This is a genomic window from Blautia sp. BCRC 81119 (genome assembly GCF_003184505.1).
In the GTDB taxonomy this organism is placed as follows: domain Bacteria; phylum Bacillota; class Clostridia; order Lachnospirales; family Lachnospiraceae; genus Blautia_A; species Blautia_A fusiformis.
This window is the reverse complement of sequence record NZ_QJHD01000029.1, coordinates 1-57671: the sequence shown is the minus strand read 5'-3', so window position 1 is coordinate 57671 and position 57671 is coordinate 1. Positions and strand designations below refer to the sequence as shown.

Annotated in this window: 53 protein-coding genes and 2 pseudogenes (1 of these 55 running past the window's edge); 42 read left to right on the top strand and 13 right to left on the bottom strand. The window is 38.9% G+C overall.

Annotated elements, in window-relative coordinates; translation table 11 throughout:
- Nucleotides 1-1552, top strand: partial view of a glycoside hydrolase family 31 protein gene (locus DMI82_RS15970; RefSeq protein WP_110103908.1) — the 3' portion only. It extends 440 nt beyond the left edge of the window; the window shows 1552 of its 1992 coding nt (coding positions 441-1992); its start codon lies beyond the left edge, outside the window; it ends in the stop codon at nt 1550-1552.
- Between the two features lie 216 nt (nt 1553-1768).
- Here the strand turns inward: DMI82_RS15970 and DMI82_RS15965 are convergent, their stop codons facing one another.
- Complete coding sequence (locus tag DMI82_RS15965; RefSeq protein WP_110103906.1) at nt 1769-2998, bottom strand: dicarboxylate/amino acid:cation symporter; 1230 nt, start codon at nt 2996-2998, stop codon at nt 1769-1771.
- Between the two features lie 248 nt (nt 2999-3246).
- On the opposite strand from DMI82_RS15965, the gene leuS reads away from it, so the two are divergent.
- A complete protein-coding gene (leuS, locus tag DMI82_RS15960) occupies nt 3247-5664 on the top strand; it encodes a leucine--tRNA ligase (RefSeq protein WP_022426495.1) in 2418 nt (805 codons plus the stop codon).
- A 658-nt stretch (nt 5665-6322) separates the two neighbouring features.
- Here the strand turns inward: leuS and DMI82_RS19685 are convergent.
- The 3 genes from DMI82_RS19685 to DMI82_RS15945 form a co-directional block, all read right to left on the bottom strand.
- Complete coding sequence (locus tag DMI82_RS19685) at nt 6323-6949, bottom strand: hypothetical protein (protein ID WP_146207177.1); 627 nt, start codon at nt 6947-6949, stop codon at nt 6323-6325.
- Entirely contained in the window at nt 6834-7301 is a 468-nt protein-coding gene (locus DMI82_RS20810) for a Bro-N domain-containing protein (RefSeq protein WP_330409291.1), read from the bottom strand. Before DMI82_RS20810 ends, DMI82_RS19685 begins: the two co-directional genes overlap by 116 nt.
- Nucleotides 7302-7564: 263 nt before the next feature.
- Nucleotides 7565-7828, bottom strand: coding sequence for a DUF6809 family protein (locus DMI82_RS15945; protein WP_110103902.1), 264 nt, complete (start codon nt 7826-7828; stop codon nt 7565-7567).
- A 109-nt stretch (nt 7829-7937) separates the two neighbouring features.
- Here DMI82_RS15945 and DMI82_RS15940 point away from each other — a divergent pair, with 109 nt between their 5' ends.
- The 3 genes from DMI82_RS15940 to DMI82_RS15930 all read left to right on the top strand — a co-directional run bounded on the left by DMI82_RS15940 (nt 7938) and on the right by DMI82_RS15930 (nt 10733).
- Nucleotides 7938-8168: a helix-turn-helix domain-containing protein gene (locus DMI82_RS15940; RefSeq protein ID WP_021650856.1), complete on the top strand. Its 231-nt coding sequence runs from the start codon at nt 7938-7940 to the stop codon at nt 8166-8168.
- 926 nt (nt 8169-9094) lie between these two features.
- Nucleotides 9095-9919: a hypothetical protein gene (locus DMI82_RS15935; protein ID WP_021650855.1), complete on the top strand. Its 825-nt coding sequence runs from the start codon at nt 9095-9097 to the stop codon at nt 9917-9919.
- Between the two features lie 28 nt (nt 9920-9947).
- On the top strand, nt 9948-10733 hold the full coding sequence (locus tag DMI82_RS15930; RefSeq protein WP_110103901.1) for a hypothetical protein: 786 nt from the start codon (nt 9948-9950) through the stop codon (nt 10731-10733).
- Nucleotides 10734-11591: 858 nt separating this feature from the next.
- On the opposite strand, the gene DMI82_RS15925 is transcribed toward DMI82_RS15930, so the two are convergent.
- From DMI82_RS15925 to DMI82_RS15895, 8 genes are all read right to left on the bottom strand, one after another.
- A complete protein-coding gene (locus DMI82_RS15925) occupies nt 11592-12134 on the bottom strand; it encodes a Uma2 family endonuclease (RefSeq protein ID WP_015525854.1) in 543 nt (180 codons plus the stop codon).
- Nucleotides 12135-12199: 65 nt separating this feature from the next.
- Nucleotides 12200-12907: a recombinase family protein gene (locus DMI82_RS15920; protein WP_110103900.1), complete on the bottom strand. Its 708-nt coding sequence runs from the start codon at nt 12905-12907 to the stop codon at nt 12200-12202.
- A 119-nt stretch (nt 12908-13026) separates the two neighbouring features.
- Complete coding sequence (locus DMI82_RS15915) at nt 13027-13242, bottom strand: hypothetical protein (RefSeq protein ID WP_110103899.1); 216 nt, start codon at nt 13240-13242, stop codon at nt 13027-13029.
- Between the two features lie 81 nt (nt 13243-13323).
- Nucleotides 13324-13692: a hypothetical protein gene (locus tag DMI82_RS15910; protein WP_110103898.1), complete on the bottom strand. Its 369-nt coding sequence runs from the start codon at nt 13690-13692 to the stop codon at nt 13324-13326.
- Between the two features lie 17 nt (nt 13693-13709).
- Complete coding sequence (locus DMI82_RS15905) at nt 13710-14075, bottom strand: hypothetical protein (protein ID WP_110103897.1); 366 nt, start codon at nt 14073-14075, stop codon at nt 13710-13712.
- 3 nt (nt 14076-14078) lie between these two features.
- Nucleotides 14079-14252, bottom strand: coding sequence for a hypothetical protein (locus DMI82_RS19915; RefSeq protein ID WP_158526496.1), 174 nt, complete (start codon nt 14250-14252; stop codon nt 14079-14081).
- 201 nt (nt 14253-14453) lie between these two features.
- Entirely contained in the window at nt 14454-14600 is a 147-nt protein-coding gene (locus DMI82_RS19910) for a hypothetical protein (RefSeq protein ID WP_158526495.1), read from the bottom strand.
- A gap of 24 nt (nt 14601-14624) precedes the next feature.
- Nucleotides 14625-14807, bottom strand: a complete 183-nt coding sequence (locus tag DMI82_RS15895) for a hypothetical protein (protein WP_110103895.1) — start codon at nt 14805-14807, stop codon at nt 14625-14627.
- Between the two features lie 228 nt (nt 14808-15035).
- Here DMI82_RS15895 and DMI82_RS20115 point away from each other — a divergent pair.
- From DMI82_RS20115 to DMI82_RS15720, 36 genes and pseudogenes are all read left to right on the top strand, one after another.
- A pseudogene (locus DMI82_RS20115) lies at nt 15036-16660 on the top strand (helicase-related protein).
- A gap of 81 nt (nt 16661-16741) precedes the next feature.
- Nucleotides 16742-19496: pseudogene (locus DMI82_RS15885) on the top strand (YodL domain-containing protein).
- A 334-nt stretch (nt 19497-19830) separates the two neighbouring features.
- Nucleotides 19831-20070, top strand: coding sequence for a hypothetical protein (locus DMI82_RS15880; RefSeq protein WP_110103894.1), 240 nt, complete (start codon nt 19831-19833; stop codon nt 20068-20070).
- Between the two features lie 11 nt (nt 20071-20081).
- The gene (locus DMI82_RS19905) at nt 20082-20228 is read left to right on the top strand and encodes a hypothetical protein (RefSeq protein WP_158526494.1); all 147 of its coding nucleotides are present in this window, start codon (nt 20082-20084) and stop codon (nt 20226-20228) included.
- A 520-nt stretch (nt 20229-20748) separates the two neighbouring features.
- Nucleotides 20749-21225, top strand: coding sequence for a SpoVG family protein (locus DMI82_RS15875; protein WP_110103892.1), 477 nt, complete (start codon nt 20749-20751; stop codon nt 21223-21225).
- A gap of 8 nt (nt 21226-21233) precedes the next feature.
- Nucleotides 21234-29591, top strand: a complete 8358-nt coding sequence (locus DMI82_RS15870) for a hypothetical protein (protein WP_146207176.1) — start codon at nt 21234-21236, stop codon at nt 29589-29591.
- Between the two features lie 135 nt (nt 29592-29726).
- Complete coding sequence (locus DMI82_RS15865; protein WP_110103890.1) at nt 29727-32720, top strand: WYL domain-containing protein; 2994 nt, start codon at nt 29727-29729, stop codon at nt 32718-32720.
- A complete protein-coding gene (locus DMI82_RS15860; protein WP_110103888.1) occupies nt 32717-33385 on the top strand; it encodes an HD domain-containing protein in 669 nt (222 codons plus the stop codon). Before DMI82_RS15865 ends, DMI82_RS15860 begins: the two co-directional genes overlap by 4 nt.
- A gap of 11 nt (nt 33386-33396) precedes the next feature.
- The gene (locus DMI82_RS15855; protein ID WP_110103887.1) at nt 33397-34392 is read left to right on the top strand and encodes a hypothetical protein; all 996 of its coding nucleotides are present in this window, start codon (nt 33397-33399) and stop codon (nt 34390-34392) included.
- A gap of 658 nt (nt 34393-35050) precedes the next feature.
- Complete coding sequence (locus DMI82_RS15850; protein ID WP_110103885.1) at nt 35051-35236, top strand: hypothetical protein; 186 nt, start codon at nt 35051-35053, stop codon at nt 35234-35236.
- Complete coding sequence (locus DMI82_RS15845) at nt 35236-35823, top strand: ClpP family protease (protein ID WP_110103884.1); 588 nt, start codon at nt 35236-35238, stop codon at nt 35821-35823. Before DMI82_RS15850 ends, DMI82_RS15845 begins: the two co-directional genes overlap by 1 nt.
- Nucleotides 35823-37103 (top strand): type IV secretory system conjugative DNA transfer family protein, encoded by a 1281-nt coding sequence (locus tag DMI82_RS15840; protein WP_158526493.1) that lies wholly within the window; start codon nt 35823-35825, stop codon nt 37101-37103. The genes DMI82_RS15845 and DMI82_RS15840 overlap by 1 nt, the downstream gene beginning before the upstream one ends.
- Before the next feature lie 98 nt (nt 37104-37201).
- Nucleotides 37202-37654, top strand: a complete 453-nt coding sequence (locus DMI82_RS15835) for a TerY-C metal binding domain-containing protein (protein ID WP_110103881.1) — start codon at nt 37202-37204, stop codon at nt 37652-37654.
- Between the two features lie 144 nt (nt 37655-37798).
- Nucleotides 37799-38143 (top strand): hypothetical protein, encoded by a 345-nt coding sequence (locus tag DMI82_RS15830; protein ID WP_110103879.1) that lies wholly within the window; start codon nt 37799-37801, stop codon nt 38141-38143.
- A gap of 129 nt (nt 38144-38272) precedes the next feature.
- A complete protein-coding gene (locus DMI82_RS15825) occupies nt 38273-38611 on the top strand; it encodes a hypothetical protein (RefSeq protein WP_110103878.1) in 339 nt (112 codons plus the stop codon).
- A 16-nt stretch (nt 38612-38627) separates the two neighbouring features.
- Nucleotides 38628-39221, top strand: a complete 594-nt coding sequence (locus DMI82_RS15820) for a hypothetical protein (protein WP_110103876.1) — start codon at nt 38628-38630, stop codon at nt 39219-39221.
- A gap of 13 nt (nt 39222-39234) precedes the next feature.
- The gene (locus DMI82_RS15815; protein WP_110103875.1) at nt 39235-40914 is read left to right on the top strand and encodes a ThiF family adenylyltransferase; all 1680 of its coding nucleotides are present in this window, start codon (nt 39235-39237) and stop codon (nt 40912-40914) included.
- A gap of 153 nt (nt 40915-41067) precedes the next feature.
- Complete coding sequence (locus tag DMI82_RS15810) at nt 41068-41769, top strand: hypothetical protein (RefSeq protein WP_110103873.1); 702 nt, start codon at nt 41068-41070, stop codon at nt 41767-41769.
- A 72-nt stretch (nt 41770-41841) separates the two neighbouring features.
- Nucleotides 41842-42006, top strand: coding sequence for a hypothetical protein (locus DMI82_RS19900; RefSeq protein ID WP_158526492.1), 165 nt, complete (start codon nt 41842-41844; stop codon nt 42004-42006).
- A 17-nt stretch (nt 42007-42023) separates the two neighbouring features.
- Nucleotides 42024-42767: a hypothetical protein gene (locus tag DMI82_RS15805; RefSeq protein ID WP_110103872.1), complete on the top strand. Its 744-nt coding sequence runs from the start codon at nt 42024-42026 to the stop codon at nt 42765-42767.
- 122 nt (nt 42768-42889) lie between these two features.
- On the top strand, nt 42890-43471 hold the full coding sequence (locus DMI82_RS15800; RefSeq protein ID WP_110103871.1) for a hypothetical protein: 582 nt from the start codon (nt 42890-42892) through the stop codon (nt 43469-43471).
- Entirely contained in the window at nt 43468-43983 is a 516-nt protein-coding gene (locus DMI82_RS15795) for a hypothetical protein (RefSeq protein ID WP_110103870.1), read from the top strand. The genes DMI82_RS15800 and DMI82_RS15795 overlap by 4 nt, the downstream gene beginning before the upstream one ends.
- On the top strand, nt 43976-44188 hold the full coding sequence (locus tag DMI82_RS15790) for a hypothetical protein (RefSeq protein ID WP_110103869.1): 213 nt from the start codon (nt 43976-43978) through the stop codon (nt 44186-44188). Before DMI82_RS15795 ends, DMI82_RS15790 begins: the two co-directional genes overlap by 8 nt.
- An 11-nt stretch (nt 44189-44199) precedes the next feature.
- Nucleotides 44200-45180, top strand: a complete 981-nt coding sequence (locus DMI82_RS19680; RefSeq protein ID WP_146207175.1) for a transglutaminase-like domain-containing protein — start codon at nt 44200-44202, stop codon at nt 45178-45180.
- A gap of 104 nt (nt 45181-45284) precedes the next feature.
- A complete protein-coding gene (locus DMI82_RS15780) occupies nt 45285-46457 on the top strand; it encodes a hypothetical protein (RefSeq protein WP_110103868.1) in 1173 nt (390 codons plus the stop codon).
- Between the two features lie 12 nt (nt 46458-46469).
- The gene (locus tag DMI82_RS15775) at nt 46470-47225 is read left to right on the top strand and encodes a DNA/RNA non-specific endonuclease (protein WP_110103867.1); all 756 of its coding nucleotides are present in this window, start codon (nt 46470-46472) and stop codon (nt 47223-47225) included.
- Entirely contained in the window at nt 47161-48999 is a 1839-nt protein-coding gene (locus DMI82_RS15770; protein ID WP_146207174.1) for a type IV secretion system DNA-binding domain-containing protein, read from the top strand. Before DMI82_RS15775 ends, DMI82_RS15770 begins: the two co-directional genes overlap by 65 nt.
- Nucleotides 49000-49022: 23 nt before the next feature.
- A complete protein-coding gene (locus tag DMI82_RS15765) occupies nt 49023-49877 on the top strand; it encodes a M48 family metalloprotease (RefSeq protein ID WP_110103865.1) in 855 nt (284 codons plus the stop codon).
- Nucleotides 49878-50013: 136 nt separating this feature from the next.
- Complete coding sequence (locus DMI82_RS15760; protein WP_110103864.1) at nt 50014-50205, top strand: hypothetical protein; 192 nt, start codon at nt 50014-50016, stop codon at nt 50203-50205.
- A 2-nt stretch (nt 50206-50207) separates the two neighbouring features.
- Entirely contained in the window at nt 50208-51002 is a 795-nt protein-coding gene (locus tag DMI82_RS15755; RefSeq protein WP_110103863.1) for a hypothetical protein, read from the top strand.
- 15 nt (nt 51003-51017) lie between these two features.
- Nucleotides 51018-52040: a hypothetical protein gene (locus DMI82_RS15750; RefSeq protein ID WP_110103862.1), complete on the top strand. Its 1023-nt coding sequence runs from the start codon at nt 51018-51020 to the stop codon at nt 52038-52040.
- A gap of 13 nt (nt 52041-52053) precedes the next feature.
- Nucleotides 52054-52494 carry a DUF488 family protein, N3 subclade gene (locus DMI82_RS15745; protein ID WP_158526491.1) on the top strand — a complete coding sequence of 147 codons (441 nt, stop codon included), beginning with the start codon at nt 52054-52056 and terminating at the stop codon, nt 52492-52494.
- A gap of 410 nt (nt 52495-52904) precedes the next feature.
- Nucleotides 52905-54434, top strand: coding sequence for a hypothetical protein (locus DMI82_RS15735; protein WP_110103859.1), 1530 nt, complete (start codon nt 52905-52907; stop codon nt 54432-54434).
- Nucleotides 54431-55399: a WG repeat-containing protein gene (locus tag DMI82_RS15730; protein WP_110103858.1), complete on the top strand. Its 969-nt coding sequence runs from the start codon at nt 54431-54433 to the stop codon at nt 55397-55399. The genes DMI82_RS15735 and DMI82_RS15730 overlap by 4 nt, the downstream gene beginning before the upstream one ends.
- A 112-nt stretch (nt 55400-55511) precedes the next feature.
- On the top strand, nt 55512-55700 hold the full coding sequence (locus DMI82_RS15725; RefSeq protein WP_110103857.1) for a hypothetical protein: 189 nt from the start codon (nt 55512-55514) through the stop codon (nt 55698-55700).
- Between the two features lie 298 nt (nt 55701-55998).
- On the top strand, nt 55999-56331 hold the full coding sequence (locus tag DMI82_RS15720) for a hypothetical protein (protein WP_110103856.1): 333 nt from the start codon (nt 55999-56001) through the stop codon (nt 56329-56331).
- 47 nt (nt 56332-56378) lie between these two features.
- On the opposite strand, the gene DMI82_RS20495 is transcribed toward DMI82_RS15720, so the two are convergent.
- Nucleotides 56379-56669 (bottom strand): hypothetical protein, encoded by a 291-nt coding sequence (locus DMI82_RS20495; RefSeq protein WP_110103855.1) that lies wholly within the window; start codon nt 56667-56669, stop codon nt 56379-56381.
- Between the two features lie 319 nt (nt 56670-56988).
- On the opposite strand from DMI82_RS20495, the gene DMI82_RS15710 reads away from it, so the two are divergent.
- On the top strand, nt 56989-57585 hold the full coding sequence (locus tag DMI82_RS15710) for a recombinase family protein (protein WP_242981855.1): 597 nt from the start codon (nt 56989-56991) through the stop codon (nt 57583-57585).
- Nucleotides 57586-57671: the final 86 nt, after the last annotated feature.

The following is a 57671-nucleotide window of genomic DNA, read 5'->3' as shown; positions in this document are numbered from 1 at the left end:
CCGTCATGTGATCGGAAGAAGCTATATCCCGCCGAAATTTGCCTTTGGATTTGGCCAGAGCAGATGGGGCTATACTACAAAAGAGGATTTCCGGAAGGTTGCAGCTGGATATCGTGAAAATCATATTCCTATTGATATGATCTATATGGATATTGATTATATGCAGTCTTATAAGGACTTTACATTAAGTGAAGAGAATTTTCAGGATTTTCCGGAATTCGTAAAGGAACTGAAGGATCAGGATATCCGTCTGATCCCGATCATCGATGCTGGCGTCAAGGTAGAGCCGGGATACGATGTTTATGAGGAGGGTGTCAAAAACCGCTACTTCTGCCAGAGAGAGGACGGCAGTGATTTTGTAGCTGCTGTATGGCCGGGGGATACTCATTTTCCGGATGTGTTGAACAAAGATGCCAGAAAATGGTTCGGTGACAAATACCGTTTTCTGATCGAGAAGGGAATCGACGGTTTCTGGAACGATATGAACGAGCCGGCGATCTTCTATTCCACAGAGGGAATAAACGAGGTCAAAGAGCTTGCAGGAGAATTTGCAAAAGATACGGAAGGAAAGATCCATATCTGGAAGATGCAGAGCGCACTTCGCAATGCAGCAAACAATCCTGAAGATTATCGGAGATTTTACCATAATGTGGATGGCAGAAAAATCCGCCATGACAAAGTCCATAACCTGTTTGGCTACAATATGACCAGAGCAGCAGGGGAGGCTTTTGAACGGATCGATCCGGAAAAACGTTTTCTGATGTTTTCCAGATCATCCTATATTGGTATGCATCGCTACGGAGGAATCTGGACCGGCGATAATAAATCCTGGTGGGCTCATATCCTTTTGAACCTGAAGATGATGCCATCTCTGAATATGTGTGGTTTCCTGTATGCGGGAGCAGATCTGGGCGGATTTGGCGCTGATACAACAAGAGAACTGCTGCTTCGTTTCCTGGCACTTGGAGTATTCACACCGCTGATGCGTGATCATACAGCGATTGGTACCAGAGAGCAGGAATGCTACCAGTTCGAAAATGTGGAGGATTTCCGCCATGTGATCGGTGTAAGATATCGTCTTATTCCATATCTTTACAGTGAATATATGAAGGCTGCTCTGAACGATGATATGTATTTCCGGCCGTTAGGCTTTGTTTACCCGGAGGATAAGATTGCCGTACATGTGGAGGATCAGCTGCTTCTTGGAAATGAGATCATGATCGCTCCGGTTTATGAACAGAACGCAAGAGGCCGTTATGTATATCTTCCGGAGGAGATGAAATTTGTGAAATTCCTTCCGGACGGAACCATTGCAGAGGAGATTCTGGGAAAAGGTGTACATTATGTGGAAGTGGCACTGAATGAGATCCCGCTGTTTATCCGGAAGGGGAAATGCATTCCGGTTGCAGAAGCAGCGGAATGTGTGGCAGCTCTGGATACAAAAAATATGCAGCTTCTCGGATATGAAGGTGCGGAGTATACCTTATATGAAGACGATGGAATCCATAAGGATTACGACAGAGAAGAAAATTACCGTGTTCTGAAAAAATAAAGTCAGCAAAATGAAATATAAATTTCTGTGTTACATCATTTACGTTAGACATTATAAAGAATACAGGATGTGAACAGTTGATAAACAGAAAAGCCGTAAGTATATGTGAAAGTTTCTTAAACATATATCTTACGGCTTTTCTGCTGTTACTTTACATAAAATATCTTATGTAAAGTAATTTGTGTTCTGTTTAAATAACACTTCAGAAAAATCTGTTTATGCTTCTTCCTCAATCTTGATAACATTTTTCAGTACAGAGCAGCATGCCATGTCACCGATAACATTGACGCAGGTGGCGCCCATATCACAGAGGGTATTGATGCTGATATAAACACCAAGAACTCCGGCAGGAAGTCCGGCCATAGTTGCCAGTGCTGCGAAAGATGCGATAGCGCCACCGGGAACACCTGGAGTACCAACGGAAAGCAGTACGTTTGCAAGAAGGATAATGATCATAAGAGGAATACTTACATGGATTCCGCAGGCGTTTGCAAAGAACATGATCATAAAGGACATCAGGATAGATACAGCATCCATGTTAACGGTAGCACCAAGAGGAATGGCGATGCTGGTGATCTGGTTGGATACGCCCATTTCTTCTTCCATACACTGCTTGCTTAATGGAATGGTTGCGGAGCTTGAGCAGGTTCCGAAGGCGTTCAGTGCTGCCGGCAGGATCGCTTTCAGGAATCTCAGCGGACTCTGTTTGCCGATCAGCTTTACAGAGAGACCGTACACTACAATAGCGAAGCCAAAGAATGCCACATACAGAATAACAAGCTGTGTTGCAAGGGAAATGATCGTTTCAGTTCCGTTGGCTTCCACAACCGGTACGATGGTACAGAAAACACCGATGGGTGTAAAGTACATGATGGTTGTGATGATCTTCAGGCATACTTCATTGACGGAATCAATCAGATTCAGGAATGGAGTTCCTTTTTCACCGACTGCGATCAGTGTGAAACCGATGATCAGGGCAAACACCAGAACCTGGAGCATGTTTCCGTCAGCAAATGCGGCGATTGGGTTGGAAGGGATCAGGTTTTTCAGGGTATCAAGGATACTGCTCATTTCTGTAGCCTGGATGTCTGCCGTTGCCATCTCAAATTTGACTCCCTCTCCGAGATGGATCAGTCTCGGGATGATCAGTCCGCACAGGCTGGCAAGTGCCGTTGTGCAGAGAAAATAGATCATGGATGCTGCAGTGATCTTGCCGGTAGTACGTGCGTTTCCGATGGAACAGATCCCAATGACAATGGAACAGAAGACCATGGGAAAGATCATCATGTTCAGGGCGTTCATGTAGATACTTCCGATCAGACTGGTCACAGTGAGGACAGGTTCAAACCGTCCGGCCAGGAAAAGCCCTGTGAGAATACCCAGGATCAGTCCTGTAAAGATCGCACCGGTAATATGCTTCCGGTACCAGGAATAAAAAGATTTCATTTATGCGTTCCCTCCTAAGATAAATATGTATGTATAATATAGGAAAATACATGCAGGAAATTATATCATGTGAAAAAAGAAGCGTCAACTAAACCAGGCCAGGATTGCAGGTTCATGTATATTTTGATGGAAAAGGGCTGTTTTTGGATTTCTGTTTGACAAATACATCATAAGTAGTTAAAATTAATAGCAGTGTGTGAAAGCATTAAAGTATTAATACTGAGTAATTTGTCAGGAGGAATAAAAAAATGGCTGCACCTTATAACCATAGAGCCATCGAAGCGAAATGGCGCACAAACTGGGAGAAAAAGCCGGTAAATGTCAATGATGGCAAGAAACCGAAATACTACTGTCTGGATATGTTCCCGTATCCGTCCGGAAACGGTCTTCATGTAGGACACTGGAGAGGCTATGTGATCTCTGATGTATGGAGCCGCTATAAAATGCTCCAGGGTTATTACCTGATCCATCCGATGGGATGGGATGCTTTTGGTCTCCCGGCTGAGAACTATGCCATCAAGATGGGTGTTCATCCGGCAGTATCTACAGCAGCAAACATCAAAAATATCAAACGTCAGATCAACGATATCGCAGCGATCTATGACTGGGATATGGAGGTTAACACAACAGATCCGGAATTCTATAAATGGACACAGTGGATCTTTGTAAAAATGTTCAAAGAGGGGCTTGCATATGAGAAGGAGTTCCCGATCAACTGGTGCCCTTCCTGTAAGACAGGTCTTGCAAATGAAGAGGTTGTAAACGGATGCTGCGAGCGTTGTGGCACTCCGGTTACCAAAAAGAACCTCCGTCAGTGGATGCTCCGCATCACAAAATATGCAGACAGACTTTTAAGTGATCTGGATAAACTGGACTGGCCGGAGAAGGTTAAAAAGATGCAGACAGACTGGATCGGCAAATCCTACGGCGCAGAGGTCGATTTCCCGGTTGAGGGAAGAGAAGAGAAGATCACGGTCTATACAACAAGACCGGATACTCTTCATGGAGCAACATTCATGGTACTTGCACCGGAGCATGCTCTTGCAAAATCTCTTGCAACAGACGAGACAAGAGAGGCTGTAGAGAAATATATCTTTGATGCTTCCATGAAATCCAATGTAGACCGTCTTCAGGATAAAGAGAAGACCGGTGTGTTCACAGGTACTTATGCGATCAATCCGCTGAACGGCGAGAAGCTTCCAATCTGGCTTTCTGACTATGTACTTGCTGATTATGGTACAGGTGCTATCATGTGTGTACCTGCTCATGATGACCGTGACTTTGAGTTCGCAAAGAAATTCGATATTCCGATCATCCAGGTTATCGCAAAAGATGGTAAAGAAATTCAGAATATGACAGAAGCTTACACAGAGGCTTCCGGAACCATGATCAACTCCGGTGAGTGGAACGGAATGGAATCTTCCGTACTGAAGAAGGAAGCACCGCATATCATCGAGAAGCTGGGTATCGGACGTAAGACTGTCAACTACAAACTGAGAGACTGGGTATTTTCCCGTCAGCGTTACTGGGGTGAGCCGATCCCGATCGTACACTGCCCGAAATGCGGTGCGGTACCGGTACCGGAGGATCAGCTTCCGTTAAGACTTCCGGAGGTAGAAAGCTACCAGCCGACAGGAACCGGAGAGTCACCGCTTGCAGCTATTGACGAGTGGGTAAATACCACATGCCCATGCTGTGGTGCTCCCGCAAAACGTGAGACAAACACCATGCCTCAGTGGGCAGGATCTTCCTGGTATTTCCTCCGTTATGTAGATAATAAGAATAATAAAGAACTGGTTTCCAAAGAGAAAGCTGATAAATATCTGCCGGTAGATATGTATATCGGTGGTGTAGAGCATGCTGTTCTTCATCTTCTGTACTCCAGATTCTACACCAAGTTCCTGTATGATATCGGAGCTATTGATTTCGATGAGCCGTTTGTCAAGCTGTTCAATCAGGGTATGATCACAGGTAAAAACGGAATCAAGATGAGTAAATCCAAAGGAAATGTTATTTCACCGGATGATCTTGTAAATGATTACGGATGTGATTCCTTACGTATGTATGAGCTGTTCGTAGGACCGCCGGAACTGGATGCAGAATGGGATGATAGAGGAATCGATGGTGTATCCAGATTCCTGAAACGTTTCTGGAATCTGGCTCTTGACAGCATTGAGAAAGATATCCCGGCTACCAAAGAGATGGAGAAGACCCGTCATAAGATGGTATACGATATCACCAGCAGACTTGAGGCCTTCAGCCTGAATACCGTAGTGTCCGGATTTATGGAATACACAAACAAGCTGATCGCTATCGCAAAGCAGAACGACGGCGCTGTTGACAAAGAAACCATCGAGACAGTTACCATTCTTCTTGCGCCATTTGTTCCTCATATTGCAGAGGAGATCTGGGAGAAGCTTGGTCATGAGGATTCCGTTTTCCATGCACAGTGGCCGGCTCACGATGAGGAGCTTATGAAGGATGATGAGATCGAGGTTCCGGTTCAGATCAACGGCAAGACCAAGGCTGTTATCAGTATTCCGGCAGAAATCTCCAAAGAAGATGCGATTGCCGAAGGAAAGAAGGCAGTTGCAGATAAGATTTCCGGAAATATCATCAAAGAGATTTACGTACCGAAGAAGATCATCAATATCGTAGTAAAGTAATAAGATAAATCAAAAACACCCGAAGCAGGGCGGAAGATATTTCTGCCTTTGCCAGGGTGTTTTTTATATGGATAAACATCGTGAAGTAAGTATGCACAAAAATAACTAATGTTATTTAGAATAAATGCCAATAATATTTAGGCATTTTAACAGATTTGCCTAAACGAAAAATAAAGTGTTTAATATATTGATTTTCGCGTATTTAAGCCATTCTTTAAATTTGAAATCTGATATAACATGTTATAAATTCACATAACTTGACACCAAAATGGTGTAAAAATGGTGTCAAAATATTAAAAAATGGCGTAGAAAAAATCCTACATATACGATGGAACCTTTTCAGCAAATAACCCATCTGTCGTAGTATATGAGAGACGAATTTCAAGGCTCATGATAAGTCGAGACTGTAGCGTACAGTTTGTGGACAAGTCATGAGCCTTTTTTTACTTTTTATTTTGAAATGGCCTTGTATTTTGCCCTGCAAGACGTTTTATGCTAAAAGCCAGAGAAGTTTACATGAATAATCCCAGGAACGATTCTAGGGCATATACAGACGAATAGAGCTAGTATTATGATGGATCGGAGAGATGAGTGAGAAGTAATGCAATACAATAAAAAAGGCACATTCCAGAATAGCGGATGTGCCTTCAGTGTGATTTTATAGCCAAACCTTTTTACTTGCTGTTTGTTTGATGTTAGTAATGACGAAGCCATTCCTATTGTTGGCCTTCTTGAGATATATTTTGTATGTTCCCATATGGCCATAATTCTTTTTCGCCCAATCATCGTACTCATAAATACTGTAAGTTACTTCGTATCTATTTGAACTGGTTCGGATGATCTTTTTAACGAATCCTTTTGGTGCAACTTCGCCCCAGTTACCACCCGTATAAACAATTTTACCATTCTTATTACAAAGCAGATAAGAAGGATTTCTAGGAATGCCATATTTTGTAAATTTCGTAAATTTTACGGTAGAGGTATTGAAGTAAAGCTTCAGTTGTGGCTGGATTTTTTTCTTTACGTAAGAAATATTTTTCTCCCACAATTTATAATTTTTCATAGTAACCATGGTTGTCCGGGCATAATCGTCAAACTTGAAATATTGATTCTTACCGCAGCAGTAACCGAAATAGCTATCAAAACCTCTTAACAGTTTAGTGACAGATTTACTGTATGTTTTTGTTACGTCCCTCTTGGTGGCTGCCGATGCTGAGAGCGGAAGAGAAAAGATCATAATAGCAGCCAGAAAAATGATAAGAGAACTTTTGAACTTCTTTTTCATTGGTGTTTCCTCCTTCAATGCTTGATATCATAAGAATACTGCAAATAATAAAGAAGTACAAGGTAAAGATAATTCTCTGTGATCCCCCAGTTTTTCTAATACATGGCAATACCTCAGATGTTACCCAGTGTTTGAAACGTTTTGCGGATTCAAGTTTACTGCTGAGGATGAGAGAGTAGAGACCGGATTCGTTAATGATAGTCATTTTCTGGATTCCGTTAGGTGTTTCCATTTCGGCAACACCTTTATCTTCTACTTCAACTCTTTTCGATACTGCACTTCTAGGTTCTGCATATCCCAACGCCACAGCCACATCTTTTCCCACAAACCATGGCTCTCCATCAATCTCAATGCAGCGCAGATTTCCAAATTCTGGATGATTGAAGGTCTCACACTGAGAAGTGGAAGAGGAAGGAGAAGCCGTAGTTGTGGTTGGTGTAATTGGAGTAAATTCATAAAACCATTACCCTGATTCAGGGGACAGGTTAGAAATTAAAAGTCGTGTTTCCCGACCTTTGAAATTGCAACGTAGAAATAGGTGTTGTTATTTTAACAATACTTATTGATCTGCACCGTCGATTTGACGGGTCAGCTTTTTTATACATTATAGCATACTTATACATCTTTCCCGAACACTTCACACATCATCTTCACTCCAAGACAGAAACCATTTCTGAAATTCTGCTCCAATTCGTCTGCCAAAAGGTTAAGGTTCTCGTCCATGACCTGATCCAAGGCAGCAGCCTGAGCGTCTGTGAGCTGTTCTTTAAGAGCATGATAACCATGTAAAGCCTGATCTTTATGTATACGGTACTTGTCCAGAGCGTCCAGTGTGGCTGCACTTACATGTGAGTTGTAAAGCTGATCTATAATATCCATGATTTTGTATTCCTCTCTGATACGATTGTTTCTATCTAGTGACAATAATATCATGTTTTCCGGATATACTCAATACAAAAGTTACTAATTAGTCACAGGAGTATATCTTATGCAGTGGATTTTACAGGACGTTCCAATAGGTAGAAATATCCAGAACATACGGATGAAAAAGAATATGACACAGGCTGAAGTCGTAGGTCAGTTACAGTTGATGGGAAGCAGTATGTCCAGAAGTACACTTGCTAATATTGAATCGGGCAGAAGAAACATAAAAGCCAGTGATCTTAAAGCATTGCAGAAATTATTTGCTGTAGACTATGAGGAATTTTTTGAGGATTAAGAGCTTTTGTAGTCAAGAATATTTTTGACATTTACGCAAATGCGTGTTAATATAATCATAGAAAAAGGGTGTTACCGATAGACGGTTAGTCCCAGTATATGTTAGTTAATCAAAGATAGTCGCTTCAGTTTACCAGACGTGGGCGGCTATTTTTGTGTTTTATTATTATCCTTACCGAATGTGTATCCGATACTAAAGCAGGTTAAGCCGAAGCTCACTACTGCAATAAAATCTACAATACTCATTGGCTTAGCCCTCCTTTCCAGTGGATTCCCTGACGGGTTTCTATGTAATCAGAGGGTCACAGTCCCTCCGTTGAAGGACTAACCGCCTACCGTTATGGCAACACCTATATGTCATTATAACAGTCAGAAAGTATGTTCGCAACAGAAAATTAGAGGATAAAATTTTATCCACTAGAACAAAATGAACTAAAAACGCCCTCATTGACATTTGGCAATAATTACTGAAAATTATAATCTGTTTTTAGAAGAAGTGCTGAAATATATAAATTTTCTTTACAACTCCAATCAACGGTGCTATGGTTAAAGCGATTACAGAAGAAATGTGCTGTAAGCGTACCTTACAAAGTCTTGGAAAATAATCAGTAAATGTATTTTATCTTTGCGCTCGTGAAGATAGTAGTGTGTATTGCGCTCGTGATATACCATGTTGAGAATTATTAAGCCATGTCATAGAGAAGAACACCGGTTCCCAGTACGGCAACCAAAAGTAAAAGTATGTGCTGAACGTTTAGAGATAGTATGTAATTTTTTATTAGATTTTTATTGAATATTTTGAAAGAAGTGATTATTTGATACACAGGTATAGTGTATCTTTTTTTACACCTAAAAATAAATTCAGAATATTTTTGAAATTAAAGCTAAAATCAGAAAGCACACACAAAAGGAAGGAGGTAAACACTTATGATTATGAGTTTTAAAGATGCACAGAATTATAAGGAGTATGCAGATTCTACGGACGATCTGATTAAAAAATGTGAGGATATTGTTAACAATCTTACTCCTGAAGAGGCAAATGCAAAATGTAACTGTATTATTCAGTTCGGTGATCGTATAATAACAAATAAAGAACATTACGAAGACTATGTGCGATATGTAAAAGATGCTGTAAAAGGAGCAAAACGCCAAACGGAAAGTATGAAAAATTATTATGAACGTTACAGCGTCCCTAAAGCATATATAGAGCTTGAAGAGATGAAGTATATTTATAATCAAATTTGTACTAAATCAGGAACTCCTCCACAGATGGAACAGTTAATAAGAAACACGTATGAGGAGTTTAAATATAGGAACAGTCCTAGTTTGCGAAGGAAGAAAGAAGAGGAAGAACGCAGAATAAAGCAGATGCAGGAGGATGTTAAGAAATATACCAGCCCGGATGAACCAACGGTTGGTTATGCTGAATTAATGAGACGCAAGGCAGCTGCAAATCCTCCAAAGACTTCTTTATCTCAGGATGAGATTAGACGTTTTGACATGATGAGTGAAGAATGGCTGGTGAAATGGTGTCATTTCTCATATAACTGGTATTGGGTTGTACCATGTCTGCTATTATGTATTGTGGCCAACGGAGGACTGATTGCTGCAATCGGATTGATTGTGTTTATGATATGTGGCGAGATATACTCCATGAGAGTACAGGAATACTGTGGCGTGATCTTGCCATGGTACCGGGATTCTGGAAAAACATTGGAGAAGAGGATCATTAACAAGTATATCAAGAAGTGAAAGTAATATAACAAGGGGAGAGAATAATATGGGGAAAATGTCATTTACAGAACTTCAAGAGGAAATATATACTGAAGAACTGAAAAAAATTGAAAAAGAAAGTAATGATTATTACAGTGAATATTTATCTTTAAAGCATAAAGAAGATAGTTATATAGATTGGTATATAACTGTTTCGAATGAATGTATGGATGATGTTCAAAAGAATTCACTTAATAAATATAAACTAATAAAAATGTTAGATAATATGTCTGTGGAAAATGTTGAGAATGGAGAGTTTAAAAATCTGTTAAAATTACATCAAAAAGTAAAGAATACTTTGCAAAAAAAAATAGAAGCTATAGAACATTATGAGAACATGATTGATCTCAACATTCTTCAATTAACAAGAAGGATTACATCACAAAATAGTATGTTAAAAAATATATATGGCAGTACAAAAAAAGCAATGAGTGACTTTGAGCATTCGGATAAAGACTATTTATTTTTAGATACTAATATAGGATATCTTATTATTATGAGAAATTTTATAAATTTGAGAGAATGGGAACGTTCAGGAGTTTTAATAACAAATCTAAAAAATTATACGATTACAAATGAAACTGATACAGGTGGTGTTGCTGAAGAATGCTATAGGTTGTATCGAGAGAATCCAGATTGTGAAAAAAGAATATATACCATTATTTCACCAAATGATATATGTAAAAAACTTGACCCCGTCCCATTTCATAAAGTATATCTTTTACATGCTCAAACACAATTTGAATCTTATGGAAGAACAAAAAGTTTTTTAATTATAGGAATGATGATGTGAACATATTTCCAATTTTCCCAGCAATCACACCGATTATTCCGATTGTTACCCTCAAAATTTTTGTCGGTTAGTCTATCGGAAAATCCGTAGAAATACTCAGTTTATTCGTTCTGAGTGATGTAAAATTCTGTTACAGGAATTGAACAGAATCGACCCGAAAATCACCGGAAAGAGCAAACGGCAGCAGGTTGTATTAAGCTTAAGTTATCGTGCAGCCGTTGTTGCTCCGGTGAGGGCGATTCAGAGAGGATGAAAAGAGTGTCAGATCTGTAGAAAGTGCAGGGAAGATATAGGAGAAATAGCTGTACTGAGTGAGAGAGGGAGCTGCGGTGGATCGGGGACTGGATTGGGTAGGAGAGATGCTGGATCGGGTTGGACGGTTGGAGTAAAACTTGAGGACTGGAAGATAGAAGAATCCAAGATGAATATTGTTAAATCGGGGCTGTGGTGGATAGGACAGGTGAGCAGAATGAGATGTGCTTGGTTAGTGACGGATTAGCAAGATTGACAAACTCTTAACATATGAGCAGACGTTCATATGTATACATCCACAGAATATGAGTACGATAACCAATAATCTGCGCTGTCATTATAGCAGAAGATTACAGTATTATTCCTCACTGTAAGTAATTTCTGCTGCCAGATACAAGCTTTTTCAGACTGGATCACATTATCCTTCTACGATCAGGACGGATTAGTATGATCCAGAAATATTCCATATGCAGTCTGTAGCAATTTAGAATTTCAACAGAGACACAATAAAAAAGTTGGCGATTCCCTATATAGAGCAAGGGTTTACGCCAACTTTTATTTTTCAGAAAAGCTTCAATTTTTGAGCATGGTCAGCGCATGACTATGTTAAAAACTTAACACATTAAAATCAATCAGCAGATCATTATAGATTCCAGCCTTAACAGAATCCGTAAAGGAATATTCATCCATTGTAGATTGTTCAAAATTGTATACAATAATTCTGCTCTTGTCAGGATCAACAATCCAATATTCTTTTACACCTGCCGTTCTGTACTTAAAGAGCTTGGTATAATAATCCATCCGTTTACTTGCAGGAGAAACGATCTCTATAATCCAGTCAGGAGCACCATTGCAGCCCTTATCATTCAGCTTGTTTGGATCACAGATAACAGAGATATCCGGTTCAACATATGTGTTCGTGGATTCATCCAGATAAACTGCAAACGGGGCAGCATAAACTTGGCACTGTCCCTGATGATCTTCAATGTAACGATCAATAATACTGGTGAGCCTTGTTGAAATCCGTTGATGCTTGCGACTAGGCGGAGCCATGTAATAAATCTGTCCGTCAATCAGTTCGGCACGTTCTCCCTCTGGAAGTGCATATATATCTTCTATAGTATAAGTATTTTCTTTGAGTAATGGCATATTTCACACTCCCTTCTTAATAAGTCATGTCCCTGTTCTCATTATAACGGATTGCAGCAAAACATTCAACGCTGATTCGTTTGCTCTATCATCTCAGAGAGCAGTTCCTTCTTATATTTATAGAATGTCTTTCTGGTAATCCCGGCCTGAGTAATGGTTTCCAGATCGTTGAGTGATCCGCCGAACGTTTTGTTATGCTTCAGGATGATTTCTTTTGCTGCTATAGATTTCTTCGTTACAAGCTTTGAACCGGAAGCCTGTCCGATCTGTTTACCGGAAAGCCTTGCGGTCTGCATTCCTTCTTTAGTACGTTGCCTGAGATCCTGAACCTCTTTTTCTGACTGTTCAAAAGCAAGTCGGATCTGTTCTTTGGCAAGCAGGAGCAAATATTTATTGATCCCTTCCAGAATACAGTCAATATCTGTGCCTGTGGCTGGGATGCCACCTTGCAGCGCACTTTTATAGGTTTCTGTGTTTATGTGTGGTTCCTTCAGGAATACAAGATTAATTCCTTTGCTGAAAAGATCCTCATACATGGTAAAACCTTCTTCTGCATCACGGGACATTCTGGAAACCGAATCAAAGATAATGGTATCACCTGCGTTGAGCTTTTTCAGGAGCTTTTCAAATTCTCTTCGTCCCTGAAATTTCGTTCCGGTAAAAACTTCTCGGATGATCTCAGACTGTGGATATGCAGCAAGGATATTCCTGATCTGCCTTTCAATGCTTTGCTGTGGTGTGCTGATTCTTGCGTAACCAAAATATCTGTTCATGATGTTCCCTTCCTGTAGTAAATTTAAGGCTCCCTTAAAATGACACTGTAATAAGACTGCCTTGGAGCCTGAAATAGTAATGGTTTTACTACTTTTTGCATACTACCTTACTTTTACCACTAATTTGTCAGCAGATGTTTACGGAATTTCTGCCATGCACGGTTATAAACCTGTCGAGCTGTTTCTGTTGGCTTCGCTTCCTGTTCGGCCTGAGAAATGATCTGGTCAATGGTTGGCTCCGGTATACAGAAATCAATCATAAGCTTTCTGAGATCTTTTTTCCAGATGGGACAAGCTGTATAAGGTCTGTTTTCCGTAAGTACGTAGTTCCTCATAATTGATACCGCCTTTCTGATAGATTCTATTGCCTTGGAAATCCTGCTGCCAGAGAGTGAACCCGGCAGCAGGAGAGAAGATTATAATTCTTTTAATGGGATGCTGATATCTTTGCATACAAACTCATAGGTGTTTTTTCTCTGAACACTGATAAGAGCAGTATCTTTCTGAGCGTCAGGATCAAGTGCAATGTGAATAATATAATCGTATGGTCTGCTGATAAAAGGATCTCCGGTTTCGTTTTCTTTGCGTTCCAGTATCAAAAGAAGATCATCAATGAATGTGTTCATGCGTGACTGTCTACTCCATGGCACACATTCTGAGACCTGCAAGATTACATTCCATGTATCTTCCGCCATAACGATTGCCCCGAATTGCTCCATGTCACCGACAAGAGTTCTTACAACCTCGATTTTCTTAGCTTCTGCATTATAGTGTTTCCAACTCATAGTGTAGTACCTCCTGATTATTTATTCTGATTGCCGATTTTCTTAAGAGAAATGATCTCATTCCTGAAAACAAACTCATAGTTACCTTTTCTCTGTAAACTGATAACTGCATTGGTTTCGTCTGCGGAAAGCTCGATGTGCAGGATATAGTCGTTCTGATGTTCCATAACCGGACGCTTTTCCTCCTGAGCATTCAGAAGAGTAGTAAGATCCTCAAAGAACTGTTTCTGTCTGGTCTTGCTGCTGCCGGACTTTGTACTGGTCTTACTGATGATCTTCCATGTTTGCTCCGCCATGACTACAGCATGGAAGCAGGAAAGCTCTGAAATGTAGCCATGGAGACAGGTTTCTTCAGTTTCTTTGTTGTAATACATCCAGCTCATGATCTACACCTCCACAATAACTGCAACAAGTCCGTTCTTGGTGACTGCTGCCTTATAAGCTGCTGCACTTACATAATCTGCAAAGTGCCGTTCGTTCATAATCTCTGATTCGCATAAGCCTATAGAGAGAACGATCACCTTGTAAAATGTAACGGTTGCCTGAATGTTGATCTTCATGATCTGTGTTCTCCTTCCTGATCTTCAATGTCGTATTGCACAGGTGTCTCATTGAAGATAAAATTCAACAGAGTGTCCCATCTGTGCAGTGGCTCCATAGCTTCCAGTGTTGGAATAACGTCCTGCGGATATGTGGTGCTAGGAAGAAAACGGTCGATGATTTCCTGAAGGTACTCCAACTGTACCTGATTGTATTCATCATTAGTGATCTTCGTCCTCTTGCATTAGGTGGAATGTGTAGCCCCAAAAGCGGTTGAAAGCTGTCAGTGGTGTGATGTGTCCTTCTCTGATCCACAGTGTCAGTACCTCTTTTGTGGAATCAATGTCTATTCTTGTGCCGTGTGTCATGGTGAAAACCTCCTTGATCTGTAATTAATAGCCGAAAAACAGCCAGTGTACGATCATTCCATAAGGAATCCCGACCATGAAAAGGATGAACAGTAGCCACTGTAAGCCGTTGTACAGCTTTCTTCGTATGTACTTTTTCAGACGGTGCTTAAAGATTGTGCACCACTGGCTATAAGTCATAAGTGGCTGTGGATTAGAGTGTTTCATGGTTTTGTCCTCCTGTGAAATGATGTGATTTTCTTGAGATCCTGAAGGGACAGGATTTTATCCCTTCAAGATCGAAGGAAAAATATAGCTTTTGCCCGTCATGCCGATAGCACAGCAATAAACAATTTTGGAGAAGTTGTCACGAGCATCGAACTTGCACCGGAAGGAACAGGATATCGAGCAAAATCAAGATTCGCCAGATTCTATAATATCCCGGAACTGATGAATATGTTCAAGGAGATTGCAGATATCAAGACTTCCGATCAGTTAAAACTTCCTGTGCCGGAAGCAGAATATGAAACAGTGGTGCTGAAACCAACGGAACAGCAGAAAGAGATTGTAGAAAGTCTTGGTGAGCGTGCAGAAGTAGTAAGAAATGGCGGTGTGGATGCAAGTGTGGATAACATGCTGAAAATCACCAATGACGGCAGAAAATTAGCACTGGATCAGCGTTTGGTGAACGAACTATTGCCAGATAATCCGGAAAGCAAAATAGCAGTCTGTGCAGAGAAAAGCTATGAAATATGGAAAGATACAGCAGCACAGAAATCAGCACAGTTGATTTTCTGTGATTTGAGCACACCGAAAGGCGATGGCAGTTTCAATGTTTATGATGACTTGAAGCAGAAACTGATGGAGAAAGGTGTACCGGAAAAAGAGATTGCTTTTATTCATGATGCAAATACAGAAGCAAAAAAGACGGAACTGTTTGAAAAGTGAAATCCGGGCAGGTTCGATTTTTGATTGGTTCTACAGCAAAAATGGGTGCTGGAACCAATGTGCAGGACCGTTTGATTGCTCTTCATCATCTGGATATCGGCTGGAAACCGTCTGATCTGGAGCAGAGGGAAGGACGAATTATTCGTCAGGGAAATCATAATAAAAAAGTTCATATTTTCCGATATGTAACAGAATCCACATTTGACAGCTACATGTGGCAGCTGATCGAAAACAAACAGAAGTTCATTTCCCAGATTATGACGAGCAAAGCACCGGTCAGAAGTTGTGAAGATGTAGATGAAGCGGCACTTTCCTATGCGGAGGTCAAAGCACTTGCAACCGGAAATCCGGCAGTAAAAGAGAAGATGGCATTGGATGTGGACGTGGCAAAGTTGAAACTTTTAAAAGCCAACCACATGAATAATCAGTACCGTTTGGAAGATGACATTGCAAGGAATTTCCCGCAACAGATCGCAAAATTGACGGAGATCATTGACAGCTACAAGGCAGACATCGCTCATTTTTCTGAGCATAAAATCACAGATCCAGAGCAGTTTTCTATGGAAATCAGTGGCAAAGTGTTCACAGAAAAGAAAGAGGCAGGAGCGGCACTTCTGGCGGTCTGCAAAGACATTAAGTCTGTGGATGCAGCTATGGACATTGGAAGCTATCAGGGATTTAACATGAGAATCCAATTCGACAGCTGGAGTAAAGAGTTTATCCTGTCTGTAAAGCATGAATCGGTAGCTAAAGTTCGGTTGGGAGCCGATGCTTTGGGGAATATCACTCGTATCAATAATCTTTTAGAAAGTTATCCGGAGAAACTGGCAGAAGCAGAACAACGGCTGGAAACGGTACAGGAGCAGATGGCAAATGCCAAAGAGGAAGTCGGGAAGCCATTTCCAAAAGAAGAGGAACTGAACCAAAAACTGGAGCGACTGTCAGAGTTAAATGCACTTCTCAATATGGATGAACGGGAAGATACAGAAACAGAGCAGTCGGAATCAAAAGAGAAAGAAGAAAGACCGGCACGAGGTTCTATTCATGAGAAACTGCAGATTTATAAAGAAAAGAGTCAGCAGGAAAGTGAAACTGGCAAGGAAACCAGAAAACGGGACTTCGGGCTGGAATAAGAAAACAAGGAAGATGGCATAATCTGACAGAAAGAATGTTCTGTGGGTTATGCCATCTTTCAGAATACAGGAGGAGTTTATATGGCAAGAAACAGGATAACAGGTAGAGAAACACAGAAAATGCAGGAATATACGCAGGAACGGATCGCTCAGGCAGAGCGTAGAGGCATAGAATTTCCAACAAATGTAAAAGAACAGATTTTTGAATATGCGAATCTAATCGGTGAGGAAGAGAAAGTTAGGACTCTGGTAAGAAATCTGGCAGATGCATTGAGCAAGGCAGATGAAGAAGGTGTAGAGAACCTACTGGATGATGCAAAAATGGATATTCAGGACTTACCAGATCCAACCATAGGCAAGCTGGAACTTCAGGATTATGGATATACAGCAGAGGATATGGTACCGCTTAGAAAGGAAGCAGCCTTAGATTATCACAGGATGGGTTCTAAGATTTATTGTCTGGGCAGCGATGGCGGTAAGGGAGAGTATGCAAGTAAAGAAATGATACAGGCACACGAAGGGCTGTTTGGCATGGAATTACAGATGTGGGAACGGATAAGGGATCAGGATCTGGATTATGCAGATGAAGATTTTGGAGCATTTCAGGAGCCTATGAGTGTCATTGAGCAGGAAGAAGCACTGAAATTATACGATGCTGGAGCAGATATTTATCTGATCACTAATTTTTCTTCACCGGTCTATGTCACGGAACGCATGGAAATTGAACGAGGACCAGAGTATTATCAGATGTCTAGGACAGAACTGGAGCGTTTTCGTAACCTGGAATGGGAAATGCAAAAATATCCACAGATTCAGTCTTTAAAAGAGGCAAACCTGCTGTTAGGAACAAGGCGAACCTTTGGTATTTATCAGATCAAGGATGATTCACCGGGCGAAAACTATACATTTATGAATATGCGTTTTATTGAAAGTCATGGTATGCAGATAAAAAAAGAAGATTATAAGCTGGTCTATGTTGGCGAATTACTGGGAAATATGTCACTGGATGATATTTTTGAAAGGTTCAACATTGATAGACCGGAAGATTTCCGTGGGCATTCCCTGTCAGTCAGTGATATCGTAGTTCCGAATGACGGGGAAAAAGTAACCGCTCATTTTGTAGAAAGTATCAGTTTTGAACAGCTGGATTCTTTCCTGAATCTGGAAGAACAGGTTCTTAGTGAACTGGCATATGAGGTAGGAGAACGGTATTTTGCTATTCAGAGGTCAGAAGAAGGATACGATTATTCCTTTTACGATGAAGATTTCCGTCTGATGGATGGTGGCGTCTATGAAAATGATGAAATTTCTATTGAAGAAGCGGCAGAGGAACTGCTGGAAGACGAAGGCTGGACTGGAGAACGCATCCGTGGGGATTATGGTCAGTTGATGGAAAAAGTAGAAGAAATGGATGAGATTGTAATGGTAGAGATTCAGAAAAGCCAGGGCGAATATAAGCCATTGGCAAAGGTAGAAGAACTGGAAGAGGCAAATTACAACATGATTGATAACGTCCTCAACAATATGCCACCGAAGAAAGAATCGTATCTGGAATACTTTGCTGCAGAATGCGATGAGTTCCATGATATGGGAGCTTATGAAAAAAGTACTGATGTTAATCAGATTGCTACGGTCTATGAAAAATATAGGGAGAATCCTGAAAATGCCTATCGAGTATGTAGTATGGGGATTATCTATCGTGATCCGGAAGACAGTTACTATGATGATGCTGAATTTGCAATCGTAAAAGGAAATACAGTACTTGGAAATCTGATGGACGATGTTCGATTTTATGGAGAACTTGCACTGGTACGGGAAGGGATTGAGAAAATTCATGAAGCATTGCCGGACTATAAGTATGTACCGATGAGGGATGTTCGAGAAGCAATGTATCCAGAGAAGATGACCACAGAACAGCTGGCAGAGGCACTGGATGAGATTGCAGAAGCTTTTGATCCGTATGAGTATCGGGATAATGTGGAGATCGGAGAAAATGCGGTACAAGAGGTGATGTTGGATTTGCAGAGTGGCAATACACATTCTTATATTTCTTATTTGAAGGACATTGTAGAGGAAGAATGTGATTTGTCCGTCCGTGCCGGAGTATTGATCGAACGATTGAAGTCCTACGAAACGGAACTTCCGAAAGATATGGAGCCGATGGTGTATGTCAATTACTGTGAGAAAAGTGAGTTCATGAATCCACGATGCCAGAAGTTATCGGATTTGGATTCCAAGACCGCAGAACAGGACAAAGCATGGTATGCTGACAGAAATCCCAAAACCAATGAACCAACGACAACGGCTCAGATGTTTTTTACCGTATATTATGCAGAAAAAAGCGACCAGATGCTGCATCATTTCAAAGGAAAAATAGATATTGGCACTGGAAACGGAGGTCTTCTCAGCCAGTTAAAGCTGCAGAATGAAATGAGACTGACGGATGAAAGCTGGATCAATTATCAGAAAGGTAAAGGGAGTGAAGAGTTCCAGAAATATATGGAAGGATCTGACAGATATGCAGAATCATGTTTTGCCGTATCTGCAGAGTTTTTGTAGTCTGGAAGAAAAAGGGGTACAGGAACGCCGGGAACAGCAAATAGCAGATAAGAAAGAGAGCAGAGCAACTGCTGTGACTGGTGTAGAGAAGCAAGCAAATGTGAAAGAAGCAGGGAAAACGAAAAGAAAATCTGTACCACAGAAGAAGGCAACGGTAGGAAAAGAAAAGAAGCCATCTATTCATGAACGTCTGGAAATCAATAAAAAAATTATTCAAGAAAAGCAGGGAAAAGATAAGCCGGAGAGAGGAGCTGATTTGGGTGTAAGGACAGTGTAAATAAATTAAGTGTCAGAAGTCACGGAGAAAATGTGGCTTCTGACATTTTTATATTTACCAATAACTAAAATCGTCTGCTATTACCTGAGAATTGTTTGTCCAATAGTGATTTTTGATAACTTTTGTTTCTGATACGGAACTGAACAAATTTTTTTAGTTTGATATTCTTTGCTTAGGCGATAAGAGAAAAAGTTACTCTTTATGGAAAGGGAAGACTACTATAAATATTTTATTACCTGAAATGCTTATAAGTATTGCTTCTGTGAATGTGAAAGATTGCTTGAGTTGAAGAATATGAATCACCATATCAGTGAAAAACAGGGAGGTATATGTTATGTGGAATTGGGATTATGAAGAAGAAGGTACTAATATTCGTGATGGTGTTAGAGGTACCGTAACAGGTGGATGTAGTAAAGGCATATTCCTTGCCTTAGAAGATGGTCAAGAGGCTTTTGCTCACTTTGGAGGATTAAATCCTGGAACAACTGTGTTGTGTACTGTATTAAAGAAGGCTACTGAGAAGTGGAAAGTACTTGTCAGCATTGACTCTATCGAAAATGTAGCAATTGCTTAGGAGAACTAAAGATGAATTTTACATTGAATGATATAAATTGTTTTATTGAAACTGAAAAGTGTAAGGAAGTATTTCCAAGAGCAACTTTCAAGATAATTGCAGTAATCGATTTCTGCGACACTCCGACAGAAGAACTTATCATTTTTTCTATTTCATAAATCCAAGGTCAAATACATATCTACTAAGATAATTGATAATTAAAAATTGTTATTGGCGTGAGGTAGTGATACAATATGACTTAGAGATATTGTTGCTATTAGTTGATGTTTGGAAATTTATGTAGAAGAAAAAAGAGTATCATATAATAAACTTTGAAACCTGCTAATAGATAAAGATATGTCAAAAGATAAGCTGCGCAGGTATCTGGTATTACCACAAATGTTTTTGCAAAATTTGGAAAGATGAAGAGATTCATGTGTATGTTATGGTGGAGATATGCGATGTTCCAAATTGCGATATTGAAGATATAGTAGAAGTTATTCCAGATGAGGAAGAACAAGCTAATGACGAACGATAATATAAAGTATAGTAAGTAGTATGAATAAGAATAGGTTTAATGTGAAAGACGGTAGTTTCACTTGATATATTATGATCGTGAGGCGTTAAATTTACTATTAATAACAAATAAATAGGACCAAATACATGAAGAAAATAATAAAGATGAAGGGATGGTAACAAATGTTAATCACTGCTATTCAAATTAGAAGAATAGAAAATTCAGGAACAAAAATGCGAGGCGTTGCATCCATAAACTTGGACAATATGGTTGTTATTCATGATATAAAGGTTTTAGAAGCGGATGGAAAATCCTTTTTGGCTATGCCCAGTAAACAGACAAAAGTTGGGACATTTAAAGATATGGTGCATCCAATAAATGTAAGGGTTAGAGAAGCTTTTGAAACATTAATTATCGGTGGATACGAAAAAGCGGAAAAAGAAGGATACACTAAGATAGATCTTATTTACAATGATAGTGGGAAGAAAAATTTAACAGAACAAACGGTTGATGATTTTGTGATTCAAGGGGGAACAAGTATTCTTTCTGCAACTGGATATGTTCCGGTTAATACGGGAGAGGCATCTATAAAGCATGATTCTTCTAAAGTATCCCCAAAGAAGATGAATGATAATTTGTTGAAATGGTTAGAAGGGTGAGGATGCATATGAGAGGAAAAGTTTTGTCTGTTATAAAAAATCCAAAGGGTGTATATGGCTTTATTAAAACCGGTGACGGAAATTATTATTACGATACTACTAGTCTGCAAAAGGGGACTTTTTTAAAGGTTGGAGCTAAGGTGGAATTTGATGTTATTCCTTGGAAAGGTGGTCGAACAAAAGCGGTCAACGTAAAGCTAGAGACGATAGATATAGAATATGTTGTCTTGGAAGAAGATATACGTGAAACTGTTTTGAAACTGATAGTTTCTTCCATGGGAAAGGATTCTTATTTGGATGCATCAGTGATTTCAGGACTTTTGTTGGATAAAGGAATTGACTATAAAAAATATGCGAGTTCTTTATCTGATTTTTTTGGCAAGTACTATAAAAAGGAATTTGCAATTAAGAAAAAGTATACGATTAATGACAGAACCTATCCGGCTGTTTTGATGTCAAATTTAAACAATGCGAAAGTACTTGATGAAGAAACTGTAATTGCATTGAAAGAAAACTTTTTAAATGAAATATCAGTAAATGGCTTTATTCAAGCTGCAAAGGTGCCTAATTTGCTTAGAAATCTTGGAATTTTACAGTATAAGGAATATGCTGCCACTATTGATGAATTTATTGAGTATTATATGCCGAATATGTTTGTGCCTAAAAAGACAGTATTTATTAACGGCAAAAGATATCCGAAAATATATGTTCTTATTGAGAGCGCGGATGAATTCACTGAGGTTGATGAAAAGAAATCAGAACTTCCTAAAAGTGAACCAATATTATTTGATGAAACATTAAAGGAAAAAGTTAAAAATGGATTAAGAAATATTATATCGTCAGAAAGTTTTATTTTGGGTTCTGAAATGCCGAAAGTATTAGACTCTTTGGGGATAGACGATTACAAGCAGTTTGCTAACAGTATTGAAGAGTTTATCTCAAATTATTATGGGAATACATTTGAGATGAAAAAGAATGTTGTTATCAATGATAAGAATTGTTCAAGTATTATTGTGCTTAAAAGCGATAATTATGAGGAAGAAACACCGGGACAAAAAGAGGCAGAAATTCAAAAAATTCTTTTGTCGATGAAAAATATGCTGTTGAAAGGTACATATGAAGACATATTGCGGCATGAAGCAATTTTAAAATATGGTCCACGGGATTTTGGAGCAGATGGAATTGAAATTCTACTTAAAGCAATAGGAGGATATTTAGGTGAAGATATCAATCATATTAGTTTGAATCAATACCAGAGGTTACTTGTTGAAACGGAAACGATTGCCGATTTAAAACAATTCAAGGATAATGATGTGCTTATGCGGTTAGGTGCTGAGAGCGCTATAGAACCAATGCCATTAGAAGAGTATAAGCGTGTCTTTGCGGATATTCACAATGGAAAAAAGAATTTAAATCTTTATTGGAATGCTATCATTGAACGTTTTTGGACCGCACAGAATGAAATAGCAGTTTATGCAACATGTTTATGGTTAATAATAACTAAGCATGAAAAATGTATAGATTTATATATTGAAGAAGCTTCAAAGTACTCTAGAATTGACCATTTGATTTACCTCCTAAAAATAAATCAATCTTTTGGTCGCGTTAATGTGACAGAGCGTTTGCAGAGAAAAATTATTGGGAGATGTTTGGATTTAAACGACATTAATACACTTACTTGTGCTATTGGATATTTTGGAGAAACAATGATTCCGGAATGTCAAACATTAGTAGAGTTTCTAAAAGAAAGTATTTGCCCGAACGACATTGCTATCATGTCATGGTATCATTCAGGAATTGGAGAGCAAATATCAGAGAAAATTACGAACTACTATTGGTGGAAATATTCAAGGACGGGGATTGATCAAACTCTGTTCAGAGTTCTGGCGTCCGTTTACTGGGAATATCCGGAGAATTATTACACGGAGATAATCTATAATCCTGCATGCCCTCTTTTTGGCAGCAAAGAGAAAGAATTGATTCTGAGAAATGCATTTATACAAATTTGCGAACAAACCAAGCGATATAAAAAGGCGTTCCCGTGGGTAAATTATCTTTATTTATCACTACTTAAGGATGGAATAAGTGAAGAGAATGAAAAAGCATGGCAGGAATTACATGCTTTGATGCAAAACGAAGTTATGGAACACTTTTCAGAAGATATAAACTGTGCTGGAGCTATTGCTTTATTTAGATTAGATCCTGAGACAAGAATAAAGCTTGAAGATCTGTATTGTGAAGAGTATGTAGCAGATATTGTTGAAGAGTTCTCAGACACGGATGAATTGGATAATTTCGTTGAAAACTGTGAAAAACTTGGTTTGCAGTTTATTACACAATGGATCATAAAACATAGTGATACAAACAACGTTACGAATGGGGAAACATATGTTTTGTCTCTCTGTAGTTCACGAAATTTTGTAGATGCAATTGCATATGTTCAAAAATCGAATTTGAGTACGGATAAGAAACTTTCTTTATTAAGATTGGTTTTATGTGAAAACTTTAAAGCATTTAATGTTTCAGAAGACGCTTTCCACATTTTTGAGACGAGTATTCCGATAAATGTTGCAGAAGCAGCGCTGCGGAACGGTCTGGCATTTACAGATCATAATGCTATAAGTGCATTAATTGCTTTGTATTGTTATAAAAAAGAATGGCTCAAAGTCGCTTATTTGTTAGCACCTTTTAGAGCCTTTTATCTCGATGCTCATAGAAAGCTCATAGAAGATACTCGAATTTTAGCTTACAAAAACTATAATGTTGAACTTGCAAAAATGTGGTCCAACCATTACGAGGTTGTGAAAAGAGCACTAAGAGTGTACGACAGTAGCGAATTTGATGATTTTATTGAATGGGCTCGGGATATTATGAGAATTCCTATGGGATCTAATAAATATAATCTCAAACCACGTACATTTGATACTATAATCCAAAGTATGATTACAAGCGGGGATAAAGACGATTGTTGGGAACAATTAGTGAAAATGGCTCTGAGAACGGATAACAATGACCATCAAGATAATCTGAGATTTTCAATAATAGCTAGTTATATTGGACGATATGGAATTGATTCGATTGAAAGAATAATGATTGGTCTGGTAAAGCATCCAAATGCAACAAAAGGATTTGCAGATTTCTATATTAGTTTATGGAAAGGCTTATTAAATGGCAAATATCCGGTCAATTTTTTGCGCCTCACGCAAAGTATGATAGGCAAAGCTCCGATTACATTTTGGAATTTGTTTTATGATACTGCAGTGTGCAAAAATCATATTTTTTCAAATGATGATTTTGAACTTAATTCTATTAGAAATGATAAACAAGATTATCAGGGATTTTATACTACATGCTTGGATTGTTATTGTGAAACACGAGAGATTGTATATTTAAAAATTGCCGCTGCATTATTGAGAGAGTGCTCAGTAGATCTTGAACCTGAATTTGATAAGTATATCTCATTTGAAGCTAGTGGCAGAAACAAGTCGTTTATTTTATCAACTTTTGCAATTCTGTTGGAACAGAATCGTTACAAAGAAGAAATACAGGCTGTTGTTAACTCTGAATATTGGAATTGTTCAAGTGTAGAGAATGAGATTTTGAAGATGCTGGCATGGTGTTGTTCAGATGATTTGAATGATGACTCCCTAACTGGGATAGAGAACGCTCAGTTTAAAAGGGATTATTTGCGTTGTATAAAAAACTATCCTGAAATTGACGTAGAGTATGCCCGAAATAGAACAGATGCTATTTATAGAAGTAAGCTGATAAAGGAAATGCTGAAAATACAGTATTCTCCAAATTACCGCAGTGAAGCGGAAAATGCTCCTCAAGTTATAAATGATTGGAGAAACGATACAAAACTGAAGGATTATCTTGAATTAGTTAGTTTGCTTTATCAAAAACAATTGAATAGAGATGAAAACATGTATAATGATGCAGTCTTTGTCAAAAATCGTTATGTTAGAATTTTTATTTCTGAATTTCTGTTAGAAGGAAATGCAAGCAACAACAGCGAAGATCAAGTTGTTTCTATGATGAGCCACAATAAGCATCTTAATTCAGTCTATTCTGATTATGAGGCAATCAAGAAATCTATTATTGAGTTTTGGAATATAGATACAGAAACGGAGTTCCATAAAGTTATCTTTTTGGTGGGATTGCTTTCCAATAATTGGGAGCAGTTTATTTGTAATGCAAACGATTATGATTTAAGAGCACTAGAGCTTATAAGTAATATTGAAGATCAAACTAATTATAGAGATTTTAATATTCAAATTATTGATCGATTTATTAATGATGAATACAAGGTTGCTGATCTTTCTAGCTTTAGTATTTGTGCGTCAAAAGCTTATTCTATACTTCAAGAGCTTCAGGCAATTAAGCTAAAATCGGAAGAAGAGTTTGTGGATGTAAAAAAACTGATTAATGGAATATGTAGATTGAATCACCAAGGTCAGGCTCAAAAAAGTTATATATATTTAAAGCATGCGTTGCAAACTTATCCAATGGAATTAAAAAAACATTGGGAATTATTCATGTTAGCTTTAAGTGCAACAAGTTATAAAAAGACGATTATTATTAATTTGCTGAGTGATGTAAAGAAAAGAAAAATTGAAATAGAAGAGATTAAGCTTTGGCTACCTGTTTTTCATTTCTACGATGATCTGGCTGTCTATTATTACTTGCTGGCTGCGAGATATGCATTGGAACGAAAGAAAGAGGAAGCTACGGAAGCCTTTTCTTACATACTTGATAAGAATGCTTTGCCAAGGGAGTGGAGGGAAGATGTAAAGAATCTGGACAGTTATTTGCTTGGAAAATTGCATTATTTTTCTATGGTAAATAATAGTACATTACAGACACTTGCTATTGAAAAAGATGCAGAGGCAGTATCATTTATAAATATGTTTTTGTCAAAGGATGAAATTGGTATTTCAAAAGCAGTATCTGCATATAAAGCTATTCTAAATGCTGAAACGGAAAATCTTGTTAAGTTGAGTTCGTATAAACAACTCTTCAGTTTTGTGAAGAAACCAGATGATTTGTTTGATATATATCGTCAAGTTGAAAGTAAAGTGCCCAATGGAAATAAGAGTCGTCTTTCGTACAATGAGTTGTTAATTGAATATGGATGTTTATTAATTTGCATAGAAGATGGAATTTCAATGGACACAAGAATGCAAATTCTATTAGATGTGTTTGAGGTTTTTGAATTCTTAAATGAAATTAATAAATCTAATCCTTTAATATTGGAACGAATGAGCGAAGCAGAACAAAGTGTTTTGGAAAAACCGGGTGTTGCATTTGATAGATGGGTTGATAATAAGGACAAGATTATTTCTATTCTTCGACATCCGGCGATTAATTGCTCAGAGGATATTATTAAGAGATTTTGTATTCCTTTGGAAGAGTGTTTAAATATCGTAAATAAGTGCACATCGGAAATGCAGGTACTCACTGAATTAGTATCTTGGCGTGACAGATGGAATATGCAGCAAAATTGTTCAGATTATGAATATGCATTTGTTCGCTCTGTAGATGAAAAAATAAAAAATTTGAAGGCCGGTGCAAATTTATCTGTATCGGTTGTTAATAAAACAATAGAAGATTTTAGCGTCTTTTTCTGTGTTGAGAATAAGGCAGAAGGCAGCAATTCAACGGTATCTTTTAACAACTCGTCTGAAGCTAGTTCAGCGAGTCTAGATGTTCTGGTTGCAATAAACGAAGGCGCATTGGTCTCTTATGAAGGTGCAAAGTTTGTTAATATTGTTGAGCTAAGACCGGGAGATGTATGTGGACAGTATTATAGATTACACAACAGCCTTATTACAAATATTAAAGCGGGTGATTTGCTTACTATAGTTCTTCGTGTGATTGTTGAGAACAAGATTATATGTGATTCTAAAGTTAAATATGTCTATAAAGAAGTCGGCAATATGCTTGTTCTGAAAGATAGATTGTATTCACGTATTACAAAGTATGAAACTAATGTTCCTGCGTTTTCCAAAACAATAAAGGGATATGGAAGAGAATTAGAAAAGCAGTTGATACAACAATATCTAGAGCAACAATTGGTAGTTATATATGGACCATCTAGAGTTGGAAAATCATCACTTGTAAATTACATTTCTAATGAATATATAGAGGAATATTCAAGAAATGAAAATAAAGGAATTGTAGCTATTTCTATTGCAGATGATAGACATGGAAATGATTACAATGTTAATATGATTTATGACGATGAAAACGTATCGTTTGAAAATGCATATGAGCTATTGAGATATTTATTTATTAGTCCATTGAGAATTGCATTTGGTTCTGATATTACGCTTAAATTGAAAAGTAGAATGAGATGTAGCATTGTAGGTGAAAAGCTAAACGAAAATGCAAGAAAAGAAATAGAGGAAATAATATCTGCTGAAGGAAGCGTACGAGATATTTTGGCTGGGGTGTCTCTGATTCTTGAGGAAAACAATTGTCAGGTGTGGTATTTGTTTGATGAATTCCAGCAAATTGTTGAAAAATGGAGAGGAGATACCGTAGAGTTTACAAATATTTGTAATGATATTATGAACTATCAAAATAGCATTAAACTTGTGCTCTGTGGTTCGGATGCTCTTGTGCGCCTGTATAACTGTGAAAATGATGAAAACTGGCGCGGATTTATTCAGAAAACTGCTGATAATAATGTGCCAATTGGTCAGTTAAGTCCGAAAGATTTTAAAGCCATGATGGAAGATGCAAGCATATGGGGAGATATCTCAGAAAATAATAGTCCTTGGTCTCCAGAAGCATTGAATTTGCTATATCAATATACTGGTGGAAATGCAATTTGTGGAAAACTGTTTGGTAACGAACTACTTAACAAGATTATGCGAGGCGACTTTAATAGAAGGGAAAAATTGTATCCTTCTGATATTACACAAGTTGCTTATGAACTATTAAATAGTGAAGTTGGACTTGTTAGAAATCTTTTGGTCTTGCACAATACCAAAAATCTTGAAGAAGAGATTCCTTATTTGATATTTATTGCACATGAACTTATTCATGATAGAAATAAATCTGATGTTTCCATTAGACGAATCAGAGAGTTTTTCGCTGTTAAGTCACCTAGCGCAATTGAGTCTGCTTTAAAAGTGTTAATAGCTCGGGGTATCTTGAAGGTAAATGAAGAAAAGCAAAGATATGGTTTTTCGACAATGTTCTACTTTGATTTCTTTAGAAGTCAGGCAACAGAAGTAAGATTACATGAAGTTTCAATCCAATTACAGGCAGAAAGAAAACAAGACAATGAAGAAATGTCAATGGATCCTATGAGTTTACAGTATATTCGTCAGTATTTTAAAGAGGCTGCTCCAGAGGTTCAGAATGAATTTTTAGCTGGCTTAGCAATAAATGCGAAGGATAAAGAGGCGCTAAAAAGCCTCCTTGGCACATCTCAGTCAGGTAATATTTTTAATGGTAAAACTACGATTAATCATGTAAATATTCAAAGTATTACTAATACTTTGAATGAAATAATTACGGCGAATGATCGTACAGTGCTTATAAAAGGCATTCAGGAATTACCACGATTAAGTAACTACTTGCCTCAGTTGCTAGATAATGCTGGAGAAGTAGATGTATCCGAGGATAGTATTTCTAGAGCTATGGATAATTATGTTGCGGACATGGAGGAAAGCTTAGAGTCAATAACACTACAGTCTCCTCGTGCAGGTGATGACTTTGCAGAAGCAACGATAAATTCTGGATATAATACATCTATTTCTAGTTCATATGCAGCGGTTCTAGGAGTCTCTGATGATGAGTATGAAGAATTTATGGAGCAATATAATTTGCCGGAGTTCTTCTTACGCTCATTAGGCTTTGCACACCAATTAGATGAATTGTTTATGAGAGGCGCTGTTGGAGATGATATTGATAAGATAGATTTTAGCCCGGTAACTATTATGTATTGCAAACTGATTGAAAGTTTGTTAAAAGAATACCATATCAGTATTTACGGAAATAGCTTTGAGTCTCTTGACACGGATATGAGAAAACCTGAAAACAAGGATGAGAAGTATAAATGGAAGGATATTATTACTCTGCCAGTTACACAGCAACAACGGTTGACAATAGGCTCCTTCGTGTTCCCACTATATAAAAAGTGGGCAATTGATAAGTTGGTGAAAGTAACAGGAAAGAAAACGGATGAATGGGTTGAACACAAAAAGATGATAATGGCAGTGAAGGATATTCGAAATCCATCTGCTCATGGAAACAAAGATCATCGTATTAGTCTGGAGCAAAAGAACGCAATAACCGAAATGTTACTGGAAAAACACGGCTTCATGAGACTTATTGAGTTAGCGTTAGGGTAAGATTGTTTTTGCAAAACAACTATATGGTGAAGGGGTATAGTGACTGTAACCCTTCACTTAAGGAGAAAAGCTTGTGCGTTGGGACGAAAACGGACAAAAGTATAACGCAGAGTGGGTTGAAAGTAGGTGAAAAACGTGGCAACACATTTAGAATATATAACGAATCAGAAATTCAACAGTAGTTTTAAAAATATGCTACGGGATTATTATACCTATGGCTTCAAAGATAGAAGCGAGTATTCAGTTTCACGTGGTACATATGACAGTGATCGGAAGCGATTGAATGATTTCCTGAACGACTACATGGAGTGGTCAGAGATAAAAAAACGGAAAAATCCAAAAAAAGGAATAGAAGAAGGAAAACATATAACTTTTGTTTCCTGTGATTCGCAATCTATGAGCATAAACCCGTTTCATAGAGTCTATCGGTTTTGTGGAACAGATCGTCCAGCTTTTATGTATTACTTCTTTCATACATTGGCAGCACTGAACAGTTTGTTTCAATTAGAAGATGGAACGGATACGCTAAATATTTATGGTTCTGCTGCAGCAAGATTTGAAAGCAAGGTTAATATTCAAGAAAAACTTGTAATCCGAGTAGTAAAATCTATGCATGTGGGACAGGAAATCGAAGAACAGTTACAAGGATATTATAGTAACGAAGATTTATTAGTAGAAAAGGCAGAAGATTTTGGATTTTCGGATGAGCAGATTCGTAAACTAAAGATAGTAATTCGTGCTGCTACTATCAGAATGAAAAGCTCTGATTTGGCAAGGTTTTATGAACAGAGTTTTTTTGACGAAGATGATTGTAACGCAGGAGAAATCGATAAAGAATCTCTTGTCAAGAATGTAAATAACAGATTGCAGCGTCCCTATAATATTGGAGTGATTCAGTGTGATCAAAATAACTCAAAACTTATTTTTTCTTCGGAATTACTTGATGAATTCCGGAATGGTATTAATAAGATTAACACTCCGGTAGATGAAGAATATTTGAAATATGAATTGGTAAAAGCAGTCGAAGAATTTTCTAAAAGCAAGCAGGGAGATCATAACTGGTATCTTTCAAAGTTGACAATTAAACGACTATTGGAAGCGGGATGTAAAGCAGATGATAGATTTTCTGATCACATTCGATATGCCTTGGATTTTTATTCTAAAACATATTTGTTTGGCGAGATAGGTACCTTTTTATTGGACCGAATGAAAACAAGTGATAACAGTTCTATTAGAATTAAGCATGAATACTATATGCATTCGCTAAATGACTATAATGCTATTGATTTGATGGCTGCAATCGAGAGCAATGAATGGTGTTTGATATCATATAAACGAGATGATATTGAAACTACCATTCTCTGTTATCCTTTGGAATTAAGAATTAGTTCTATAAATGGCAGAGAGTATTTGATGTACTATGAACCATTCAAAAGAAGTTGTGCGCCTTTAAGGCTAGAGTTTATTGAATCCATTCAATATTACCACGACCATGATGTTAAAAAATGCATGTCTACATATTTTACAGATGAAGAAATCAATGTGGATATTGATAGAAGTATTAACAAGGCGAAACTATTAATGGAGTACACATGGGGAGTTTCGTCAGGATCAGTGCAGGAACGGAACATTGATAGATTGAATTCTATATTCCGTGAACTTCATGTGCGAATCAATTATAACAAGGACACAGATTACTATATTCTGAATCGGATTTATAGAGAATCCAGAAATGGAACAATTGTTGTAAATGAAGAAGACGGATATATTGATTTTGGTGTAGTGGTAGCTGATATAAAAGAGGTTATTCCGTTTGTTAGAAGTTTTTATTCTCGAGTTATTTCCTGTACTGGATATGATGATGAAGGCTTTTCTGTCGAGATGGACATTAAACAAATTGTCGGTCGGGTAATTAACAAAGAGTTTGAAGACGAGACGGAGACTTCGAAAGTTGAAAGAGAGATATGGCGAACAGATGAGAAGTTTTTATCATTACTGGGTGATGGTATAAAGGCTACGGAACACGATAAACTGTTCAATGAAATTTTTAGTGCCTATTATCATATTTTTGCTGCCATATTCTGTGAAATTTGTAGTCATTCTGGTGGATACACAGAAAAAGAACTTGAATCATTGTGTAAGACAGTTATGTATCAATACCAGGATGAGTGTGGTCCAGAAATGTTGGGAATATCTTTCAGGGAGGGAAAGACTTTTGTTGAATTGTTGAAAGATGGCGGGTTCATGCTAAAAGAAACCCTGAATAGAACAACAATTTACAAATCTAAATATGAGACATTATCCAAAGTTGATATGTATCGTGATGTCATTCCATTGTCAGAAGTAGAAATTCGCTGGATTAAGACAATCGTTGAAGATGAAAAAATTCATTATTTTCTGAGTGAGAAAGAAATCATCTCTATAAAATTACTTTTGGCAGAGATGGCAATTGATATAAGACCATTTCCGATGGATGTAGTTAACTATTATGATCGATACAAATTCTCGCCAAAAAAAGAGTGGAAAGAGAGTACCGTGTTGGTTCCGTTACTTGACGCCATTAGCAGCGAACATATTGTGAAAATAAAATATATTTCCAGTAAGAAAAATGTTGTTTCCGGTAATTATAAGCCAATATTGGTTGAGTATTCGAAGCGGGATAATTGTTTTAAGGGCTATTTCCTGTCATGTAGAAGAAAAGAGGGATTGAAGGTCTATAATCTATCACAATGTATATCTATTGAGGATATAGGCAAAACATTTGATTCTGATGAAACAAAAGCTTTCCATGAAGCATATCGTGAACAACAAATGGATAAAGTTGAGATTGAATTTGAAGATAAACCAGGATTTGCAGATCGTGTATTATCAGAGTTTTCTCCTTGGAAAAAATGCTGCGAATTCATTTCTGAAACTGGAATCTATCATTTATCCATCTTTTATCAGAAGCAAGATGGCAAAGAGATGGCTCTTCGATTATTGAGTTTAGGTTCAGCCATTCATCTGGTGGATTTAAATCACAGATTGTCAGTTATTATTCAGAGTAAATTGAGAGACCAGATGGAACACATTAAAAAATGTCCGGCAAAGGAATCGTCCAAAGGTGAGAAGGCTGGTGTAGCTAGATGATGAGAGAACAGTTTGAATATTCGTTAATTAATCCGCTGTTATTTTGGTCATTAAAGACGAAGGATGAGGTATCAGTTCTTATTGGAGAAACTGCTGCTGTAATGGTTGCTTTTGATCAACGAAACCCACATCACTGTTACGATTTGTTTTTACACACCATGCATACAGTTGCAGGAATTAAGGAAACTGCACCTGCATTACTGCGGGTAGCAGCTTTCTTTCATGATATTGGAAAACCAATTGTTGCTATGGAGAAGCAAGGCAGATTGGTTTTCTATGGCCATGCACAGAAATCAGCAAAGGTGGCATGCCCTATTTTGAAGGAAATGGGATATTCCGATGCTGATATAAAGGAAATATGTTTTTACATTAAGCATCATGATGACTTTATTTCCTGGGTTCTTCCAGAAGAAGAGTATAATCGTGAGAATATGTATTTAGTACCGATTACTAAAGAAAATATGCAGAAACATATAGAAAAGACTCTGAAAAAGATTGATATTGATGATTTTCAACCGAACAAAGAGAGCTGGGAACAGATTTTGGAACTTTGTTATGCTGATGTATCGGCACAGGCGGATGTAGTTATTCAGGATGGAATGATTATTGATACAAAAGAGCATAAGCTTAGTAAGATAAAGGCACTCAAAAATTGCCTGATGTGAGGTGATCTTAGATGACTTATAAAGAAATAATAAAGAAACGAGACTACTTTCAAGATATCACATGGATTCATCTTTCAAATTGTTTGAAAGCATTTGAAAATAGAGAATTGCTGTCTGCGTCTATTTGGTCGTCAGTGTTTGTGGAATCGATATTAAAAGACATTTTGACAGTTCTTCTTAAAGTGAATGTGAGCACAGAGGAAATCAGCTCTTTGATTGCTCGATTGAGAAATACATTGAACAATGGATCGTCAAGGTTCGAACTGACATCTACTGACTCAACGGCAATTGAGGATATTATGAGGCGGGCAGATGAAATCCGGCTGAAAAGAAATCGTTTGGTACATGATACCGGTATGGAAAACAATTATTTGGACTCGGATGCAGATGATATTTACAAAAATGTCAATCTGATTATCGAACGATATTTAAAAACAAAAGTAAGCAAGGCGATTTTTCGTAAAAATAAAGATATCGCTGACGAGGTGGTAAACACACAGCAAGAAGCAAGCTTTCCTATGTTTATTAGTACTATTACTCCACATACATTCGAGCAATCGGAGTTTATTGAAGAGTTTTGTAATAAGCTTAAAGAGATTGGAATAAAGCCGGTTCGCTGTGTAATGACTGATTTTGATCGTAGAAATCCGATGGAGAAAGCAAGACGTTGCATTGAAGGCTGTCATGGGATTATTGTGTTAGGTCTTGAACGCAGTCATGCGTATTTTTATAGAGATAAAGAAGGTTCCGAGAAAGAGTCCGAGGCGATGCACCGTAGGTACTCGTCGGCTTGGTTGCAGTTAGAAACTGGAATGGCAATAGGAATGGGGAAAGATATTTTTGTTCTTTGCCAGAAAAATCTTTATGGAGATGGTATTTTTGATCGCAACTGGAATAGCTATACACCAGTTGAACTTGAAATGCCGTTAGACATCAACGATCCAATGATTAAGGAGACGTTGCGTGTCCTTGAGTCGTATAAAAAGGAAATTGAAGCGAACAAATAATTAGTTATCGGTTACATACTGATAGAAGGCTTATTGTGAAGCCTTCTGGTTATTAGAACATCTTCCGACGAATATTACTGAAAAGATTCCGATTGATATTCTGCTAGAAATCAAGTCAAAGAGGGATAGAAGCTATTCAATGCATTTCAGCATTGATGGCGAGAACGAATATTTGGAAGATACACTCTATTATTTGGATCAGTTGTTCAGAAAGTATGTTCCGGATATGGAGGTATTGCTTTCAGATTTCTGCAACAATATTCCCAGTGGTTTTGATTTGAATTGCATATTCGAAGATGATTTTGAATAGCAAGCTGTCACACAATGGTAGGGATGTTTGCTGAATAGGTGCTACTATTACTTACTTTTCGTGTAGCAGTACATTAGCTCACTTCAATTTTATATGTGCCTTTAAAAGAAGTTTACAAAAAAAATCGTAGACTTCTTTTTTTGTACCTTTTTTTCCGATACGAAACTGAAGATATTTTGAAATTTTTGTATTCTATACCTGTACTTCAGAGATGAACGTACCGCCTGGTGGCTGGGGCGTAGAGTTCAGCTGACAGCGACCGCAAAACGGCTAAAGGTTTACGGGATGAAACACCGACGTGTTAATAATGATTAAAAAATGTTGTAAAGAATGAAAGGAGAAAAGTCCATGCGTACTGAGGTTGTTGGGGAAGATATGGAAGGAACCGATATTGAAGCGATGATTGCTCATCTTGCAACACGACTCGGTATTACAGACGACTCTGATGATGAGTCTGAAGGGGATATTAATGTAGCTTCTGAAGAAATCAAAGTGAATCCATTTGACGGAAAGCAGGAAGGAGGTGCAGCTTAATGAATATTATTGAGAAGAGCTCTAATGGAATCTCTCAGGTTTCAGCTGATGCAAAGCTCATGTCTAATCGCAAAGTATTCATTGAGGGTGAAATCAATGCAGAATCTGCGTGTGAATTTGTGAAAAAAATTATGATTTTAAATATGCAGGATTCGAGCAGATCGATTGACCTTTTAATTAATACACCTGGTGGTTGCATTAATTCCGGAATGGTATATTACGATGTTATTCAGGCGAGTAAGGCGCCTATTCGTACATTTTGTATTGGCAGAGCCTATTCTATGGGGGCAGTTTTACTTGCTTGTGGTAATCGTCGATATATACTTCCCCACGGAGAAGTAATGATTCATGAGCCTTTGCTTGGAAATTGTGTTGGAGGAAATAGTTCGTCGATCAAATCTATCGCTGAATCCCTGCTGGAAACAAAACGTAAAATGAATCAGATTCTGGCAAAACATACTGGACAGACAGAAGAAGCTGTGGAGAAAGCAACAGGATATGATCACTACTTTGACGCAGAAGAAAGTCTGAAATTTGGTTTGATAGACGAAATTGTGGATTTTGGAAAATTGTTGGAGGAATGCTAATGAGTAGTACAGAGAGAATGATTCTTGGAAACAATTGCATTTACAGTGGCAATCCGAAGGAGACTGGATTGAATCGAAATGTACTCATCGTTGGGGGGACAGGAAGTGGGAAAACAGTTTCATTTGTTGAACCAGCTCTTATGGAAGCACTGAGGGTCACAAAGCCAAATAATAAAATTGTGATTCTTACTAAGCGAGATTTGGCTGATAAATATATGCTTTTATACAAGACTGCGGGTTTTAAGGTTTATGATCTCGACTTTTCAAATCCAGAAAAAGGGAATTGCTGTTATGATCCCCTGGCATACGTCAAATCAGAGGAAGATATTTCTGATTTATGCCATAGCATTGTAATGGCAAATGAGCGTAAAGAGCATAGTACAGCAGATCCTTTCTGGGACGATAGTTCTGAGCAGTTGTTAGGTGCAGAGACTGGAGAAACATTGATGACCAAGGATGAACCAACTTTTGCGGATGTACTAGACTTGCATTTTAGCTTGAAAATCGAGGAGTCTGGATGCGGCATTACAACTTCACTTGATCCTGTATTTAGGAAAATCGAAAAGGTGGCACCTGATTGTTATGCGATTACATGCTGGAAGACCTTCAAAGAAGCTGCTCCGAAAACGGCAAAGTCGATTTACGTTTCTATGAATCCAACATTAAGAGCATTTACTTCCAGCATTAGAAACAGTATGAGAACCAAGCCGTCCATTAATTTTAATAAGTTTACGAGCGAGAAATCCATTCTTTTTATTACGACAAGTCCTGTTAAAAAGGCACTTCATGGCCTGGCCAACATTTTTGTATCACAGGCAATTTCCGAGTTATTCACAATTGCTGATGAGAGTGAAACGGGAGTGTTGCCTATACCTGTGGATATCATCTTTGATGACTTTGCCACCGGCGCAAAGGTGAGCGAAATGCCGGAGAAATTAAGTATCTGTAGAGCGAAAGGAATTGCTTTTCTCGGAATTCTTTTGCAGTCAGAATCTCAGCTGAAAAGGATGTACGGTGAAGCTGAGGCAATCGAAATCATAGACAATTGCGATAGTTATGTGTTTTTCGGTGGGAATAACTATGAGACAGCGAGATCACTTAGCCTGAAGCTCAATGTGCCGCTAGATGAAATTTTATATCTTCCAGTCGGACAGATTGTAGTATTTCGCCGTGGACAGAGGCCTGTATTCTCTACGAGGTTCGACACTTTCAATGACGAATTCTATAAAGAGATAACTCAAACGAAAAAAACCAATCAGCGATCAGAGGAAGATCGTTGATTGGTATAAATCGATAACTATTCTTTCCGATACCGAACTGAGTGAAATCAGAGAGTTTAGTATGATTAACTTATGAAAAGCAAAGGAGTGTGAAGTAAATGGGAACATTGATGGAAATCTTCAAAAAAGTAAAGGAGCCTCTGGTAGAGGAACGAATTCCGGCAAGATGTAGCGTAACCAAAGAATCCTTTGATATCCTTTTGGGACATGAGAAAGGAAAACTCACCATGCTTCGCGGAGAACGAAACTACAACGTGGATGTAGCGAATAGTTCAAGAGATGGTGCTAAAGCTGAATATAAAAAGATTAATCTGACGAACGGACTTCAGGTTGGACGAACGTATCACTGCCCTGTCTGTGGGAATAAGGATATCGTTCGATGTGGTAAGTGTAGACGTGTTACCTGCTATGACGGAAAGGGGCACTTTACCTGTGCATACTGCGGTAATTCTGGCAAGGTATCTGGAACTATGGACAGTATTGAGGCTTATGACAGCAGTGGTATGAAGCAGTCTGGCATAAAGTATTACCCTGGCGATAAGGTGGTGTGAGATGATATTTGCAAAAAAGCATAGAAAAGAGTATTTTGAGAACTTTTATTTCCGATAGCAAAATGAGAGCTTTTTCCGTATTTGATATAACAAACATGTAAGTAGTCGAGAGACAACAACAGATAAGAAAGAGGAGGAAATTCAATGAAAGCAACACTTGAGACCGTAACAGGCGTAACCATTAACCGTGATATCGATACAGCAGACAGCCCTATGGGTATCATTCGTAAGTTTTATGAAGAGGATGCAACTGCAGCAACGCAGATTTTCTCGAACCAGAAGGCGATTGATCAACTTATGGATGGACATATCGATGAGGCGAAGTCAGCATTCGAACTGCTCAGTATCGAGGGTGATTCTATCAAAGCAGACTGGAAGACAGCGTTGTGTAATCAGCCGGCGATCAAGGAAGAGATGGCACACATCGAGAGTGAGGGTCAGGTTCCAGCATTTGTGGTAAGCGTATCCAGTATCGTTGCAGCCAAGTAATTGGTATCCAGGAATAAAAGATAACAATTTTTTCTTCCGATGGCGTAAGGAGGGCGTTGTCGGAAATTGATATAACGAATATGTAAACTGTCGAGAGACAACAACAGATAAGAAAGAGGAGGAAACTCAATGAAAGCAACACTTGAGACCGTAAGAGGCGTAACCATTAACTGTGATATCGATACAGCAGACAGCCCTATGGGCATTATTCGTAAGTTCTATGAAGAGGATCCAACTGCGGCTACGCAGATCTTTTCAAACCAGAAGGCGATTGATCAGCTTATGGACGGACATATCGATGAGGCGAAGTCAGCATTCGAACTGCTTGGCATCGAGGGAGATTCGATTCGTGCAGATTGGAAGACCGCACTGTGTAATCAGCCAGCGATCAAAGAAGAGATGGCACACATCGAGAGCGAAGGTCAGGTTCCTAAGTTCGTGGTAAGCGTATCTAGTATCGTAGCGTAAGAAGGAGGATGAGAGTATGATGAAAGATTACACAATGGACCTTACTAAGATTGCAGCAAGTATTGTGATTGATTGCCTTGGATCCGGCCTTACTTCCAATATATATTATAGTGCTGACGGCAATTCGATCATTATGGAGTTCAATGGCTATCCACTGAAAAATTCTAATCGTACTGGTAAGGTGTATGTACAGTTCCCTAGATCTACTTTTTACGTAAGAAGGGGTAACGTACACTACACTCCGATTCAGCAGGCACAGTGTAGATATTATCAGGAAAGTATGGGAAATCAGTTTGCACATCCGCATGTGTACAATGATGGACATCCTTGCTGGGACAACAGTAAGAGAGAGAGGCCGGTAGACTTTATTGCTAATATCATTGAAACCCTTTCTCTTCAGAACGTCACAAAAGATTCTGTTACAGTCGGTCTTTGTGCATCCGGTATCATGGGGGTAAAGATGGAAGCCCTCAAGAATGCACAGGCACAGCAGAAGAGAGTAATCAGAACTTTAAAGTGCAAGCCAATTATTTCTGATCGCAGAAAGCTTGAGAGCTATGTTAATAAACGTTGGTGCAGTAAGATTACAATGCTCATGAATGCAGCCTAAGGGAGGAGTTTGAATGAAAAGAGATATGAATCAGAACACTATGTCAGGTCAGAAGGCTGACATTATTATTGATAAATTAGCAATTGGTAAGATTAACGGCATGATCTACCGCGATCCAATGCATGAATGTGGCGGAATTCTTCTTGGTAATATTTCACAAGATGTCGTTACAGGTAAATATACCGCCCATGTTTGTGACCTGTATGAAGAGGAAAGAATTGGTACATCGAGTACATTTGAGTTTACAACCGATTACCTGATGAATGCAGTGAAGTATGTTAAAAAGAACTGTCCGGATATGCATATCATCGGAAACATCCATTCCCATGCTCAGTATCAGGCATTTTGGTCAGGGGTTGATCATGAGATGATGCGTCAGTCCAGAGACAACAGTGTCTATATGGTAGTTTCTCCACGCTACGGAACTTGGGAAGCCATCTTTAAGAATATAGATTTTAAGTTTTACGAGTGCAATATGTTCGTTGCTGATGCGGCAGTCTGTGAGCATATGTTTGCAAAGTGTGTGACTCAGAATGATGAAGAATATTTTGTGGCAGGAAAGAAGGTAAAAAAGTCTGTATTTCATACGACACGTAATTATACGGAAACTCAGAAGGCAGAGATTGATAAAAGATTTCTGCATTCGATTCAGGAACTGGCAGGAAAGAAGGTTCTGATTGTTGGCGCCGGTACTATTGGTAATCTTCTTGTTGAGTATGCAATGAACAGCGGTGTAAACGATATTACGATTGTGGATATGGATGCCTACGAGTATTGGAATTTGCCTAGATCCAGTATGGTTAATGAGACCTCGCTGAGACGCCCTAAAGCACTGGAGCTTGCTAAAGCTGCGGCTGAAAAAAGTTGTTTCTCAATTAATGTAACTGGTATCAATGCTAATATCTGTGATCTGGGTTGGGGATTTTTTGAACAGTTCGATTTGGTGCTTTCACCTGTAGATAGTGCTGCAGTTCGTCACTATATTGATCGTGGCTGCAAGTTGTATCATATTCCACATATTACCTGTGGAACAGGAACCATCGGCGATCAGTTTACGGGAAATGTAGTAAGCTTTCCTGCTGATTCAGTCGTGGATCTTGAGTATGTCTGGGGAAATGGTTATCGTCAGACGCTGGAAGAGCGCAGAAGCTGCAGTGATATTCCTGATGAAACGCAGGCGCAGGTTATGGGATTTTCGGCCCAGATTGCCGGTATGACCATGGATCTTGCTTTGAACTATCTGCTTGGAAAGAGTGAAGATGTGAAGACCGCATGGAAGTACATCCTGAATTCAGTTGGAAATGGATTTGTTCGTGACAAGGCAGCACTCAGAACTTTTAAGTACGGAAAACTTCCATCTAAAATCAAGAGTGAGTTGTTTGACGTATTAGCAGAGAACGAAGGGATTCGTTGCATTGAATTTGACAGAACGCATCCGAAGCATGAACTATGGGAGAAGATGAATGCAGTTTTTTCGGAAGATATTCCTTTATATAGACTTGATTTGGAATGGAGTTTGAATATTCCTGTAGCCTACAGAAGTACCGATGCCTATGCCAAAATCGAAGTACCGGAAGGTTGTGATGTGGATCCTGTTCTTTGGCAGCTCCCGAAAGAGCATATTTATCTCGTTGAGGGCGATGCGCATGATTATCTTGTGAAACTGTGCTTTACGGATAAGGAGGCGGAATAGAAAGAAGAGATGAATAATGAAGGGGAGAGGTCAGAAAGGAGGTCCCTCTCCTTTGATTTGTAATATAAGAAACGTTAAGGCCTATCAGATACTAGCTTTCACAAAAGAGCGCAGGAGTATAGCAAATTTGCAAGAAAAGGAGAATGAAAAAAGATGAAAGATTACAATTTGATTATTGCTGAGATTGCAGCGAGCATCGTAACTGACTGTTTAGGTGAAAGTTTGACGGCTAATACATATTATTCTGCTGACGGAAATTTCATTATTATGGCATTCAGCGGATACCCACTAAGGGGATCTGATCGAACTGGCAATGTTTATGTACAGTTTCCGAGAAATACCTTCTATAAAAAAAGAGGAAATGTGCATTTTACACCAATCTATCAGTCTCGGTGCAGATATTATCAGGAAAGCATCGGTAATCAGCTTGCGCATCCGCATGTATATATTGATGGTCATCCTAGCTGGGACAACACAAGGAGAGAGACTCCTTCCGACTTTTTGACTAATGTAATTGAAACGCTTTCCTTACAGAATGTCACTGAGGAGTCTATTGAGATTGGTCATTGTTCGTCTGCAATTATGGGAATCTCTAAAGACGCTCTTAAAAACTCTCAGGAGCAGAAAAATAGAGTAATGAACGTTTTAAAGTGCAATCCTATTATTTTGAACCATGAGAAACTGAAGAGATATGTAAATCAAAGTTGGTGTGACAAACTTATGACATTCTTTAATGGTGGTGTGGGTACAAAAATAGTATTCGAGAATCTTCTAGGAATAACTGTTGTATGTGAGATTGATATGGAAGATAGTCCGATAGATATATTGAGGAAATTCTGTGAGGACGATCCCTAAATAGCAGTACATTTTTTCGCATCCGCTTATGCATTTTCACGTTTTGTGAAATTAGATTTTGCGGAATCTGTAATGGAAAACTCATGTTTTGAATTACTTACGATAGATGGAGATACTATCAAAGCGAATTGGAAATCAGCTTTATTAAATCAATTAGAAATCAAAGAAGCGATGGAAAATATAGTAAATGAGGATCAGATTCCTACCTTTGTCGTTTGGGCAGATCCAACTTATTAATTTGTGAGGACAAACATATGGATAGAAGCGAGTATATTCGCCAGAATGTTGAGCAATTTCATAACAATACTGCAGCTAGCCGCTACCAGCAGCCGGGGGTGACTGATCAAAGTGCAAAGTTGAGTAATGCTGGTTTCAATAAGCTGATGGATTCTAGAGGGATTAGTCAGGAGGCACGTAGTGATCTTAAGAATTCTTTTTCATCCAATAGCAGAATGGAAGTTCGTCATGCTCATGCAGGAGAACGTTTTGTTACAACGCATGGCATAGAGAGCAGTTCCGGAGTATTTGTAGCAAAAGAATCATTAGGAAACACTCCTGCTGACAGAATCAACAATGGAGCATTGCCGTATACAAATAATGCAGAATTTGAGACTACCGTAGAGCTTGGAAGAGATCAGAATCTGATAATTGGAGAAATTGCCCCACAGAGCAAGTTTTCTATGATGGATCCAGAGCAGCAACCGCGTGAGGGTGGAGCAATTCAGGTTGTGACAGATGGTGGTTACCAAAATGGTGCAGTAATCAATCGAGATGCAAAGTTTCCGGCGGTAATTGAACAAACGGAAGAAAAATCTGAATCGAAAGATAGTGCGGTTCAGCAAGAAGACATGCAGATGGAGAAAGGAAAAGCGCCAATGGAGAACAGAAGCGATTTCGAGGAATCCTTTTTAGATGCAGAGCAGGACGTTATTAGTACACAGGATATGGATGCAGGAGCTATGTCAGATGCAAATACAGATGGGATTGGAAACGAATAAATACAGAAACAATGAAATAGTATAACCTTTTCTTCCGATATACCAATGAGGGAGAAAACGTATTTTCATATAATCATTTTGTAAACAGCAGATAAGAGTTTATTGAAAGGAAGGAATAAGAGATGAGTAGAAGAATCGCGATGATTACACGTTTACCGGAGCATCAGGAATGCACTTTCTGTCACTGTTTTTCACAGAATGGTTATATGCTCCGTGATAGCAATATGGCCAGATTTGTCTGTGAGGAGTGTTATGAAACAAGCGGCAATAGAGACTATCCACTCGCAGCAAAGATAGTTGAACTGAGCACGAATGCTATTGAACAGATTGCTCCGGAAGGCAGAAAACCAGGCTTTCATGCTGGCTATCTTATGGGAAAAAAGGAAGTTACTGATGCTGGCTATAAGATTGTAGTAGAAAAAATGATTGATAGCGTTCAGGCAGGCAAAGGAACCGCCAATTTTTTTACCAAGGATGATGTTATGAATCTGAGAAAGATTTCCAGAGCAGAAGAAATTGCTATTGTAGGCCTTTATAGAACAAGTCCAAGTGGATCTCCGGATTTTAATCTTCTGGACAACAAGACTCTGGATGATATGCTTATGGATATCATTTATATGATCGTTGGAGGTAACAGCGAGATTCAGATTGCAGTTAAAGATAAACATAGTCAGGTTGACGAGATTGGAGTGATTCTTACATGAGCAGATACATTGCCAAGAGGGTAGCACTAAACACAATGAAGGAATGCAAGCAACCGGGATGTGGGTGTTTTACACAGAAAGGTTATTACATTCAATACCAGAATGGCAATGTTGACAGTATGCTGTTTGTTTGCGAGAGCTGCTATGACGAGAAGTTCCGTGAAAAATGTTATGCAGGAGATTTTGACGAGGAAAGATATATCGTCAAAGAGAACACATCAAGATATCAGCCGATTAATCTCCTGCTAAGATATCTGATTCGCTGGACAAGGAAGACGGCTAAAACAGCAAGAATTGCTACGATACTGGCTGTATTGATTCTGGTGACAGCATTTGGGCTGAAAGAACATCCTTCAATACGGACAGAGCTGAGCATGCCTCAGCTGCATGCACAGTTAAATACAGATGTGCATTTTGCTTTCCACAATTTTGAAAGGCTAACCGATAGATTGGAAGCAATTGCAGGCCAAATGACAAATGTTTTCACACATGGAGGAAGAGAAAATGATTAACAAGATTCTTGAACGTGGTTTTATTGCTCTGGCAGCTTATTCCTATATTTTTGCACTGATCAGCCTGATCTTATTTGTTGTTGCAGTGGTTGCTAACGCATTTATCAAGAACGGAAAGTTCGATGTGGTGGAGATCCGCAAACTTCTTTTCAACAACATGATCTTCATGCTGGTGTTTGCTCTGCTTGATTACTTTCTTGTATAGGGAGGCATGATATGGTTTGTAACACACTCAGAGCGGCTGCATCTGTGTTAGCAGAACATATGGCAACGAAACGTGACCAGAGTATTTCGGTTAACGTGATGCCAGAGGTTATCAGAAGGGGATCTGTTCTTCACGAAGTGTGTGAGGCAGACCCTCGATTGATTTTATGTATTAAAACACTTCAGCTTCAAGTTGAAGATTATGGCTTGTGGGCAAAACTGATACTTCAAGTCGAATATACAAATACTCTTTCTTCGTCGGTAGTGAGGGTTGAATCGATTTCTGAACTGCGAGAGGCGACAATCTATGCGGCTAGCTTACACAGAAGAAATTTGCTTATTGTGTATCCGGCTCACCTGCATGAGCAAATCCAGGGAAAGAAAAGTAACCTGCTGGAATCTCATCAGCTGTTGAATTGTTATGTATCAGGACTATCGTCCGAAATAAAGCGAATGGAAGAATGCAGATATATGGCGCAGGTCATTCGTTTTCAATATTCCTGCAGCTACAGGGAATGGACAGACCGAAAAGCAAAGATAACAGAAAAGATCAACGAGATAGTTCGCCAGGCTAAGCTGAGTGGTATCGAGGATTGGAAAAAAGCATATGCGGTTGTCCGATATTGTGTAAACAACTGGCACTATGGGCGTATAGAAAACTCTACGAAACTCGAATATACCGCGTATAGCGCAATCATAAATAACACGGCTGTTTGTATGGGCATATCTCTGGCAATCTGTTCCATCTTTAAAGAGTTAGGAATTCCCTGCAGGTATATACGTGGAACACGGAATGGAGAAGGGCATGCATGGAATATGGTATTTCTTTGCGGTGGTTGGTTTTATATAGATGTCACTGATGCAATCTGCAGAAAAGATCCTCTATATCATTGGGGGATGGTTCATCTTCTAGATCGATCAATTTTTGAAAATAGTTCTGAGGTACTTTCCTGTAATTGTACTCCGGAATTTATAAGAAAAATGACATGTTAGAAATATTGTTAACTGTTTTTACCGATATGCGAAGGACGATATGTTGGCGTTTCGATATATTGATAGTGATGTTAGATAACAGTTTTTAGAAAGGGTGAGAATGGATGAATGAAATCATGAGTTTGATGAATCGTGACATCAGTGGTTGGATGTGCTCGGGAGATGACGAAGCAGTAACGGCTATTGTCTTTAAGAAACTTCTGTATAAGGCTGCTGAGCAGCATTTTGTGCAGGTGGTAATTGCTTCCGAAGATATGCTTCCGGCTGTTTCTCAGATTGTTGAATCTGATTCAAGAAATAAAGGTTATCTGCCTTCTTATGCACATCGGTACTTCCCTGCTTTTTCAGGCTGTGATGTCGATATGAAGGAAAGAATGGTGGAAATCCTGAAAAGGTGCCGTGTTGATCAGGAAAAAGCTGATGATGTGATGGCGTATATTGATTTCCTGACAGAACTTGAGAGTGAAATTGGGGAGGCCCATCATACCAGCGATGAGGCACTTCTACAGAAGTACCTGCGTGCCTCTGCTGTTGAGAGAGCACTGAATACAGCAGTTGTTAACGGCGAAATGACACAGGATGAATGCAGAGATTGGTTTGAAGATTATTCAGATTGTTCTAGTGGCCGTATTCATTTGAAGAGGATTCTGAATCGCCTTGATCGTAGTTTTTCTTTGAAGAAGGATCGCAGTAAATCTATTTCTACGCTTGGGCAGGGGGATCGGCTCTGCTTCATCATCAAATCTGATATGAGTGAAGAGATGAAAGAACTTTTGTTTGAGATGATTGGATGGGACATTCTGGAAGCAAAACGAAGCGGCAAGCAGGTAAGTCTGATGGTGTTGGAGGGATGCAAGAAATATGGTAATGAGCTTCTTCGGCTTTTGAATGTTTCCTCGTCCGATATTAATTTTAACTTCTTTGCGAAGGATTATTTCTCGGGACATACAGCTGACTGGAGTGAACAGATAGATGAATATTTCCGAAGATACATATACACAGCTCATTCAAGGATGGAAAGCTGCGAGGAGATTTCGTCGAAGAGATTTGGACAGATTCCAGTAGTGCGAAATTCGTATGCCTGCGATCGAGACAGAAGGATTTCAAATAACCGAGTGCTGGACCGGCTTCTGGACACTAATCGAGTGGACCACTACGTGCAGCATGTTCCAGTATGGGAAGCTCAGTATCGTAAAGAGGAAATACATGATATGCAGAAAGGAATCTGTTTGGTTCAGGCAGATACCTTTGAGGGTTATGTTGACTTACGAAGATAAGGAGGAAAGAAAATGAGTATGGACTATAGTGGAACTCCTGGAGAATACATTTACTCACATAATGCTACTGGTAAGAGTGCTTCAGGAATCATAGCAAATGGCTCTACCAGTGAAAGAGATCTTGGTGCACAGAGAAGTGCGGGAGGCGCAGATCGTCAGGCAGGAGATCAGGGCGGACACCTTATTGCTGATCGCTTTGGTGGCCGAAACGACCCAACAAATCTTGATGCGCAGGCTGCGAATGTCAATCAGAAGGATCAAGCGAATGTGGAGAGAAATGTTGCCAATCTTGCAGCAAATCCGAACAACACGGTTTCTATGAATGTTTCCAATTTTAACAGTGTCGGTGAACGACCGGATGCAACAATGATCAATGTAGGAGTTCAGGATAACACTACCGGTGCCATTGATGAGCAGCATATTTCTTTTCAGAATGCTAGTCATGAAATGCAGCAGTCTTGGAATGATACCGCCAATCAGGCGGATCAGACGGTTGATTCATCGCAGAATGCTGGCATGACGGATGAACAAATAGATATTGCTAATGACTTATGTGGTGCAGAAGATGATGTCGATGACAGACTTGGTAGCGGATGGGAGCATACTGATTTTGATACGTCCTTTTTGGATGCCGGAATCACTGAAAGTGAAGCGCCTGCAAGTGCCGAAGTATCTTCCGGTGAATCAGAAGGAGCAAGTGAAGGTGTTGGAGAAGATAACTCTGGCGAAGGAGGTAGTGGAGGAGAAGATGACGGGCTTGGAGAATAAAGTTCTGTATGTTGACATGGATGGAGTCCTGGCGAGGTGGGAGGACGCATCTTATAGAGATGTGTCCTCTGAAGGGTTCTTTCTTTCCAGAAAGCCAGAGTTAAATCTGATTGATGCAGTACGTCTTATCTTTGAGTTGGATATGGATGTACATATTTTAAGTTCAGTGCTGGATAATGAATATGCGATCAAAGAGAAAAAAGAGTGGCTAAGATTTTGGCTGCCATGGTTGCCAGAGTGCTGTTGTCATTTCATTTCCTATGGGAGCGTCAAGATGCCTTTATGCAGAGAGAAGATTGCTTACCTGTTGGATGACTATATCAGAAACCTTGTTCACTGGAGTGGTGTGGGCATTAAATTTTGTACAGAATACAATGATAGTCGTGGATCATGGGACGGGCATAGAATATATGCCACGGATACACCCCCGGAAATGGCCAAGAAAATACTTATGATAATGAAGATGGATTATAAGGGAGGATACGGTATGTTACAGATGCAAAGTAGTGAAATTACCTTACTGGAAAGACCTAATGTGGAGAAAAACAGTAAAGCACCAGTGATTCAGTTAGCACCAGGTTTCATGATAGATGATTCTATTCTTGAAAAACCAACACTGTTGATTGGACAGGTATCAAGTGGTAAGTCCTATTTACTGCGCAATGCAATTATGCCACGAATTTTTAGTGACATGAGAGCGCAGGATGCCGCAGTGATCTTTGCAACCAAGAGAGAGATGATTGATGGATTCTATCATCCGGAAAACGGAGATCTTCTTCTCGAATATAATGCATGCAAACCAGAGTGTATCTGGAATATTTTTGCAGAGATGGAAGCTTCAAATGATCCGGAGAAGACACTGGTTGAGCTTTGTGATGTCATGTTCTCCAAACATAAGAATACAGTACAGCCTTTTTTTACCAATGCACCAAAGGATATGTTCAAGTCCTTGACGATGTATTTGTATGAAAATTATGAGCTACAGACCGGAAAGAAGCCTACTAACAGTACTCTGATCGGATTTTTTAACACGGTCACACTTAAGGATTCTGTGGTGAATGATAAAACTAGAAAAGGTTTATTAACCCTGATCAAAGAGGTGACTAGACTGCATCATTTATCGGATTACCTGGGAGAAGGTGGCACTGCGCAGGCTCTTGGTGTGCTCGGCGAGCTGCGAACCGTGTTAAAGGAAACATTTCAGGGAGGTGCTTTTGTAAAGCCGGGAACATTCTCTGTGAGACAAGCATTAAGAGAAGGTAAGAAGGTATTTCTGCTTTTCAATTACGCAGAGAGCACAGAGTCAAGTATCGTTTTCTTTGATATGATCCTCGACCAGATGATCAAACAGAGTCTTGAGGAAAATGATCAGAAGGTCTGGTTCTTCCTGGATGAATTTAGCCTTCTTGGCCATTTACAATATCTTCAGTCAGCCTTAGCCTACGGCAGAAGCAACGGCTTTAGGTTGATTGCAGCGGTTCAGTCAGTACAGTTACTGGAAAAAAATTATTCAGAGAGTGAAGCTAGCTGTATGCTGGGGCTTTTCCCGAATGTTTTTTGTTTCTTTACCAGTGACTACAAGAGCAGACAGTTGTTGAGTAACCGATACGGAAAAAATCTGGTGTCAGTAATAGGCTATGGCGGTGGAAAACCAGAGTTAAGAGAACGTAGCGTGATCCAAGATGCGGATTTTTACAAGATTGCATTACCGGGTGACTGTATTGTTTCATTAGCTGGCTATTCTCCGTTTTTCTTCCGTAACCATAGGAGATAAATTTTGAATGTGAGGTGATTAAGATGAAGCGAAGAGGATACATTATATCGGCAGTATTGCTGGTGATTGACCTGCTGTGTTTCGCTTTCGGAGGTGTATTTATTGCTCTGGCGGCAATTATCTATGCTTTGGGAATTGGTGAGCATATCGCCCGGGTAAAATACAGAGTGATTCCATGCGACCCATCTTTGGGAGTTAAGCATGCGAAGCTGGATAATTGTTATCAGAGAGTTAGGGAGAAAGTCGCGGCTGAGGGCCGTAACCTTCCTAATAACATAAAGGTGTGCCTGATTCCAGGAGATGAAATGAATGCTTACTGTTTTGGCGCTAGAAGTATAGGCGTGACAGAAGGAGCCTTAAATCTGGACAATAGGACCGTAGAAGCCATCATTGCTCATGAGCTTGGTCACCTTACGAATGGGGACAGTGTGCTGAACATGGTACTTATCGTAAACTGTCTTGGAATCATAGCTGTCCTTGCTTTTTATCAGTTTGCATTGATTGCCTGTGTTTACATCATTATGGTAATCTGCTGTATGATGGGCTTGTTTCGATTCTCGTTTGCATCCTACTTTATTACAAGCAAGATTTCCGGCTTGATTCGGTTTGTAATGGAAGCAGCAAAGACTATCGTTCTCCAGGTGAGCAGATTGGTAATTTCTGCACTTGGGCGTAGAAGCGAATTTATGGCTGATCGTTTTGCAGCAGACATGGGGTATGCATTCTATCTTAGAAGATTCCTGGAACGCTTTGCACCAGATACAGGAGCATCAGGCCAGACCTTTTTATCCGTATTATATGATACACATCCGAGTTTGGCGCTTAGGATACAACAGTTAAATAGCATTGACAAGCAGAGAATGCTGCCGTGGGCATAGAAATCAATCCAGAGTACAGAGTTAAAAACCTGTATTCTGGATTTTCTTTTTTTGATAACTTTTGTTTCCGATACGGAACTGAGAGAAAAATGCAGTTGTTTTAAAATCTACATAGAAAGTGAGGGAGATAACCAAGATGAGAAATCCAATTCAGAAAACCAAGATTACACAGCTCAAAACTAGTCGTGGAATAGAACGTAAGATGGCCTTAGAAAAGGGTGACATCTGGGTCCGTCTCACAACGTATATGAGTTTAAAGACTGTGTACAATCGCAAACATAAGAAAAAGGAAACCAGACAGATGATTCTGGAATACAGGGAGGTTTAAGTATGATCAACGCAACTGCATTAAGACTGGTATCTGCTGAAAACATGAATGTTGTATCCAATGTATCTAACGTACTGACAAAAAGCAGTCAGAACATCAAAATCGAGTATTCCAAACAGGCTGATCTTGTTCCGCCTGCGGTAGAGAGGCTTGCACTTAGAATGCTCAAGCTGGACGCTGAAATTAGAGGCTTTCTCAACGAACTGCGTATTCTGTTTGGCGCTAAAAGAGAAGATTTTCACTTCAGCCTGAGAGGTGTTTCCAATGAAGGAAAGGCAGGTATCATCGATCTTTGCCAGAATTTATATGGTGTTATTGCTGAGGTTCGCTATTGTGAGGATTGCGAGATGCTCCATGGTCGACTTGTGTTAAGTCCTAAGGCCCTGATGTTTATCAATGGCCAGTATATGGAGATTGCCATCCGCAAGGTGGTGGGTGACGTGCTTACTAAGCTGGAGAAGAAGTATGGTAAGCAGTTCAAGCTCTATGCGAATACGAAAGTGGCAACCGTTGATGGAAAATTGAAGAACGAGTTTGATCTGATCATCGAGAACGTTACAGATGCCCTTGTATACGTGATCGAAATCAAGTCCGGAAAGCAGTTCCGTGACTATGATAAGCTCGCTCGTATCGGCCGTGAGTACGGTATCGTACCTAACAGATTGCTGCTTGTGCAGAACTATCTGACTACAGAGCAGATGGAGACGGTTGAGTACTTTTGTGAATACTATTGTGCAAATCTGGAGCAGGACAACCTGGAACATAAGCTGATTACAATGCTTGAGAATGACCTGTAAGAAAGGGGAAAAGATATGATGAATTATACAAAATGGAATGATCCTAAAACCTATGAAAGAATGACTGCAGAACTGGCAGCGTATACCGTGCCGGAGACCCCGATTTTTGCGGCAAGAGACGATGAGCATATTGAACATTCACGTGTACAATACTGCATGACAAGCGTAGATGAACTTCGTGAGCTCCTTGACAGCGTTGATTATGCAATTGTGGAGCAAGTTGCTTGCTCTAAGTATCTCAATTCTCTCCAGATTTTTGAGTATATTACCCTGAGAGGCTATGACGTTGATCGTCCTAAACTGAGAAAGCGTATTCTTAAATTGATGAAGTATCGTGTGATCCAGGAGAACGAGATGGTGTCAGCTGGTGCAGAACATGGACTTAAGTATTATGAGCTTGACTATTTCGGATATCAGCTTGCATTGGAACAAGGTGTTAACTTCCATATGGGCAACCGTTACGTGTCTTTTTCAAAGAGAAGAGAGAAGGGTATGCCTGATGATACTGCCTGTGATGTAAAGAGAATCCTGGTTGGCAATCAGATTATTCTCAACCTTATGATGAGTAATACGCAGATGCAGCGCTTCGGTATCATGGAGACTATGCGTGCTACAAATCTTGAACTGGCAGGGAGCAGTTGCATGATTAGAACAGCCGCAACTGTAAAGATCGATAACACCTCAGTGCTGGCTTATGAAGTGATTCGTGATACTCCGGATTCTTATGAGAAGTTAATGAGCAAGCTCGAACGCTACTACAATCTGATTCACAATGAGACATATCTTGATTCTAATTATCATGGGGATGCTTCATATCCGCAGATGATTATCTGCGGTGAATCTCGTGATCACAACATCAAGATTGCAGAGTATTTAAGAGCAAATGGAATGTGGAGTGAGGAAAACACCATTCTCTTCACAGAAGACCTGCTGAATATGAAGCGTTCTTTAGTGTCTATCTACGCTTTGGCAGATGATAATACACAGAATTGGTATGCCCTTCCGGAAAGAAAAGAATCTTTCCGAGAGGCAGCCTGAAAGGAGGATATGTATGATTTCCATTGGTAATATTTTTAAAACCAATCCGGCAGAGTTTGATGAAGTTTGGGTTATATGCTTTGCAGTCGATGAGTTGAGAAGTCTGTTTGAGGATTTTGATAATGTTTTTCATGTTCCGGAATTGGCGCCAAAAGAAAGCCTGTTTAAAGAGTATAGAAGTATGGTTCATTCAGGACTGTGGAACAAACAAGCCTTTACAGAACACTATGTGCCGAGATTTTTAAATGATATTCAAGGCTGTGATGCTTCTATGAAACTGATTAGAAAGCTTGTGGCTGTAAGCAACGAAAAGAATATATGTCTTGTTTGCTTTTGCCCTGATGATGAGGAAAAAACATGTCATAGATCAATTGTGGCAGGAATACTGCTCAATATGGGAGCCTCCGTTGAATGCAGTGATGCTTACCGTGTTTACCAACTGGATGGTAGCTGATTAGATAACTCATTTTTCGGATATGGAACTGAGCAATGTAATAGGAATTGTTAAGATAATGTTGCCTTAAAAGCAAACCATCGTGAAAGAGAGGTGTTGTTAATCATGTTTTATCTGAAACAGGATATGAAATGCGGTTGATAAATTCCAGATCGCAAAAAGTTAAGGTCATTAAGGCAGTACGTGAATTAACTGGATGGGACTCAAGGAGGCAAAAGCCTTTGCAGATGCTGCACCTAATGTGCTACATGAGGTCGGAAACAAGGTTGAGGCTATGCATTATCTATGCATTATCGTGCAGAATTTTCCCCAATAGACGCTCGGGATGAGAACGCTTAAACACAAATATTGGTTTCTGGTGACCGGCTATAGTCTGGTCATCAATTTCAGAAAGGATGAAGGATAGACACATGATTAAGAGTAAAAAAGGATACAAAATATCGGTTCTGTTATCTATAGTATGTTGGCTCACGTTTATCTGGCTTCGAACATTTACATATATGGCAAGTTATGATGAAGGAACTGGAGCATACAGTTTTTTGATATTTGCAGTTATAACTCTGCTAGGAACCTTCTTCTACTGGTCCCTACTTAAGCCAGCGGGAAACGGCAGTTGGTTTTCGATTCTTTTTGATGATGAACCGGAGGACTATATAGAAGAGATGCCTGGTGGGGATGGCAAAAGATGGTGCATATTGAGAAAATCCATGCTTGCAATGGGAAGCTTAGCGTTTCTTTGTCTTCTGGCTTTTGTATTTGAAATGTGGACAGATATTACTGTGTTTACAGATTCTACTTATATTACGATAGGATTTCTCAACATAAATAAAAAATATATGTTTGATCCAATTCTCTTTATTGTATTTCCATTGTGGACGCAGATGATCTTTAGAGGGATCCGTGAAGAATACTATAGCATGAAAGCAGTAATATCAGGTGTTATGCAGCTGCTAATGCTTTCACTGATCTCATATCTGCTTTTTATGAAGTTGCCAAACATCTGGCTGATTGAGTTGGCTGCTATTGAAATTATTACTGTGATTGTTGCAGTCAGAAAATATGCATGGAGTTGTTGCAATAAAAAAGGCAATGTACTTGCCCTCATAGGGTTATATATATTCTTTTGGGGTGCTTTATTAGTTGTGTTTTATCGTACGGGTATGTCATTTGATCAGTATTCGTATGGCAAGGATTGGAGAGTCTATCAGAATAATATAAAGCAAATCATTACCGGAGCGTCTGCATTTGGGTGTTCATCTGAACTGATTTCTAATAGTACGGTAACAGCTTTTCTGGCTGATAGAAATAATTACTTCCTTGCTGGACTATATTATGGCGGTTGGGTAGTTGGGGTGGCTATTGTCATAGTATTGCTCTTGTTTCTGATTGCGTCATATCGACTTTTAGGTAAAAATGTAGTCTTTAACAGAAATTATCTCGTGTATAAAGCTGCCTGGTGGACGTTAGCAATGAGGGTGATTTGGGGGATTCCATATAGCATAGGTGTTCTTCCGCTGCCAATCGCTCTTCCATTTGCGGGTAGAATAGGATTTTACATGGACACAATTGCTTTGGGATTGTTAATCTGGTCTGTAATCGAATCAAAGTGTATTGATGAGAGTTTTTATGCTGATAAAAGAGTATCCGATATATTTGAAGGGGCAGAGATTAAGCTTATGGACTGGGATGAGGATAATGTATTTAAGATTGTACTGACTTGTGCTGAAGAAGCTACAGTGATTTGTTTTGCTGAAGAATATAAAGAGCATAATGTAATGGTACTAAGACCAATAGATTTGGATGAAACTTGTGTGCTTATTGTTGAAAAATCAGCTGATACAGATCTTTGGCATGATGTTGAGGACGACACTGTTAGAAGTGAAATACTTCAGAAATATATGGAGAATAATAGACCTGATTGTATGGAGGTGGTTGAATGATTAAGAAGATGAAGAATTGTTTTACAAATAACCAGATATTAAGTGTTGCTTTGGTGATCTTTGGGATTATAGTTGCGTGCTTGGCATGGAAATATACACTACATATTGCCACAGGTGCTGTTCCAGCGATTAACCAGATGAACGAACAAATTGCATATGAAACAGATTGTGCGAAGAATACATCTGAAGAAAATAGATTTGAGTATACCCAATTTGGCACTATATACCATGCCCCCACGGGTATTGATGTAGGGCCGTTCAAGTATCTGTATACGGATGAATTCTATTTTTCCTGGGAGAATGTTGCAAGATACATCGGCAATAACGGGAAATACGGATACCTCAAGAAAGATGGAAACCTTTTGACGGATCCTATTTTTGTAGAAGCAGCTGAATTTGCAGATGGAACAGCAAGAGTTCAAGAAACATCGGGAAAAATTTATTACATTAATGAAGAAGGAAAAAGAATAACCAAAGATTATCAAGATGGATCACTAACATTTGAAATGCAAGGATTATATTGCAGAGTTCAAGAAGAGGATGGTACATGGGAAATTATTAATCGTGACGATAAGGTCATTTTTTCTGGTGCAGAAATGATTGGAGATTTGCCAAACGTAACGTGTTTAGGAAGTGCAATAGTCGATGGAAAAGCAGTTTTGTTTGAATTACTTCCGTTTGAACAAAACGAAGAAGAAATAAGAATTATTGCAAATTATGAATCTTTTGTGAGAATTTCCTGTGTTTATAATGGTCAATTTGCTTTTGTTTGGACAGAGGACAACCTGATGGGAGTTGTTGATTATGATGGCAATGTAATTGTGACACCAGAGTATCAAAAAATTGAATATGCATATCGGGGAGGAGATTATACAATGGATGAACTTGTTTTCATAGCTCATGGTAACAATGGAATAATTCAGGTGATCAATGCAAGAAACCAGGAAAAAATAATAGAAAGCTGATTATTGCATCAGGGATATCCGTGAGAGCAAAGATACATTTGTTTAATAATTGTTGAAGAGCGCAGATTAAACTGGCTGAGGAAAATTAATAAGTATATGGAGGAGAAATAAATTGACTGATAGACATAAAGAATTTGCAGAAGCAATGAGGAATATTATGCGTCATAATGAGGAAAAAGAAAAGAAACAGAGGAATGTTGATAATGATTTTGATGAAGAAGACTGTTCCTTGCAGGAAATTTTGGAAGCTAAGTTCGATGAGCTTTTTGGAACAGCACAAATCGATGAAGAAAATTCATAATTAAATTTGAGGATGCGAAAAAGAAAAGATGTTACTGGTATGTACGATGATTAAATAACAAAATAATCAGTAAATGCAACAAAAATTAGAGATGAAGAGAGTGGAGTCTATTGAAATTCTTGATTCCAATACATTTTATATCGGATTCTTTAAGTGAGACAAAAGATAGGAATTTATACATTAAAGAGTTTCCTGATATGTAGAATATCGCTATCTACAAAGTTGAAGAAATCTGTATAGAAAAATATAAAAACTTAGGAAAAATATTATGAAAATGTGATTATACGAGTAGAGAGAAATGATAAAATGGAAATTTAAAGATAAGTCAGAACAGATAACTCGGACATCTTTGAAAGCAAAAGCTATAATTGGAGTAGTGCTGTGTGTGATGCTGATAAGTATTTTTGTAGTTGATGACTGGCAGCAAAAAAGATTTGCAATACTACAATATGGTTATTGTTCTATGGAACAGAGGCAGTATGAGGAAGCAATAGTAGCTTTTAAGGAATATTTAAATGTTGATTCTGATATATACTGGTATCTGATAGAGTATAGCAATAATGAAAATTATTCTAGAAAAAAAGTCAAGGAATGCTTGGAAAAGTGTATGTTATTACAGAAAAAATATTAGGAAGAGTCGAGGAATAAATGGAGGTACCATGTTGGCACCTCTATTTTTTATAGAATTTTTTCTGCTTTGGATACTGGAATTTGCATTACCGGAACATTGAGCAGTGCGGAAAAATTCTGTTGAATGATTCCATGTTTTTTCTGTAATTCTTGCTTTTCGCAGATAACAGCAGCCTGTTCCGATTCAAGGCTTTCAATCCGCTTCTGGATTTTTTCAGAGGTTGGGATTTTGGTAACGCCCAGATCTTGAAGCTCTTTTTTTAGTGAAATTTCACCGAATGGTCGCATGATAGCAACCATACTTTTACCTTTTGAAACATCGATACCTACTGCGTTCATAAATTGTCACTCCTTAAGATTATTGCAATGGATAAATACCAGTTTTACTCATTGCCTATTCAATCTACTGTGGTGTGACGCGAATGCACCTATGGCGATTCAACCTGCATAAAACGAACGCTGCGAATGAGGAGCTGGTTATCAGTCTTAATTGCGGACGCGATGTCCAAGAAAAGGGACGATATACCAATTGCTCCATCATTATACAGCTTAAGCAACAAGATGGATAAATCCTTACTGGCTGTAAGGGATATTAACCATAAATATATTGTAGTAGATCAGGAGTAATCTTGAGATTAAGAGGAAAAAAGGTGAGTGTGTGACCCCGTTTGTAGCTTTTGGATACAGGAAGACAAAGACAGATAAGCATAAATTAGAGATTGATCCATCTGCAGGCAGTGTAGTACAGGATATTTTTAAGATGAAGCTGCAGGGAATGAGTCAGGATGCGATCGCTAATCGTTTAAATGAACTGGGTATTCTTTCCCCATTTGAGTATAAAATCAGCAACGGCAGTCGTTATGAAACAGGCTTCCGGCAGAAGGAACAGGCACTTTGGAGTTCCGTTACCGTCCGCAGGATACTGGAAAACGAGGTTTATATCGGAAACCTTGTGCAGGGAAAAAGGACGACACCGAACCATAAAGTGAAGCAGACTTATGTGAAACCGGAAGATGACTGGATCCGGATTGAGAAAAATCATGAACCACTGGTGAGTGACCGCGATTTTGAAATAGTTCAGAGGCTTCTTGGCATGGATACACGTACTTCACCTGACCAAAAGCAAGTATATCTGTTATCCGGAATTGCTATATGTGCGGATTGTGGAGCACCTATGACAAGAAAAGTTTCTACTGTGGCAGGAAAAAAATATGCTTATTATTTATGTATGAAACCAGATAAGGAGAAAACGTAAATTGTGTTAATGATAGCAGACATGAGTATGGAGTGAATATCTTATTTGGAGGAAAAACAAATGGTACAATCAATCTTTGAGGAAAT

What these genes read in the sequence shown, in the direction of transcription:
- DMI82_RS15965 (WP_110103906.1), bottom strand. Translation starts at nt 2,998, where the DNA reads ATGAAATCTTTTTATTCCTGGTACCGGAAGCATATTACCGGTGCGATC.
- leuS (WP_022426495.1), top strand. Translation starts at nt 3,247, where the DNA reads ATGGCTGCACCTTATAACCATAGAGCCATCGAAGCGAAATGGCGCACA.
- DMI82_RS19685 (WP_146207177.1), bottom strand. Translation starts at nt 6,949, where the DNA reads ATGAAAAAGAAGTTCAAAAGTTCTCTTATCATTTTTCTGGCTGCTATT.
- DMI82_RS15945 (WP_110103902.1), bottom strand. Translation starts at nt 7,828, where the DNA reads ATGGATATTATAGATCAGCTTTACAACTCACATGTAAGTGCAGCCACA.
- DMI82_RS15940 (WP_021650856.1), top strand. Translation starts at nt 7,938, where the DNA reads ATGCAGTGGATTTTACAGGACGTTCCAATAGGTAGAAATATCCAGAAC.
- DMI82_RS15935 (WP_021650855.1), top strand. Translation starts at nt 9,095, where the DNA reads ATGATTATGAGTTTTAAAGATGCACAGAATTATAAGGAGTATGCAGAT.
- DMI82_RS15930 (WP_110103901.1), top strand. Translation starts at nt 9,948, where the DNA reads ATGGGGAAAATGTCATTTACAGAACTTCAAGAGGAAATATATACTGAA.
- DMI82_RS15925 (WP_015525854.1), bottom strand. Translation starts at nt 12,134, where the DNA reads ATGCCATTACTCAAAGAAAATACTTATACTATAGAAGATATATATGCA.
- DMI82_RS15920 (WP_110103900.1), bottom strand. Translation starts at nt 12,907, where the DNA reads ATGAACAGATATTTTGGTTACGCAAGAATCAGCACACCACAGCAAAGC.
- DMI82_RS15915 (WP_110103899.1), bottom strand. Translation starts at nt 13,242, where the DNA reads ATGAGGAACTACGTACTTACGGAAAACAGACCTTATACAGCTTGTCCC.
- DMI82_RS15910 (WP_110103898.1), bottom strand. Translation starts at nt 13,692, where the DNA reads ATGAGTTGGAAACACTATAATGCAGAAGCTAAGAAAATCGAGGTTGTA.
- DMI82_RS15905 (WP_110103897.1), bottom strand. Translation starts at nt 14,075, where the DNA reads ATGAGCTGGATGTATTACAACAAAGAAACTGAAGAAACCTGTCTCCAT.
- DMI82_RS19915 (WP_158526496.1), bottom strand. Translation starts at nt 14,252, where the DNA reads ATGAAGATCAACATTCAGGCAACCGTTACATTTTACAAGGTGATCGTT.
- DMI82_RS19910 (WP_158526495.1), bottom strand. Translation starts at nt 14,600, where the DNA reads ATGACACACGGCACAAGAATAGACATTGATTCCACAAAAGAGGTACTG.
- DMI82_RS15895 (WP_110103895.1), bottom strand. Translation starts at nt 14,807, where the DNA reads ATGAAACACTCTAATCCACAGCCACTTATGACTTATAGCCAGTGGTGC.
- DMI82_RS15880 (WP_110103894.1), top strand. Translation starts at nt 19,831, where the DNA reads ATGTGGAATTGGGATTATGAAGAAGAAGGTACTAATATTCGTGATGGT.
- DMI82_RS19905 (WP_158526494.1), top strand. Translation starts at nt 20,082, where the DNA reads ATGAATTTTACATTGAATGATATAAATTGTTTTATTGAAACTGAAAAG.
- DMI82_RS15875 (WP_110103892.1), top strand. Translation starts at nt 20,749, where the DNA reads ATGTTAATCACTGCTATTCAAATTAGAAGAATAGAAAATTCAGGAACA.
- DMI82_RS15870 (WP_146207176.1), top strand. Translation starts at nt 21,234, where the DNA reads ATGAGAGGAAAAGTTTTGTCTGTTATAAAAAATCCAAAGGGTGTATAT.
- DMI82_RS15860 (WP_110103888.1), top strand. Translation starts at nt 32,717, where the DNA reads ATGATGAGAGAACAGTTTGAATATTCGTTAATTAATCCGCTGTTATTT.
- DMI82_RS15855 (WP_110103887.1), top strand. Translation starts at nt 33,397, where the DNA reads ATGACTTATAAAGAAATAATAAAGAAACGAGACTACTTTCAAGATATC.
- DMI82_RS15850 (WP_110103885.1), top strand. Translation starts at nt 35,051, where the DNA reads ATGCGTACTGAGGTTGTTGGGGAAGATATGGAAGGAACCGATATTGAA.
- DMI82_RS15845 (WP_110103884.1), top strand. Translation starts at nt 35,236, where the DNA reads ATGAATATTATTGAGAAGAGCTCTAATGGAATCTCTCAGGTTTCAGCT.
- DMI82_RS15840 (WP_158526493.1), top strand. Translation starts at nt 35,823, where the DNA reads ATGAGTAGTACAGAGAGAATGATTCTTGGAAACAATTGCATTTACAGT.
- DMI82_RS15835 (WP_110103881.1), top strand. Translation starts at nt 37,202, where the DNA reads ATGGGAACATTGATGGAAATCTTCAAAAAAGTAAAGGAGCCTCTGGTA.
- DMI82_RS15830 (WP_110103879.1), top strand. Translation starts at nt 37,799, where the DNA reads ATGAAAGCAACACTTGAGACCGTAACAGGCGTAACCATTAACCGTGAT.
- DMI82_RS15825 (WP_110103878.1), top strand. Translation starts at nt 38,273, where the DNA reads ATGAAAGCAACACTTGAGACCGTAAGAGGCGTAACCATTAACTGTGAT.
- DMI82_RS15820 (WP_110103876.1), top strand. Translation starts at nt 38,628, where the DNA reads ATGATGAAAGATTACACAATGGACCTTACTAAGATTGCAGCAAGTATT.
- DMI82_RS15815 (WP_110103875.1), top strand. Translation starts at nt 39,235, where the DNA reads ATGAAAAGAGATATGAATCAGAACACTATGTCAGGTCAGAAGGCTGAC.
- DMI82_RS15810 (WP_110103873.1), top strand. Translation starts at nt 41,068, where the DNA reads ATGAAAGATTACAATTTGATTATTGCTGAGATTGCAGCGAGCATCGTA.
- DMI82_RS19900 (WP_158526492.1), top strand. Translation starts at nt 41,842, where the DNA reads ATGGAAAACTCATGTTTTGAATTACTTACGATAGATGGAGATACTATC.
- DMI82_RS15805 (WP_110103872.1), top strand. Translation starts at nt 42,024, where the DNA reads ATGGATAGAAGCGAGTATATTCGCCAGAATGTTGAGCAATTTCATAAC.
- DMI82_RS15800 (WP_110103871.1), top strand. Translation starts at nt 42,890, where the DNA reads ATGAGTAGAAGAATCGCGATGATTACACGTTTACCGGAGCATCAGGAA.
- DMI82_RS15795 (WP_110103870.1), top strand. Translation starts at nt 43,468, where the DNA reads ATGAGCAGATACATTGCCAAGAGGGTAGCACTAAACACAATGAAGGAA.
- DMI82_RS15790 (WP_110103869.1), top strand. Translation starts at nt 43,976, where the DNA reads ATGATTAACAAGATTCTTGAACGTGGTTTTATTGCTCTGGCAGCTTAT.
- DMI82_RS19680 (WP_146207175.1), top strand. Translation starts at nt 44,200, where the DNA reads ATGGTTTGTAACACACTCAGAGCGGCTGCATCTGTGTTAGCAGAACAT.
- DMI82_RS15780 (WP_110103868.1), top strand. Translation starts at nt 45,285, where the DNA reads ATGAATGAAATCATGAGTTTGATGAATCGTGACATCAGTGGTTGGATG.
- DMI82_RS15775 (WP_110103867.1), top strand. Translation starts at nt 46,470, where the DNA reads ATGAGTATGGACTATAGTGGAACTCCTGGAGAATACATTTACTCACAT.
- DMI82_RS15765 (WP_110103865.1), top strand. Translation starts at nt 49,023, where the DNA reads ATGAAGCGAAGAGGATACATTATATCGGCAGTATTGCTGGTGATTGAC.
- DMI82_RS15760 (WP_110103864.1), top strand. Translation starts at nt 50,014, where the DNA reads ATGAGAAATCCAATTCAGAAAACCAAGATTACACAGCTCAAAACTAGT.
- DMI82_RS15755 (WP_110103863.1), top strand. Translation starts at nt 50,208, where the DNA reads ATGATCAACGCAACTGCATTAAGACTGGTATCTGCTGAAAACATGAAT.
- DMI82_RS15750 (WP_110103862.1), top strand. Translation starts at nt 51,018, where the DNA reads ATGATGAATTATACAAAATGGAATGATCCTAAAACCTATGAAAGAATG.
- DMI82_RS15745 (WP_158526491.1), top strand. Translation starts at nt 52,054, where the DNA reads ATGATTTCCATTGGTAATATTTTTAAAACCAATCCGGCAGAGTTTGAT.
- DMI82_RS15735 (WP_110103859.1), top strand. Translation starts at nt 52,905, where the DNA reads ATGATTAAGAGTAAAAAAGGATACAAAATATCGGTTCTGTTATCTATA.
- DMI82_RS15730 (WP_110103858.1), top strand. Translation starts at nt 54,431, where the DNA reads ATGATTAAGAAGATGAAGAATTGTTTTACAAATAACCAGATATTAAGT.
- DMI82_RS15720 (WP_110103856.1), top strand. Translation starts at nt 55,999, where the DNA reads ATGATAAAATGGAAATTTAAAGATAAGTCAGAACAGATAACTCGGACA.
- DMI82_RS20495 (WP_110103855.1), bottom strand. Translation starts at nt 56,669, where the DNA reads ATGAACGCAGTAGGTATCGATGTTTCAAAAGGTAAAAGTATGGTTGCT.